At 69.2% G+C, this 43559-nt stretch carries 34 protein-coding genes and 1 tRNA gene; 23 read left to right on the forward strand and 12 right to left on the reverse strand.

Features of this window, described 5'->3' with window-relative positions; genetic code table 11:
• Positions 1-128: 128 nt before the first annotated feature.
• Together AC3WRN_RS15595 and AC3WRN_RS15600 are read right to left on the reverse strand one after the other, a co-directional pair.
• Positions 129-3308 (reverse strand): multidrug efflux RND transporter permease subunit, encoded by a 3180-nt coding sequence (locus AC3WRN_RS15595; RefSeq protein WP_492623654.1) that lies wholly within the window; start codon positions 3306-3308, stop codon positions 129-131.
• A 12-nt stretch (positions 3309-3320) separates the two neighbouring features.
• Positions 3321-4511 (reverse strand): efflux RND transporter periplasmic adaptor subunit, encoded by a 1191-nt coding sequence (locus tag AC3WRN_RS15600; protein ID WP_492623655.1) that lies wholly within the window; start codon positions 4509-4511, stop codon positions 3321-3323.
• A gap of 517 nt (positions 4512-5028) precedes the next feature.
• Here AC3WRN_RS15600 and AC3WRN_RS15605 point away from each other — a divergent pair.
• The 4 genes from AC3WRN_RS15605 to AC3WRN_RS15620 all read left to right on the forward strand — a co-directional run bounded on the left by AC3WRN_RS15605 (position 5029) and on the right by AC3WRN_RS15620 (position 13938).
• The gene (locus AC3WRN_RS15605) at positions 5029-9954 is read left to right on the forward strand and encodes an NAD-glutamate dehydrogenase (protein ID WP_492623656.1); all 4926 of its coding nucleotides are present in this window, start codon (positions 5029-5031) and stop codon (positions 9952-9954) included.
• Between the two features lie 303 nt (positions 9955-10257).
• Positions 10258-11019 carry an NAD kinase gene (locus AC3WRN_RS15610; protein WP_492623657.1) on the forward strand — a complete coding sequence of 254 codons (762 nt, stop codon included), beginning with the start codon at positions 10258-10260 and terminating at the stop codon, positions 11017-11019.
• Between the two features lie 142 nt (positions 11020-11161).
• Positions 11162-12091, forward strand: a complete 930-nt coding sequence (locus AC3WRN_RS15615; protein ID WP_492623658.1) for a 5'-nucleotidase — start codon at positions 11162-11164, stop codon at positions 12089-12091.
• Between the two features lie 248 nt (positions 12092-12339).
• Complete coding sequence (locus tag AC3WRN_RS15620; protein ID WP_492623659.1) at positions 12340-13938, forward strand: hypothetical protein; 1599 nt, start codon at positions 12340-12342, stop codon at positions 13936-13938.
• Between the two features lie 113 nt (positions 13939-14051).
• Here the strand turns inward: AC3WRN_RS15620 and AC3WRN_RS15625 are convergent, their stop codons facing one another.
• Positions 14052-14927, reverse strand: a complete 876-nt coding sequence (locus AC3WRN_RS15625; protein WP_492623660.1) for a DMT family transporter — start codon at positions 14925-14927, stop codon at positions 14052-14054.
• Between the two features lie 145 nt (positions 14928-15072).
• On the opposite strand from AC3WRN_RS15625, the gene AC3WRN_RS15630 reads away from it, so the two are divergent.
• The 5 genes from AC3WRN_RS15630 to AC3WRN_RS15650 all read left to right on the forward strand — a co-directional run bounded on the left by AC3WRN_RS15630 (position 15073) and on the right by AC3WRN_RS15650 (position 20289).
• On the forward strand, positions 15073-16242 hold the full coding sequence (locus AC3WRN_RS15630; RefSeq protein WP_492623661.1) for an acyl-CoA dehydrogenase family protein: 1170 nt from the start codon (positions 15073-15075) through the stop codon (positions 16240-16242).
• Positions 16243-16259: 17 nt separating this feature from the next.
• Positions 16260-16808: a GNAT family N-acetyltransferase gene (locus tag AC3WRN_RS15635; RefSeq protein ID WP_492623662.1), complete on the forward strand. Its 549-nt coding sequence runs from the start codon at positions 16260-16262 to the stop codon at positions 16806-16808.
• The gene (locus AC3WRN_RS15640; RefSeq protein WP_492623663.1) at positions 16805-17302 is read left to right on the forward strand and encodes a hypothetical protein; all 498 of its coding nucleotides are present in this window, start codon (positions 16805-16807) and stop codon (positions 17300-17302) included. Before AC3WRN_RS15635 ends, AC3WRN_RS15640 begins: the two co-directional genes overlap by 4 nt.
• Positions 17299-17916 carry a glutathione S-transferase family protein gene (locus AC3WRN_RS15645; protein ID WP_492623664.1) on the forward strand — a complete coding sequence of 206 codons (618 nt, stop codon included), beginning with the start codon at positions 17299-17301 and terminating at the stop codon, positions 17914-17916. Before AC3WRN_RS15640 ends, AC3WRN_RS15645 begins: the two co-directional genes overlap by 4 nt.
• Before the next feature lie 102 nt (positions 17917-18018).
• Positions 18019-20289, forward strand: a complete 2271-nt coding sequence (locus AC3WRN_RS15650; RefSeq protein WP_492623665.1) for a thiamine pyrophosphate-dependent enzyme — start codon at positions 18019-18021, stop codon at positions 20287-20289.
• A 12-nt stretch (positions 20290-20301) separates the two neighbouring features.
• On the opposite strand, the gene AC3WRN_RS15655 is transcribed toward AC3WRN_RS15650, so the two are convergent.
• The 3 genes from AC3WRN_RS15655 to AC3WRN_RS15665 all read right to left on the reverse strand — a co-directional run bounded on the left by AC3WRN_RS15655 (position 20302) and on the right by AC3WRN_RS15665 (position 26761).
• On the reverse strand, positions 20302-22002 hold the full coding sequence (locus AC3WRN_RS15655; RefSeq protein WP_492623666.1) for a sensor domain-containing diguanylate cyclase: 1701 nt from the start codon (positions 22000-22002) through the stop codon (positions 20302-20304).
• 346 nt (positions 22003-22348) lie between these two features.
• Positions 22349-25984 carry a transcription-repair coupling factor gene (mfd, locus tag AC3WRN_RS15660; RefSeq protein WP_492623667.1) on the reverse strand — a complete coding sequence of 1212 codons (3636 nt, stop codon included), beginning with the start codon at positions 25982-25984 and terminating at the stop codon, positions 22349-22351.
• 171 nt (positions 25985-26155) lie between these two features.
• Entirely contained in the window at positions 26156-26761 is a 606-nt protein-coding gene (locus AC3WRN_RS15665) for a GNAT family N-acetyltransferase (RefSeq protein ID WP_492623668.1), read from the reverse strand.
• Positions 26762-26893: 132 nt separating this feature from the next.
• Between AC3WRN_RS15665 and AC3WRN_RS15670 the strand changes: the two genes are divergently transcribed.
• Together AC3WRN_RS15670 and AC3WRN_RS15675 are read left to right on the forward strand one after the other, a co-directional pair.
• Positions 26894-27364 carry an MmcQ/YjbR family DNA-binding protein gene (locus AC3WRN_RS15670; RefSeq protein ID WP_492623669.1) on the forward strand — a complete coding sequence of 157 codons (471 nt, stop codon included), beginning with the start codon at positions 26894-26896 and terminating at the stop codon, positions 27362-27364.
• Entirely contained in the window at positions 27361-27753 is a 393-nt protein-coding gene (locus AC3WRN_RS15675) for a VOC family protein (protein ID WP_492623670.1), read from the forward strand. Before AC3WRN_RS15670 ends, AC3WRN_RS15675 begins: the two co-directional genes overlap by 4 nt.
• Positions 27754-27757: 4 nt before the next feature.
• Here AC3WRN_RS15675 and AC3WRN_RS15680 read toward each other — a convergent pair whose 3' ends face one another.
• The 3 genes from AC3WRN_RS15680 to AC3WRN_RS15690 all read right to left on the reverse strand — a co-directional run bounded on the left by AC3WRN_RS15680 (position 27758) and on the right by AC3WRN_RS15690 (position 29395).
• On the reverse strand, positions 27758-28291 hold the full coding sequence (locus AC3WRN_RS15680; RefSeq protein ID WP_492623671.1) for a DUF2058 domain-containing protein: 534 nt from the start codon (positions 28289-28291) through the stop codon (positions 27758-27760).
• 34 nt (positions 28292-28325) lie between these two features.
• Positions 28326-28760, reverse strand: coding sequence for an FKBP-type peptidyl-prolyl cis-trans isomerase (locus AC3WRN_RS15685; RefSeq protein WP_068091388.1), 435 nt, complete (start codon positions 28758-28760; stop codon positions 28326-28328).
• A 77-nt stretch (positions 28761-28837) separates the two neighbouring features.
• The gene (locus AC3WRN_RS15690; RefSeq protein ID WP_492623672.1) at positions 28838-29395 is read right to left on the reverse strand and encodes a YaeQ family protein; all 558 of its coding nucleotides are present in this window, start codon (positions 29393-29395) and stop codon (positions 28838-28840) included.
• An 80-nt stretch (positions 29396-29475) separates the two neighbouring features.
• On the opposite strand from AC3WRN_RS15690, the gene AC3WRN_RS15695 reads away from it, so the two are divergent.
• The 5 genes from AC3WRN_RS15695 to AC3WRN_RS15715 all read left to right on the forward strand — a co-directional run bounded on the left by AC3WRN_RS15695 (position 29476) and on the right by AC3WRN_RS15715 (position 34749).
• The gene (locus tag AC3WRN_RS15695) at positions 29476-30363 is read left to right on the forward strand and encodes a pseudouridine synthase (RefSeq protein ID WP_492623673.1); all 888 of its coding nucleotides are present in this window, start codon (positions 29476-29478) and stop codon (positions 30361-30363) included.
• 106 nt (positions 30364-30469) lie between these two features.
• Positions 30470-32485 (forward strand): OPT family oligopeptide transporter, encoded by a 2016-nt coding sequence (locus AC3WRN_RS15700; protein WP_492623674.1) that lies wholly within the window; start codon positions 30470-30472, stop codon positions 32483-32485.
• Between the two features lie 88 nt (positions 32486-32573).
• Positions 32574-32915, forward strand: coding sequence for a carboxymuconolactone decarboxylase family protein (locus AC3WRN_RS15705; protein WP_492623675.1), 342 nt, complete (start codon positions 32574-32576; stop codon positions 32913-32915).
• A 65-nt stretch (positions 32916-32980) separates the two neighbouring features.
• Positions 32981-34051, forward strand: a complete 1071-nt coding sequence (locus tag AC3WRN_RS15710) for a class I SAM-dependent methyltransferase (RefSeq protein WP_492623676.1) — start codon at positions 32981-32983, stop codon at positions 34049-34051.
• Complete coding sequence (locus tag AC3WRN_RS15715) at positions 34048-34749, forward strand: pseudouridine synthase (RefSeq protein WP_492623677.1); 702 nt, start codon at positions 34048-34050, stop codon at positions 34747-34749. The genes AC3WRN_RS15710 and AC3WRN_RS15715 overlap by 4 nt, the downstream gene beginning before the upstream one ends.
• A 99-nt stretch (positions 34750-34848) precedes the next feature.
• On the opposite strand, the gene AC3WRN_RS15720 is transcribed toward AC3WRN_RS15715, so the two are convergent.
• Both AC3WRN_RS15720 and AC3WRN_RS15725 read right to left on the reverse strand, forming a co-directional pair.
• Positions 34849-35181, reverse strand: a complete 333-nt coding sequence (locus AC3WRN_RS15720; RefSeq protein WP_492623678.1) for a YkgJ family cysteine cluster protein — start codon at positions 35179-35181, stop codon at positions 34849-34851.
• A gap of 58 nt (positions 35182-35239) precedes the next feature.
• Positions 35240-35830: a DUF1415 domain-containing protein gene (locus tag AC3WRN_RS15725; RefSeq protein ID WP_492623679.1), complete on the reverse strand. Its 591-nt coding sequence runs from the start codon at positions 35828-35830 to the stop codon at positions 35240-35242.
• A gap of 806 nt (positions 35831-36636) precedes the next feature.
• Between AC3WRN_RS15725 and AC3WRN_RS15730 the strand changes: the two genes are divergently transcribed.
• Complete coding sequence (locus AC3WRN_RS15730; protein WP_492623680.1) at positions 36637-37428, forward strand: lysozyme family protein; 792 nt, start codon at positions 36637-36639, stop codon at positions 37426-37428.
• Between the two features lie 89 nt (positions 37429-37517).
• A complete protein-coding gene (locus tag AC3WRN_RS15735; protein ID WP_492623681.1) occupies positions 37518-39077 on the forward strand; it encodes a protein adenylyltransferase SelO in 1560 nt (519 codons plus the stop codon).
• Between the two features lie 47 nt (positions 39078-39124).
• Here AC3WRN_RS15735 and AC3WRN_RS15740 read toward each other — a convergent pair.
• Positions 39125-39201, reverse strand: a tRNA-Arg gene (locus tag AC3WRN_RS15740).
• A gap of 154 nt (positions 39202-39355) precedes the next feature.
• Here AC3WRN_RS15740 and amaB point away from each other — a divergent pair.
• From amaB to murB, 5 genes are all read left to right on the forward strand, one after another.
• A complete protein-coding gene (gene amaB / locus AC3WRN_RS15745; RefSeq protein ID WP_492623682.1) occupies positions 39356-40891 on the forward strand; it encodes an L-piperidine-6-carboxylate dehydrogenase in 1536 nt (511 codons plus the stop codon).
• An 84-nt stretch (positions 40892-40975) separates the two neighbouring features.
• Positions 40976-41278, forward strand: coding sequence for a DUF4190 domain-containing protein (locus tag AC3WRN_RS15750; protein WP_492623683.1), 303 nt, complete (start codon positions 40976-40978; stop codon positions 41276-41278).
• A 7-nt stretch (positions 41279-41285) separates the two neighbouring features.
• Complete coding sequence (locus tag AC3WRN_RS15755; RefSeq protein WP_492623684.1) at positions 41286-41432, forward strand: hypothetical protein; 147 nt, start codon at positions 41286-41288, stop codon at positions 41430-41432.
• Between the two features lie 3 nt (positions 41433-41435).
• The gene (locus AC3WRN_RS15760; protein WP_492623685.1) at positions 41436-42473 is read left to right on the forward strand and encodes a quinone-dependent dihydroorotate dehydrogenase; all 1038 of its coding nucleotides are present in this window, start codon (positions 41436-41438) and stop codon (positions 42471-42473) included.
• A 10-nt stretch (positions 42474-42483) separates the two neighbouring features.
• Positions 42484-43512 (forward strand): UDP-N-acetylmuramate dehydrogenase, encoded by a 1029-nt coding sequence (murB, locus tag AC3WRN_RS15765; protein WP_492623686.1) that lies wholly within the window; start codon positions 42484-42486, stop codon positions 43510-43512.
• The last annotated feature ends 47 nt before the right edge of the window (positions 43513-43559 follow it).

A 43559-nucleotide genomic window follows, 5' to 3' on the forward strand; every position in this document is an offset into this window, starting at 1 on the left:
GGCGATGCTCTTCAATTAATTCAGAGCAGGAGCATCGCCCGCGAGCGGGCTCCTACGCAGGGCTCTCGGTGACGACGAAAACAAAAAGCCCGGCAGTAACCTGCCGGGCTTTTTGTTGCTGCGATGGATCACGCGCCGCGCCGCGGATCCGAGTCGAACGTCTGCATGCCGTTGCCGTTGCCGACGGCCGGTGCAGGCTCATCGCCGTCCAGCTTGTCGCCGAGCAGGCGCCGCACCACCACGTAGAACACCGGGATCAGCAGCACGCCGAGGAAGGTGGCGAAGATCATGCCGCCGATCACGCCGGTGCCGATCGCGTGGCGCGCGTTGGCGCCGGCGCCGCTGGAGATGAACAGCGGGAACACGCCGAGGATGAAGGCCAGCGAGGTCATCAGGATCGGGCGCAACCGCAGGCGGGCGGCGTCGATGGTCGCTTCGCGCAGGGTACGTCCGGCGTGCTGCTCGGCCACCGCGAACTCCACGATCAGGATCGCGTTCTTCGCGGCCAGGCCGATCACCGTGATCAGGCCGATCTTGAAGAAGATGTCGTCGGGCAGGCCGCGCAGCAGGGTGAACACCACCACGCCGAGCAGGCCCAACGGCACCACCAGCAGCACCGAGACCGGGATCGACCAGCTCTCGTACAGCGCGGCCAGCGCCAGGAACACGATCACGATCGACAGCACCATCAGCAGCGTGGCGGCATTGCCGGAGAGGATTTCCTGGTACGACTGGCCGGTCCAGTCGAAGCCGAAGCCCTTGGGCAGATCGTTGCCGACCATCCTCTCCATCTCGCCCATCGCCTCGCCGGAGGCATGCCCCGGTGCCGGCGAACCGACGATCTCCACCGCGGCGTAGCCGTTGTAGCGGGTCAGCGAAGGCGAGCCCACCTCCCACTTCGCGTGCACCACATTGGACAACGGGATCATCGACGGCGTGCCCGCGGCGGTGGCCTGGGCGCTCGGCGTGAAGAAGTGTTGCAGCGTATCCGGGCTCATGCGGTAGGGCGCGTCGGCCTGCATGATCACGCGCTTCACGCGGCCGCCGTAGGTGAAGTCGTTCACGTACACCGGCGCCAGCATCAGGCTGATCGCGTTGTAGATGTCGCCCACCGACAGGCCCATCGACTGCGCCTGCACGCGATCCACGTCCAGCCGCAGCTGCGGGGAGTCTTCCAGCGCGTTGGGGCGCACGCCGGTCAGCCGGCTGTTCTGGGCAGCCTTACCCAGCAGCGTGTTGCGCGCCTGGGTCAGCGCGTCGCGGCCGGCGCCGCTGCGGTCCTGCAGGTACATGTCGAAGCCGCCGAACTGGCCCAGGCCCTGCACCGTGGGGATGTTCGCCACGAAGATGCGCGCATCGCGGATGCCGTGCAGCTCCATGTTCGCGCGCTGGATGAACTCGGCGGCGGTGACGTCGCGCTTGGCCCAGTCCTTGAGCTTGATGAAGGCCATGCCGGCGTTCTCGCCGTTGCCTATGAAGCTGAAGCCGGTCACCTGGATCACGCCTTCCACGGCGTTGTCCTTGTTGAGGACGTCGCGCATCTGCGCCATCACCGCGCTGGTGCGCTCCTTGGTCGCGCCGGGCGGCAGCTGGATCACCGACAAGGCGTAGCCCTGGTCCTCCTCCGGCAGGAAGCTGCCAGGCAGGCGGGTGTACAGGAAGCCGGCGAGTACCGCGATCAGTACGAACACCAGCATCCAGCGCGGCGCATGGCGCACCGCGGCACCGATGTGGCCGGTGTAGGTATGGGTGGTCCAGGTGAAGAACTCGTTGAACTTGCGGAAGACGAAGTTCTTCTTCTTGTGGTGCTCGGGCTGCAGGAAGCTGGCACACAGCGCCGGCGTGAACGACAGCGCGAGGAAGGCGGAGAACGCCATCGATACCGCAATGGTCAGCGCGAACTGCTTGTAGATGATGCCCGAGGCGCCCGGCTGCAGCGCCGAGGGGACGAACACCGCCGCCAGCACCACGGTGATCGCCACCACCGCGCCAGTGATCTGGCCCATCGCCTTGCGCGTGGCGTCCTTCGGCGACAGGCCTTCCTCGGTCATGATGCGTTCGACGTTCTCGATCACCACGATCGCGTCGTCCACCACAATGCCGATCGCCAGTACCATGCCGAACAGGGTCAGCTGGTTGATGGTGAAACCCAGCACCAGCATGCCGAGGAAGGTGCCCAGCAGGGCCACCGGGATCACCAGGGTGGGGATGATGGTGGCGCGGATGTTCTGCAGGAACAGCAGCATCACCAGGAACACCAGGATGATCGCCTCGACCAGGGTGTGTACCACCTCGTTGATCGAGATGTTCACGAACGTGGTGCTGTCGTACGGGCTGAACCAGCTCACGCCCTGCGGGAAGCTGGGCGCGATCTCGTCCATCTTGCCGCGTACCGCGGTGGCCACGTTCAGCGCGTTGGCGCCGGGCAGCAGCTGGATCGCGAAGGCGCCGATCGGCTTGCCGTTCCAGGTGGTGTCGAAGCCGTAGCTGCCGGGGCCGAAGCTGATCCTGGCCACGTCGCCGAGGGTGACCGTGGTGCCGTCCGGGTTCGCGCGCAGGATGATGGCGCCGAACTGTTCGGGCGTGGTGAAGCGGCCCTCGGTGGTGACGGTGGCGGTGAAGCCCTGGCCGGCCGGCGCGGGGTCGGCGCCGATCGAGCCGGCGGCGAACTGCACGTTCTGCGCCTTGATCGCAGCCAGCACCTGGCTGGCCGACAGGCCGTAGCCCTGCAGCTTGTCCGGGTCCAGCCAGATGCGCATGGCGTATTCGGAGCCGAACTGCTGGGTGCTGCCGACGCCGGGCACGCGCGAGATCTGGTCGAGCACGCGCGAGCCGACGATGTCGTTGAGACGGTCGCGGTCGATGTTCGGGTTGTCCGACTGCAGCGCCACCACCATCAGGAAGCCGGCGTTGGCCTTGGCCACCACCACGCCCTGCTGGGTCACCTCGGACGGCAGGCGCGGCGTGGCCAGCGCCACCTTGTTCTGCACCTGCACCTGGGCGATGTCCGGGTCGGTGCCGCTCTCGAACGTCAGCGTGATGCTGGCGCGGCCGTTGGCGCTGGACGAGGAGCTGAAGTACAGCAGGTGGTCGATGCCGGTGAGCTGCTGTTCGATCACCTGGGTGACGGTCTTTTCCGTCGTGTCGGCGCTGGCGCCGGGATAGGTGGCGCTCACCGTCACCGAGGGCGGCGCGATGTTCGGATACGACTCCACGCCCAGGTTGAGGATTGCCAGGACGCCGCCCAGGGAGATCAGGATGGCCACCACCCAGGCGAAGATCGGGCGGTCGATGAAGAAACTCGGCATGTCCGGACTCCCTTACTTGCCGCGCGCCGGCGTGCCGGCGGCTGCGGTGGGGCCGTGGTTGCCCGCGGCCTGTGGCTTCCAGGGCGAGGCCTTGGCCGGCGCGCCTTCCTTCACGTTCTGCACGCCCGATACCACTACCTGGTCGCCCGCGGCGATGCCGTCGGTGACCACCCAGTTGCTGCCGCTCGCGGCGCCGAGGGTGACGTCGCGGCGCGCAACCTTGCTGTCGCTGCCTACGGTGAACACGTAAGCGCCCACGGTGTCGCGCTGCACGGCCGGCTGCGGCACCAGGAATACCTTGTGCTGCTCGCCGAGCCGCGCCTTCAGCGTCACGTACATGCCCGGCAGCAGGCTGTGCTTCGGATTGGGGATCTGCGCGCGCAGGTTCACCGCGCCGGTGGCCGGATCGACCGTGGTGGAGGAGAAGTCGAGCGTACCCGCTTCGGTGTAGGCGCTGCCGTCGGGCAGGGCGATCTGCACGCTGGCCTTGTTCGGCTCGGCCAGGGTGACGTTGCCGCTGTTCTGCGCGCGGCGCATCTGCTCCACGTCGGACACGCTCATGGTGAAGTTCACGTAGAGCGGGTCGATCTGGTCGACCGTGGTGAGCAGGGTGGCCTCGCCGTTGCCGACCAGGGCGCCTTCGGTGACCTGCTGCTGGCCGGCGCGGCCGTCGATGGGCGAAGTCACGCTGGCATAGCCGAGGCTGATGCGCGCGCTTTGCACGTTGGCGCGCGCCGCCTGCACCGCGGCGGCCGCGGTGCGCTCGGCGGCCTGCGAATTGTCCAGATCGGACCTGGAGATGTAGCCCTTCGGCGCCAGCTCGCGGGCGCGCTGCGCGTTGATTTTGGCATTGGTGTACGTGGCCTGGGCCTGCGCCAGCGAAGCCTCGGCCGCGCTCAGCGTCGCTTTCAGCGGAGCCGGGTCGATCTGGAACAGCAGCTGACCCCGCTTGACGTCGGTGCCTTCGGTATAGGTGCGCTTGAGCAGCACGCCGGCCACGCGGGCGCGCACGTCGGCGCTGCGGTAGGACGACAGGCGGCCGACCAGATCCTTGGTCAGCGGCGAGCTTTGCGGCTGCGCCTGGATCACGCCGACTTCCGGTGGCGGCATCTGCGGCGGGCCCTGCTCCTTGCCCTTGCCGCAGGCAGCCAGCGCCAGCAGGCTCACGCACAACATGGGTGTGCTCAGTGATGAGAACTTCATGAGAGCTCCAGAAACGTGTTTGAACGGGGATTGGGGGTGCCGGAGTGCGCTGCAGCGTTGCCGTGGACGGAATACTGCATCGCGTTCTGTGTGTCTTGTGTCATAGGTTGGTCGGACTGCGGGCGGCCGCGGTTCGAATCGCGCCGCCATTCCGCAAAGCGCCATGCCAAGCGGTCCGCGGATCAGACTATACCGGTCAGTTTACATTTTATCGGCGTCATGAATCCAGTCATTGACAAGCGGCACGATGATCTGCGCACGTCTGCCGCGGGCCAGCGCCGAGGCGCGTGCGGGATCCGTCGCGGGACATTGCGGGCGTCCGGTGTTTGCCGCGACGCGGCGCGCGTCGACAGGCGATCCGCGCCTTTCTGAAAGTTCCATCGCGACCCGCATCGACCATGCCCATGCGCATGGTCGATGCGGGCCTGCGCGGCTGGATTCACCTGGTCACGCAGCGTATCCTTCCAAGGCTTTTTACCTGCCTTCCCCTCATCGTCTCCACCAACCAGAAGATGCCATGAATGCAATCCCTGCAGCGAACGACCCCTCCCTTCCGTCAGTAGTGCTCGCAGAGCTGAAAAAGGGCGGTTTTTCGCCCGAGCGCCTGGGCCAGGCGCAGGTTTTCTGCGAGGCTTTCTTTGCACGTATCGGGGGCGGCGACGCGCATCTGCACACACCGGTGCAATGGGCGGCGCTGGTCGGCAGCCTGCTGGAATTCATGCAGCAGCGCCGGGGCGGCCATGCCAGCGCGCGCGTGCTCAGCCCGGAGGACGTGCATGCGGGTCGCAGCCTGCTGCAGATCGTCACCGACGACATGCCGTTCCTGGTCGACACGGTCAGCATGATCGTCGCGGCGAAGCTGCAGATCCACGCGGTGATCCATCCGGTGCTGAAGGCGGCACGCGACGCTTCCGGCAGGCTGCTGGGCTTCGGCGGCGAATCCGGTGCGGCCGAATCGGTCATGCATTTCGAGATCGACCGGGTCGCCGATGCCGCCGAGCAGGCGCAGCTGACCGTACAGGTCGAGGCCGCGCTGGACGACGTGCGCGCCGCGGTGAACGACTGGGCGGCGATGCGCGACAAGGCGCTGGCGATCGCCAACGACCTGCCGCAGCGCAAGCTGCCGTTGGACGCCGCCTCGGTGCAGGAGGCCGGCGAGTTCATGCGCTGGGTCGCCGCCGACAATTTCACCTTCCTCGGCTACCGCGAGTACGAAGTCACCGATGCCGACGGCGACCGCGTGCTGCGCGCCGTCGAGGGCTCCGGCCTGGGCATCCTGCGCAACAACGAGCGCTCGGTGGCGCCGCGTTCGCTGCGCACGCTGGCGGCCAGCGAGCTGCCCCAGTCCGGTTCGACCGACGCGATCATCCTGACCAAGACCAATGCGCGCTCGCACGTGCACCGTCCGGGCTACATGGACTACATCGGCGTGCTGCAGTTCGACGCCAACGGCCGCGCCAAGGCCGAACAGCGCTTCCTCGGCCTGTTCTCCTCCAACGCCTACATGTCGCGCCCGCAGGACGTGCCGCTGGTGCGGCACAAGGTGGAGGCGGTGATGGCGCGTTCGGGCCTCAAGCGCGATTCGTATTCCGGCAAGTCGCTGCGCCACGTGCTGGAGACCCTGCCGCGCCAGGAGCTGCTGCAGAGCACCGAGGACGAGCTGTTCGCCACCGCGATGGGCATCCTCGAACTGCGCCAGCGCGCGCATACGCAGCTGTTCATGCGCCGCGACCGCTACGGCCGCTTCTTCACCTGCATGGTGTTCGTGCCGCGCGACCGCTTCAACACCTCGGTGCGCGAACGCATCGAGGCGATGCTGGGCGCCGCGTTGCACGCCGAGCAGATCGACTCGTCGGTGCAGATGGGCGAGGCCGCGCTGGCGCGGCTGCACATCGTGCTGCGGCCGAAGATCGGCGACCAGCCCCGCTACGACCTCGCCGAACTGGAGCAGGGCGTTGCCGGCATCGTGCGCAACTGGCACGACGAGGTGCGCGACGCGCTGGTGCGGCTGCGCGGCGAGCACGAGGGCGTGGTGCTGGCCAACCGCTACGCGCGCGCGCTGCCGGCCGGCTACGTCGAGGACGTGAGCCCGCAGGTGGCCGCCGAGGACGTGCACCAGCTGTCGCTGCTGGCCGGCGACAACGCGCTGCGGATGTCGTTCTACCACCCGCCGAAGGCGCCCGAGACGCTGCGCTTCAAGGTCTACCGCTCCGGCGGCGACATCGCGCTGTCCGAAGTGCTGCCGCAACTGGAGAACCTCGGCCTGCGCGTGCTCACCGAGCATGTCTACGACGTCGCCGGCGAGGCGTCGCTGTCGATCCAGGATTTCGAGGTGCAGCCGGTCGGCAAGCTCACCTTCGGCGTGGAGCAGGTCGGCGCGCTGTTCGAGGATGCGTTCGAGCAGATCTGGCGCGGCAACGCCGAGAACGACGGCTTCAACCGGCTGGTGCTCGGCGCGAAGCTGAGCTGGCGCCAGGTGGCGATGCTGCGCGGCTACTGCAAATACCTGCTGCAGACCGGCGCCACCTTCTCGCAGTCGTACATGGAGGAGACCCTCAACCGCTACCCGGCGGTCGCCGGCCTGCTGGTGGAGCTGTTTCTCGCCAAGTTCGATCCGCGCCGCGAGGCGCTTTCCGCCGACGAGCTGAAGGCCGCCGGCGCCACCCTGGCCGCCGAGATGCTGGCGCTGATCCCGGCCAACGTGCAGGCCGCGCAGCCGGGCCTGATCGGTGACCTGGGCGCGTCGCTGTCGAAGCCGCGCGACGAGCAGATCCAGGCCGTAGAGAATGCGATCGGCATCCTGCTGGAGAACGTGGCCAGCCTCGACGAGGACCGCATCCTGCGCAGCTTCGTGAAGCTGATCCGCGCGACCCTGCGCACCAGTTTCTTCCAGCAGTGGGATGGCGCGTACCGCGACTACATCAGCTACAAGCTCGACTCGCACAAGCTGCCCGACCTGCCCAAGCCGGTGCCGTACCGCGAGATCTGGGTGTGCGCCCCGCGCGTCGAGGGCATCCACCTGCGCTTCGGCGCGGTGGCGCGCGGCGGCCTGCGCTGGTCCGATCGCCGCGAGGATTTCCGCACCGAGGTGCTGGGCCTGGTCAAGGCGCAGATGGTGAAGAACACGGTGATCGTGCCGGTGGGCTCCAAGGGCGGCTTCTTCGTCAAGAAGGCGCCGGTCGGCGGCGACCGCGACGCGCAGCTGGCCGAGGGCATCGCCTGCTACCGGCTGTTCATCAACGGCCTGCTCGACATCACCGACAACCTGGTCGAGGGCAAGGTGGTGAACCCGCACGACGTGGTGCGCCACGACGCCGACGACCCGTACCTGGTGGTGGCCGCGGACAAGGGCACCGCCACGTTCTCGGACATCGCCAACGCGATCTCGATCGAGCACAACTACTGGCTCGGCGATGCGTTCGCCTCCGGCGGCTCGCACGGCTACGACCACAAGGGCATGGGCATCACCGCGCGCGGCGCGTGGGAATCGGTGAAGCGCCACTTCCGCGCGCTCGGCCGCGACAGCCAGACCCAGGACTTCACCTGCGTCGGCATCGGCGACATGTCCGGCGACGTGTTCGGCAACGGCATGCTGCTGTCCGAACATACCCGGCTGGTGGCGGCGTTCGACCACCGCCACGTGTTCCTCGACCCGAGCCCGGATGCGGCGCGCACGTTCGTCGAGCGCCAGCGGCTGTTCAAGGTGCCGCGCTCGAGCTGGGACGACTACGACAAGTCGCTGATCTCCGCCGGCGGCGGCGTGTACCCGCGCAGTGCCAAGTCGATCCCAGTCTCGCCGGAAGTGCGCGCGGCGTTGGGCCTCAAGCCCGACGTGGAGCACCTGGCGCCGACCGATCTGCTCAGCGCGATCCTGAAGGCGCCGGTGGACCTGCTGTGGAACGGCGGCATCGGCACCTACGTGAAGTCCTCCGCTGAAACGCACGCCGACGTGGGCGACCGCGCCAACAACGCGCTGCGCGTCAACGGCGCCGACCTGCGCTGCAAGATCGTGGGCGAGGGCGGCAACCTGGGCTTCACCCAGAAGGGCCGCATCGAGGCGGCGCAGAAGGGCGTGCTGCTCAACACCGACTTCATCGACAACTCCGCCGGCGTGGACACCTCCGACCATGAGGTGAACATCAAGATCCTGCTGAACGACGCCGTGCAGCGCGGCGAGCTGAGCTTCGACGCGCGCAACACGCAGCTCGCCGCGATGACCGACGAGGTAGCCCAGCTGGTGCTGTGGGACAACTACCGGCAGAACGAGGCGATCACCCTGATGGAGCACCAGTCGGTGCACCGCCTAGGCTCGATGGCGCACTTCATCCGCACGCTGGAGGCCGAGGGCACGCTCGATCGCCAGGTCGAGAACCTGCCCAGCGAGGCCGAGCTGACCGAGCGCAAGAGCCGCGGGCTGGGCCTGACCCGGCCGGAACTGGCCGTACTGCTGTCGTACGACAAGATCCGCCTGTTCCAGCAGCTGCTGGACTCGGACGTGCCGGAGGATCCGTACCTGTCGAAGGAGCTGGTGCGCTACTTCCCCGTGCCGCTGCACGAGAAGTACGCCACGCACATGCAGCGTCATCGCCTGAAGCGCGAGATCATCGCCACCGCGGTGACCAACTCGACGATCAACCGCATGGGCGCCACCTTCATGATGCGCATGCAGGAAGATACCGGGCAGGGCCCGGCGGCGATCGCCAAGGCGTACACCGCGGCGCGCGAGATCCTCGAGGCGCGCGAGCTGTGGGCGCAGATCGAGGCGCTGGACGCCAAGGTCGCCGAGGATACCCAGGTCGATGCGATCAAGCAGATCTGGTCGCTGCTGCGGCACATGACCCGCTGGCTGCTGAACCGCCCGGGCGGCTCGCTGGACATCGCCGCCAACGTGGCGCGCTACCAGTCCGGCGTGTCGGCGCTGCGCAAGGCCCTGCCGGGCGTGCTGACGCCCACCGGCCAGGGCGACTTCTCCAGCAGCCAGGAAAAGTGGGAAGGCCTTGGCCTGCCCGACGAGCTGGCGCTGCGGCTGGCCCGCATGCCGGAGCTGCGTGCCGCGCTGGACATGGTCGAGGTGAGCCAGCAGAGCGGCCAGCCGATCGAGAAGGTCGCCGGCGTGTTCTACGAACTGGGCGAGGCGCTGGATCTGGAGTGGCTGCGCGACCAGATCGAGGCGCTGCCGGTGGAAGGCCACTGGCACGCGCAGGCGCGCGGCTCGCTGCTGGACGAGCTCAACCACCAGCACCGGGCGCTGTCGCAGCAGGTGCTCAACCTCAGTGGCGACAGCAAGGGTGTCTCGCCGGTGCAGGCCTGGCTGCAGCGCGACGATGCCACGCTGCAGTACACCCGCAGCATGCTGGCCGAGATCCTCACCCAGAACGCGGACTACCCGATCGCCTCGGTCGCGGTACGCCGACTGGCGCAACTGGCGCAGGTGCCGGTCTGAGGTTTCTGCGGGACTTTCCCACGGCGTGACCTCACCCTTACCCTCCCCTGCTTGCAGGGGAGGGTATTGCGGCATGCTCCAGCATGACGGCAGGTTTTTTTTGCTCCCCCCCCCTGCGTGCAGGGGACAAATCGGCAGGACTGCCGATTTGCGCGGCGCAAGCCGCCCGAAGGGCGAGGGCCATGGATGGTCCGAGTGCAGGTTGGGAGGGGGTAGCTCCGGCCTGGCGGGAAAGTCCGGGAGTAGGGCGCAGCCACTGCTCTGTCGTACTCTTGGCGCGTCTTCCGCCAACCGGGGTTTCCGATGCGCTTTGCCTTCGTCGCCAGTGACGCCAGCGTCGCCCAGCAAGCTTGGCGCAAGCTGGTGGAACGCTACGGCGACGTGCCGCCGGAGCAGGCCGAGCTGATCGTGGCGCTCGGTGGCGACGGTTTCATGCTGCGCACCCTGCATGCCTACCGCGCGCTGGAACTGCCGGTATACGGGATGAAGCTGGGCCGGGTCGGCTTCCTGATGAACAAGCACCGGCTCGACGGCCTGCCGGAGCGGATCGCGCGTGCGCATGCGGCGACGCTGTTCCCGCTGCAGATGGAAGTCACCGACGTGGCCGGCAACGAGCACAGCGCGCTGGCCTTCAACGAGGTTTCGCTGCTGCGCCAGAGCAACCAGGCCGCGCACCTGGAGGTGCAGCTCAATGGCACGGTGAAGCTGCCGAACCTGGTCTGCGACGGCATCATGGTGGCCACGCCTGCGGGATCCACCGCCTACAACCTGTCCGCGCACGGACCGATCCTGCCGCTGGATGCGAACGTGCTGGCGCTCACCCCGATCAGCCCGTTCCGCCCGCGCCGCTGGCGCGGCGCGATCCTGCCGCATCGCACCGAGGTGGTCCTGCGCGTGCTCGACCCGGGCAAGCGGCCGGTCAGCGCCACCGCCGATTTCCACGAGGTGCGCGACGTGCGCGCGGTGGCGATCCGCCAGTCCGGCGGGCAGGGCGTGCGGCTGCTGTTCGACCCGGAACACAACCTCGAGCAGCGCATCCTGGACGAGCAGTTCGCGGCTGAATGAGACACGGTGCCTGTAGGAGCGCACCCTGTGCGCGATGCTTTTTTCTCCATTATGCAAAAGCATCGCGCACAGGGTGCGCTCCTACGGGCAATCTTCGGCCGGCTTTGCTAGATTCGACAACGACGCCATCTCCAATCGCCCCATGACCCGCGCAGGCTCCGACGTCCACGACCCCTCCGCCACCACCGACAACCGCCTCGTCGTGGCGATCTCCTCGCGCGCGCTGTTCGATCTCGGCGACAGCCACGCGCTGTTCGAGCGCGAAGGCCTCGATGCCTACCGCTCGTTCCAGATCGACCACGAGAACGAGATCCTGCGGCCCGGCGTGGCGTTCCCGCTGGTGCAGAAGCTGCTCGGCTTGAACAAGCTGGCCGGCGACGTGCCGCCGGTCGAGGTGATCCTGCTGTCGCGCAACTCCGGCGACACCGGCTTGCGCATCTTCAACGCGATCCAGCACTACGGCCTGCAGATCAGCCGCGCCGCATTCACCAGCGGCGCGCCGACCTCCGATTACATCGCGCCTTTCAAGGCTGACCTGTTCCTCTCCGCCAACGCCGAGGACGTCGGCCGCGCGCTGGCCGCCGGGGTAGCGGCCGCGACGATCCTGCCCAGCATCGCGCCGCCGCGCATGAGCGAGCAACTGCGCATCGCGTTCGACGGCGACGCGGTGATCTTCGGCGACGAGGGCGAGCGCGTCTCGCGCGAGGAGGGGCTGGAGGCGTTCCACCGCAACGAGCGCGAGCATGCCACCGAGCCGCTGTCGGTCGGCCCGTTCCGCGGATTCCTCACCGCGCTGCACCGCCTGCAGACCGCGTTCCCGGCGGAGGATTCGCCGATCCGCACCGCCCTGGTCACCGCCCGTTCCGCGCCCGCGCACAAGCGGGTGATCCTCACCTTGCGCAAGTGGGGCGTGCGCATCGACGAGGCGCTGTTCCTCGGTGGCCGCGACAAGGGCCCGTTCCTCGATGCGTTCGGCGCCGACATCTTCTTCGACGACTCGCCCGCCAACGTGGAGTCCGCGCGCAAGCATGTGGCCACCGGGCACGTGCCGCACGGAGTGAGCAATCGCTGATGCGTGCCTCATGCGTGCGCATGAACTTGCGTGGTTTCGATGTGTGAAGTCGGGGTGAACTGAAGGCCTGTCGAGAGTTTTTCGTCTAGTATGTGGCGGGTTCCCCCACAGGGGCGTCGCGACAGGGTTGGTTGCGATGCGGGAGCAACTCCGGCGTGGACATAGCGGTCTGGCCGCGATTGGTCCCGATCCGTCGTATGTGCACCCGGTCCGCGAAAGTCGAAAGCGTCTTTCCAGGAGGGGATCCCATGTCATTGTCCAAGCAGACCGGCTTCAGTCTGGTGCTGTGCGCCGCCATCGGCCTTGTCGCCGCCGATCGCGCCGCCGCCCAGACCACCAGCGGACCCGAAGTCACCCCGGCCACCCGCCACGACACCCTGCATTCGCTGCGCGGCGTGATGCCGCGCCCGGACGACTTCATCAAGAACTCGCACGGCCATCCAGCGCATCCGTTGCCGCTCATCGGAGGGCCGGCGAACCAGGCCGATGGCGCCGTGCAGTCCTCATCCACGGGCAGCTTCGCGCCGGCGCTCGGTGCGGGCTTCGATGGCGTGGGCCAGGGTTTCAGCGGTCCGCAGGGCACGTTCACCGTGAACAGTGCGCCGCCCGATACCAACGGTGCCGTCGGGGCGACCCAGTACGTGCAACTCGTCAACACCGCGTTCGCGGTATTCGACAAGTCGACCAGGGCGGTGAGCTACGGACCGGTGCCGACCAACACGCTGTGGTCGGGCTTCGGCGGCCCGTGCGAAACCGACAACGACGGCGATGGCATCGTGGTCTACGACAAGGCAGCCGGACGCTGGGTCATCTCCCAGTTCGCCGTGACTGCCACGCCCTACTTCCAGTGTGTGGCGGTTTCGGCGACCAGCGACGCCACCGGCGCCTACTACCGCTATGCGTTCCCGTACGGCAGCGTCTTTCCGGACTACCCGAAGATGGGCGTGTGGCCGGATGCCTACTACGAGACGTTCAACATGTTCAGCGGCAACGCGTTCTCCGGCGCGAAGCTGTGCGCCTACGACCGCAACGCCATGCTGAGCGGTGCCGCCGCCACGCAGCAGTGCTTCCAGCTGTCCACCAGCTACGGCGGCGTGCTGCCGGCGGACCTCGACGGCGCCACCGCGCCGCCGGCCGGTTCGCCGAACTACCTGATGAACTTCACCACGAACCAGCTCAACCTGTGGAAGTTCCACGTCGACTGGAGCAACACCGCCAACACCACGCTGACCGGACCGATCGCCATCCCGGTGGCGGCATTCAACGCGGCCTGTCGCGGCGGCGCCTGCATCCCGCAATCCGGTACCCGGCAGAAGCTCGACTCGCTGGCCGACCGCCTGATGTTCCGGCTGGCCTACCGCAACTTCGGCGACCACGAATCGCTGGTGGTCAACCACGCGGTGCAGGTCGGCAGCTCGCGCAAGAATCCGTACAGCGGCGTGCGCTGGTACGAAGTCCGCAACCCGAACGGCACGCCGGCGGTCTACCAGCAGTCCACCTACTCGCCGGACACGAACTACCGCTGGATGGGTTCGGTGGCGATGGACAAGCTAGGCGACATGGCGCTCGGCTACAGCGTCTCCAGCAGTGCCATCCATCCGGCGGTTCGTTACACCGGGCGGCTGGCCGGTGACCCGCTGGGCACGATGCAGGCCGAGAACAGCATCGTCGAGGGCCTCGGCTCGCAGAGCGGCAACAACCTGTCGCGCTGGGGCGACTACAGCGCCATGAGCATCGATCCGGTGGACGACTGCACCTTCTGGTACACCAGCGAGTACCTGCAGAACACCGGTTCGTTCAACTGGAACACGCGCATCGGCTCGTTCAAGTTCCCGACCTGCCTGTAACCGCCCGTCAACCCGGCCGCGCGGTCGGGTGCGGGACGGCGTCCGGCAATAGCGGGGCTGCTTCGGCAGCCCCGTTTTTTGTTCCGCCGCCGCGCCGCCGTGCATGGGCGCCCTCACATCATCCTGGTGCGTCGCCACCAGCGGGTCTTCTGTTCCTCGCGCACCAGCGTGAACAGCCCCGCGCCGAGGATCATCACGATGCCGATCAGCATCGGCCAGTCGAGCCGGTCGCCGAACAGCCAGTAGCCGAAGCCGATCGCCCACAGCATCTGGCTGTACTGGGTGGGTGCGACGCGGTTGGCGTGGGCAAGCTGGGTGGCCAGCATCAGCAGCACGCCGGCCAGCGCGGCGAGCAGGCCGTAGCCGGCGAGCAGCCCCCACTGGGCCAGGCTGGGCCAGCGGAAGTCGGCCAGCATCAGCAGCCCGGCCACCAGCATCGAGCCGACCACGCCGGCGCCGTACAGGGTGACGCGCTTCTCGTGCGCCCCGGACAGGCGCAGCGCGACCATCGAGATCGCGCCGGAGAGCCCGCACACGATCGCCGCCAGGTGGCCGATGCCGAGCACGCGGAAACCCGGCCGCAGCACCACCAGCACCCCCGCGAAGCCGGCCACCACCGCCGACCAGCGGCGCCAGCCCACGTGTTCCTTCAGCACCAGCACCGACAGGATGGTGACGAAGATCGGCAGCAGGAAGATCAGCGCGAACGCCTCCGCCATCGGCAGCGCGGTGAACGCGACCACCGCGGCGATGCTGCCGGTCGCGCTGGCCGCCGCGCGCACCAGCCACAGCCACTGGCGCCGTGCCAGCACCACGTCGCGCCAGCGGTCGCCCGGCCCCTTGATGAAGGGCAGGGCGCTCAGCCCCAGCGCGGCGCCGAAGAACACCGCCTCGTACGCCGGCAGGCCGCCGCGCAGCGACTTCACGAACGCATCGCTGATGGCGAAGGCGGCGAAGGCCGTGAAGCCGAGCAGGACACCTTTGAACATGGGATTCCGTGGGCAGGTGAGGGGCGGCGGACCAGGGTGGCGCGGGCCATACGCATCCGTCGGGTTTCGTCGTGGCGGGCCGGCCTGTCCGGCGGCATGGCCCGCGCTACAATACCGGCTTTTACGCGTCCGCTCCGGAGCTCACATGGCTGTCAGTCTGAATCCGCTCGATCTGTACGACGTCCGTTCGCTGCTCACCGACGAGGAGCGCATGGTGCAGGACACCGTCGGTCGCTTCGTCGACGAGCGCGTGCTGCCGATCATCGGCGACTGCTTCGACCAGGGGCGCTTTCCGAAGGAGCTGATACCCGAGATCGCCAGCCTCGGCCTGCTCGGCGCCACCATTCCGGAAAAATACGGTTGCGCGGGCATGAACGGGGTCAGCTACGGCCTGATCTGCCAGGAGCTGGAGCGCGGCGACTCGGGCCTGCGTAGCTTCGCCTCGGTGCAGAGCTCGCTGTGCATGTACCCGATCTTCGCCTACGGCAGCGAGGAGCAGAAGCAGCACTACCTGCCGCGGATGGCCGCCGGCGAGGTGATCGGCTGTTTTGGCCTCACCGAACCACATGGCGGCTCCGATCCGGCCAACATGAAGACGAACGCGAAGAAGGATGGCGGCGACTGGATCATCAACGGCGCCAAGATGTGGATCACCAACGGCAACCTGGCGCATATCGCGATCGTGTGGGCGCAGACGGCGGACGGCATCCAGGGTTTCGTGGTACCGACCGACACGGCCGGCTTCAAGGCGCAGGAGATCCACAAGAAGATGAGCCTGCGCGCGTCGGTCACCAGTGCGCTGTTCTTCGACAGCGTGCGCGTGCCGGACAGCGCGCGGCTGCCGAACGTGAAGGGACTGAAGGGGCCGCTGGGTTGCCTCACCCAGGCCCGCTACGGCATTACCTGGGGGCCGATCGGCGCCGCCCAGGCCTGCCTGAAGGAAGTACTGGATTACACCGCCGAACGCATCCTGTTCGGCCGCCCGCTGGCGTCGAACCAGGCGATCCAGCTGAAGATGGCCGACATGGCCCGCCGCATCACCACCGCGCAGTTGCTGTCGCTGCAGCTCGGCCGCCTCAAGGACGCCGGCAAGATGCAGCCGACCCAGGTCTCGCTGGCGAAATGGAACAACTGCCGCATGGCGATCGATATCGCGCGCCAGTGCCGCGACATCCTCGGCGGCGCCGGCATCACCACCGAGCACGGTGCGATCCGCCACGCGCTGAACCTGGAGTCGGTGATCACCTATGAAGGCACCGAGACGGTGCACGAGCTGGTGGTGGGCCGCGAGCTGACCGGCATCAACGCGTTCTGAAACGGAGCGTGCCGCGCATGGACTCCGCTTCGCTGCGCCTCGAAACCGACCGGCTGATCCTGCGTCCGCCGCGGCTGGAGGATTTCGACGCCTACGCGGACATGATGGCCGATGCCGAGGCCGCGCGGTTCATCGGCGGCCGGCAGGTGCGCGCGGTGGCCTGGCGCGGCTTCCTGGCTTCCGCGGGCGCCTGGATGATCCAGGGCTTCTCGATGTTCTCGGTGGTCGAGAAGGCCACCGGCCGCTGGATCGGCCGGCTCGGCCCCTGGCGCCCCGAGGGATGGCCGGGTACCGAGATCGGCTGGGGCCTGGCGCGCGGCGCCTGGGGCAAGGGCTATGCGCAGGAAGGCTGCATCGCGGCGATCGACTGGACCTTCGACCAGTTGGGCTGGAGCGAGATGATCCATTCGATCCACCCGGACAACCGCGCCTCGCAGGCGCTGGCACAGCGGCTCGGCTCGACCTGCCGCGGCCCGGGCAGGCTGCCCGCACCGTTCGAGGAGGACCCGATCGAAATCTGGGGCCAGACGCGCGAGCAATGGCGCCGGTGCCGCACGCCAGCATGAGCGCGATCGCCCACGCCGACCCGGCGACCGCCTTGCGCGAGGTACTCGCTTCGGTGGTACCGGATCTGCATCGCCACTGCCGCGATCCGTGGACGCTGATCGGCAGCGCCGCGGCGCGGCTGGCCGGCGCCGCGGTGGCGGTGGCCGATCTCGATGTGTTGACCAGCGTCCGCGATGCGGATGCCCTGATCGGACACTGGCGGACCCGGCAGGATGAAGCCTGGATGCCGCCCTCCGCCGAGCGCTTCCGCTCGCGTTTCGCCCGGTTCCTCTTCCCCGGCCTGCCGGTGGAAGTGATGGGCGGCCTCGAATTGCACGGCGAGCGCGGCTGGGAGCCGGTGCGGATCGGCGCGGTCGTCACGGTGGACGTGGCCGGCCTCGCGGTCCCGATCCCCGCGGTGGCGGAGCAGATCCGCGTGCTGGAAAGTTTCGGACGCCCCAAGGACCGGCGGCGCGCGACATTGCTGAAAAGCCTGAGCGGGGAACGATCATGATCACCATCTACGGCATGCGCGCCTCCGGCAACTGCTACAAGCTGCAGCTGTTGCTCGACCAGTTGGGCCGCGACTACCGCTGGGTCGACGTGGACAGCGCACACGGGGAGACGCGCACACCGGCCTATCTGGCGAAGAACCCGAACGGCAAGGTGCCGCTGCTAGAAGTGGACGACGGCCGCCGGCTGGCCGAGTCCGACGCGATCCTGTGCTTCCTCGCCGAGGGCACCGCCTATTGGCCGAATGGATCTGGGCCCGAGGATGCCTGGCTGCGCGCGCAGACGCTGCAGTGGCTGTTCTTCGAGCAGTACAGCCACGAGCCGTGCATCGCGGTGGCGCGCTTCATCCGCGGCTGGCTGCCGCCCGACCACCCGCGCCAGGCCGAGCTGCCCGCGCTGCTGCAGAAGGGCACGCAGGTGCTGGCAGTGATGGAGCAGCATCTGGCCGGGCGCGGCTGGTTCGTCGGCGAGCGCTACGGCATCGCGGACATCGCGCTGTACGCGTATACCCACTGCGCCGGCGACGGCGGTTTCGAGCTGTCGGCGTTTCCGAATATCCGCGCGTGGCTCGGTCGCGTGCAGGCACAACCCGGCCATACTCCGATGCAGCATTGACCTTCCGTTGTAGGAGCCCACCCTGTGGGCGATGCCTTTGAAAAGCATCGCCCACAGGGTGGGCTCCTACAAAAACATCCCCTATCTTGCCGATACCACGCCATGTCCATTCCGTTCACCCTCAGCGCCCGCCACAAGGGCTTCAACCGTGCCGAGATCGTCGACCAGAACTTCATCGAGTTCGTGCAGCTGTGGCAGGGCGACGTGCGTGCCGCGCCGCGCGACGATGAGGCCGTGCTGCCGGGCAGCACGCTGGATGCGCGCGGCTTCCGCGGGCTGCTGGAATCGCAGCTGATCTCGCGCCACCTCGACCTGATGGCGCGCGTGCTGCGCGTGCAGAACAAGGTGTTCTACACGATCGGTTCCAGCGGCCACGAAGGCAACGCGATGGTGGCGCGGCTGACCCGGCACACCGACCCGGCGTTCCTGCACTACCGCTCGGGCGGCTTCATGGCCGAGCGCTTCCGCAAGATCCCCGGCATGGACCCGGTGATGGATTCGGCGCTGTCCTTCGCCGCCAGCAAGGAAGACCCGGCTTCCGGCGGCCGCCACAAGGTGTGGGGCAGCAAGCCGCTGTGGGTATTGCCGCAGACCTCGACGATCGCCTCGCACCTGCCCAAGGCGCTGGGCACCGCGGTGGCAATCGAGCAGGCGCGGCGCGTCGGCCACGCGTTGCCGATCCCCGACGACAGCATCGCGATCTGCTCGTTCGGCGATGCCTCCAGCAACCACGCCACCGCGCAGACGGCGTTCAACGCCGCGGCGTGGACGGCGTACCAGAAGCTGCCGGCGCCGGTGCTGTTCGTATGCGAGGACAACGGCATCGGCATCTCGGTGAAGACGCCATCGGGCTGGGTCGCCAACAACTACCAGCATCGCGCCAACCTCGACTATTTCTTCGCCGACGGCCTCGACCTGGCCGAGGGCTACGCCCAGGTGCAGCGCGCGGTGGAGCATTGCCGCGGCACCCGCCGGCCCACCTTCCTGCACCTCAGGACCACCCGCATCATGGGCCACGCCGGCACCGACTTCGAGATCGAGTGGCGCAGCATCGAGGAGCTCTTTGCCGTCGAATGCTCCGACCCGCTGCTGCGCTCGGCCGGCATCGCGCTGGAGTCGGGCCTGTACTCGAAGGACGCGTTGCTGGGCCTGTACGAGGCCACCCGCAAGCGCTGCTTCGCCGCCGCCGAAGACGCGGATTCGCGCCCGCGGCTGACCTCGCTGGAAGACGTGATGGCCCCGCTGGCGCCATACACGCCGGCCGCGGTGAAGGCCGAGGCCGGGCGCGCCGACTACGCCGAGCGGCGCCTGGCCGTGTTCGGCGGCGAGGCGAAGCTGCCGGAAAACCTGCCGCCGCGGCACCTGGCGATCCAGATCGGCCAGGCCCTGCACGACATCATGGCGAAGTATCCCGAGTCGCTGCTGTTCGGCGAGGACGTGGCGCAGAAGGGCGGCGTGTACACCGTCACCAAGGGCCTCAACAAGGCGTTCAAGGGCAGCCGCGTGTTCAACACGCTGCTGGACGAGACGATGATCCTGGGCCTGGCCCAGGGCTACGCGAACATGGGCATGCTGCCGATCCCGGAGATCCAGTACCTGGCGTACTTCCACAACGCCTGCGACCAGATCCGCGGCGAGGCGTCGTCGCTGCAGTTCTTCTCCAACGGCCAGTACCGCAACCCGCTGGTGATGCGGGTGGCCTCGCTGGGCTACCAGAAGGGCTTCGGCGGCCACTTCCACAACGACAACTCGATCACCGCGCTGCGCGACATCCCCGGCCTCGTCGTCGGCTGCCCCAGCCGCGGCGACGACGCGGCCACGATGCTGCGCACGCTGATGGCGCTGGCCAAGGTGGACGGCCGCGTCTGCGCCTTCCTCGAGCCGATCGCGCTGTACATGACCAAGGACCTGTACGAGGCCGGCGACGGCCAGTGGCAGTTCGGCTACCCGGCGCCGGACCAGGCGATGACGCTGGGCGAGGGCCGCATCTACGACGAGGCGGCGAACGACCTGGTGGTGTTCACCTTCGGCAACGGCGTGCCGATGGCGTTGCGCGCGGCGCGCACGATCGGCAAGGAGCTGGACTGGCGGGTGCGCGTGGTCGACCTGCGCTGGCTGGCGCCGCTCAACGACGCCTTCATCGCGGCGCAGGCGAAGACCGCCAAACGCATCCTGGTGCTGGACGAGGGCCGCAAGAGCGCCGGCGTGGGCGAGGGCGTGATCACCGCGATCGTCGAGGGCGGCTGCGGCGCCACGCCGTTGCGGCGCGTGGTCGGCGCCGACACGTTCACCCCGTTGGCCGGCGCGGCGCTCTTGGTGCTGCCGGGCGAAGCCGAGGTGGCGGCGGCGGCACGGGAACTGGCGCAACGCTGAGCGCGGCCGCGTTCAGCGCTCGCGCTTTTCCACCACGTGGAGGTGCGGGCCGCCCGGCGGCAGCTTGTTGCCGGCGTGCAGCGAGACCCGGTTGCGGCCGCCGAGCTTGGCGTCGTACATGGCCTGGTCGGCGCGGTCGACCAGCGACTCCACGTCGTCGCCCTCCCGCCGCAGGGCGACGCCGATGCTGACGGTGAGCAGCAGCGGATCGTCGCCGACGGGTATCTCCAGCCGGTGCACGCGCCGGCACAGCCGGGTCGCCACGTGCATGGCCTGCACCGCCGGCGTGCCGTCGAGCAGGGCGACTAACTCCTCGCCGCCGTAGCGGCCGAGCAGGTCGGCGGGGCGCAGTTCGGCGTTCAGCGCCTTGGCCACGGCGACCAGCGCGCGGTCGCCGGCGTTGTGGCCCTGGCGGTCGTTCAGCAGCTTGAAATGGTCCAGGTCGAGGAACAGCAGCGCGATCGGCCGCGGCGGGCCACCGGACAGCAGGGCGCTGGCCCGCTCGGTCCAGGCGCGGCGGTTGAGCACGTTGGTGAGCGCGTCGTGGTCGGCCAGTACCCGCACGATGTCGCGGTCGTGGCGCAGCCTGAGCGCGCGGTCGGCCAGGCCGACCGACAGCACGACCGCCTCGAACGCGCCGCCGGCCACGCTGGCGTCGTTGAGCCAGTCCAGTTGCGGCAGCGCGCCGCCGACCTGGGCGCTGGTCATCGCCGTGAGCAGCAGTAGCGGCGTCCAGCCAGCCAGGAAGAACCACGCCTGGCGCGAACCGCGCGCGGCGGCGACGCAGGCGACCACCAGCAACAGCACGGCGCCGATCATCAGCAGCGGGTTGAGCAGCACCTGCGCCACCTCCACCAGCAGCGGGAGCCGGCTGCTGCGCATCAGTACCAGCAGGATCATGCCCACCGCCAGCGCCATGATCGGTACCCGCAGCAGCGGCGCGTAACGCGGCAGTTCGCAGAAACGCATCATGAACAGCGAGGCGAACGCGACCGACAATGCCACCGCGGCCGAGCCGGCCAGCAGGGTCGCGCCGGCCAGCCATTGCCATTCCATCGGATGGAACAGGAAGCCGGTCTGGATGCCCTGGATCAGCGCATAGCAGAGGATGTAACCGGCGTACCAGGCATAGGTGACGTCGCGCAGCATCAGCGCGAAGCACACCGCCATCAGCACCATCGCCAGCATCACCGCGAAGCAGGCGCTGGCGAACGCCAGCCACTGCGCATCCTGCCTTGCGTACTCGAACGGTGACTGCAGCTGGAACCGCACCGGTGCGCTCAGCATCGACGACGGCTCGAACTTGAGCAGGATCGCCGCCGACGCCACGGTGTCGGACGGCACCTGCCAGGCCAGCCGGCCGTGGGCGTGGGTCGTTGCGCCGAAATCGTCGATCGCCAGCGTCTGCGGGACCCCGTGTTCGTACACCGTGACCGCGCCCAGCGTGGGCGGGTAGATCGTCAGCACGCGCCCGGCGTCGTCCCACGGCGGTTGTGGCGCGAGCACCACCCAGCTGCCGCTGTCGCTGCCGGGAAAGCGTTGCAGCAGGGACGGATCGAAACTCCGCAGCAGGCCGGCGCGGTACTCGTCGAGCACGACTTGCGGCGTGTCGTCGGGGCGCGCCTCGCGCCAGGCACCGTTGAGCGCGGCGGCGGCGTGGGCCAGCCCGCCCCACAGCCACAGCAGGCCGAGCACGAGGCCGCACCATGACATAGGTCTGCGGCGACACGATGCCGATTTTTTGCCCAGCCTCTCCATTTGGCTTTCTCCCCTATGCGGCCCTTGTACATGGGTGCATGTGGATATTGTGTTTCGCCGGGCCGGCCTGGCCCGGGCCGGCGTTCCTGCGGCTACCGGACGGATGTTCCCGGCGCCCTCGCGCGTATCGCTGCGCGGGGGCGTCGCAAAGGCAACGCTGTCGCATCCTTCGCCTCCAGGTCAAGCACGGGCCGTGCCAGCGCGGTCGGGCGCGGGCTGCTGGCGCGCTGGCGCTGGCCCACGCGTCACGGAGCTGGCCGGTCCGGTTCAATCCGGACGCGCAGGGTCACCCGTGGCGCGTTCAGGCGGGCCGGCGGGCGCCCAGTGCCACCAGCACTTCCTGTGCGCTGCGGATGCGCTCGCTGGCGCCGGGCAGGTCGAGGATCACCTTCAGCTTGTCCTGTCCATCCAGCTTGTACACGCGCGGCAGTTGCTGGATCAGCTTGATGATGGTCATGGGATCGACCTCGGGCTTCTCGCGGAACACGATGCGGCCGCCGTTGGCGCCGAAGTCGAGCTTGCGGATGCCGAGCGGGGTCGCCATCAGCTTCAGGCCGGCCACGGCGAACAGCTGCTTGGTGCTGTCCGGAAGCAGGCCGAATCTGTCGATCATCTCCACCTGCAGGTCGCGCAGCTCGTCCTCGCTGCGTGCGCTGGCGACGCGCTTGTACAGGGTAAGCCGCGCATGCACGTCGGGCAGGTAGTCGTCGGGGATCAGCGCGGGCAGGTGCAACTCGACCTCGGTCTCGTGCTCGCTGCTGAGATCGAAATCCGGCACCTTGCCCGACTTCAGCGCACGCACCGCGCGGTCCAGCAGCTCGGTGTAGAGGCCGAAGCCGATCTCCTGGATCTGGCCGGACTGTTCGTCGCCGAGCAGTTCGCCGGCGCCGCGGATTTCCAGGTCGTGGGTGGCCAGGGTGAAGCCGGCGCCGAGTTCCTCCAGCGAGGCCAGCGCCTCCAGCCGCTTCTGCGCGTCGGCGGTGATCGAGCGGCGGTCGGGCACCACCAGATACGCATAGGCGCGGTGATGCGAGCGCCCGACGCGGCCGCGCAGCTGGTGCAACTGGGCCAGGCCGAAGCGGTCGGCGCGGTCGATGATGATGGTGTTCGCGGTGGGGATGTCGATGCCGGTTTCGATGATCGTGGTGCATACCAGCACGTTGAAGCGCTGGCGGTGGAAGTCCGCCATCACGCCTTCCAGCTCGCGCTCGGGCATCTGGCCATGGGCGACGCGGATGCGCGCGTCGGGCACCAGGTCCTCCAGCTCGCGCACGGTGCGCTCGATGCTCTGCACCTCGTTGTGCAGGAAGTACACCTGGCCGCCGCGCGACAGCTCGCGCTGCAATGCCTCGCGGATCGTCGCCGGGTCCCACGCCGAAATGAACGTGCGCACGGCCGAGCGGTGCGCCGGCGGGGTGGCGATCAAGGAAAGATCGCGCAGGCCTGCCATCGCCATGTTCAAGGTGCGCGGGATCGGCGTGGCGGTCATCGTCAGCAGGTCCACTTCGGCACGCAGCTTCTTCAGCTGCTCCTTCTGGCGCACGCCGAAGCGCTGCTCCTCGTCGACGATGACCAGGCCCAGGTTCCTGAATTTGATGTCCGGCTGCAGCAGCTTGTGGGTGCCCACGATCACGTCGATCTGGCCGTCGGCGAGGCGCTTCAGCGCCTCGTTCACTTCCTTGGTGGACTTGAAGCGCGACAGCACGTCGACCCGCACCGGCCAGTCGGCGAAGCGGTCGGCGAAGTTGCGGTAATGCTGCTGGGCGAGCAGGGTGGTCGGCACCAGCACGGCGACCTGCCTGCCGGCGGTGGCGGTGGCGAAGGCGGCGCGCAGCGCCACCTCGGTCTTGCCGAAGCCGACGTCGCCGCAGATCACCCGGTCCATCGCGCGCGGCGCGGCAAGATCATTCAGCACCGCCTCGATCGCGCTTTCCTGGTCGGGGGTTTCCTCGAACGGGAAGGTGCTGCCGAACTCTTCCACCAGCTGGCGGTCGATCGGCAGCGACTCGCCGCCGCGCGCCTGCCGCTGCGCATAGATCGCCAGCAGTTCGGCGGCGACGTCGCGCACTTTCTCGGCGGCCTTGCGGCGCGCGCGCTCCCACGCGTCGCCGCCCAACGAATGCAGTGGCGCCAGCTCCGGCGCGGTGCCGGAGTAGCGGCTGACCAGGCCGAGCTGCGCCACCGGCACGTACAGCTTGTCGCCCTTGGCGTATTCGATGGTGAGGAACTCGCCATCCATGCCGCCCACGTCCATCGAGACCAGGCCCTGGTAGCGGCCCACGCCGTGGTCGACGTGCACGATCGGCGCGCCGGGGGTGAGCTCGGTGAGGTCGCGGATGATCGCTTCGGGATCGCGCGCGGTGCCGCGGCGGCGCTTGCGGTCGCGCTCGCTGCGCACCCGCTCGCCGTACAGCTCGCGCTCGGTGAGCACGGTGATCGCCGGCGTGGTGAGCGCAAAGCCCTGTTCCAGGCTGGCGATGGTGATGGCGAACTTCGGACCTTCGTACTTGGCTCCTTCCCCTGCTTGCAGGGGAGGGTTGTGACCGAAGGGAATCCCTTGCGGAGGGAGGGGCGCTTTTGCTTCTTCGCCAGTCCGGGCTACCCCCTCCCGACCTCCCCCTGCGGGCAGGGGGAGGAGAAATGTTGACCAGCCCTCGACGTTCTGCGGCTTCAACCCCGCCGCCGCCAGCGTCTCGATCAGCGCTTCGCGCCGTCCCGCCGAATCCGCCGCGATCAGCACGCGGCCCGGATAGCTGGCGAGGAAATACCGCAGCGACGTGCCCGGCTCCTCGCCCTTGCGGTTGAGCGGCAGCTCCGGAGCCGGTTGCGTGCCCACGGCGACGGCATGCTCGTGGCCGGCCTCGACCACTTCCACCCGCAGCCGCTTGTTGAGCCGCTCGCGCAATTGCTCGGGCGGCAGGTACAGCTCGGCCGGCGGCAGCACCGGGCGCTCGATGTCGTGCGCACGCTGGTCGTAGCGTTCGGCGGTCTGCGCCCAGAACTGGTCGGCCGCCTCGCCCGCGCCTTCGCCGAGCACGAACAGCGCGTCGTCGGCGAGGTAGTCGAACAGCGTGGCGGTACCTGCAAGCGGATCCGCCGCAACGCCCCGCGCATCCATGTGCGGACTCTTCGCGGGGAAGAACAATGGCAGGTAGTACTCGATGCCGCCCGGCGTGACGCCTTCCTTCATGTCCTGGTACAGCGGGCAGCGGCGCACGTCGATCGGGAAGCGTTCGCGCAGGTTGCCGCGGAATTCCTTCGCGGCTTCCTCGGTGAGCGGGAACTCGCGCGCGGGCAGCAGATCGACCTTGTCCACCTGCTGCTGCGAGCGCTGGGTTTCCGGGTCGAAGCTGCGGATCGAGTCCACCTCGTCGTCGAACAGCTCGATGCGGTACGGCTCGGCGGTGCCCATCGGGAAGATGTCGAGCAGGGCGCCGCGCACCGCGAAGTCGCCGGGCTCGGCCACCTGCGGCACGTGGCGGTAGCCGGACGCTTCCAGCCGCCGCTGTTCGCCGGCGAGGTCGAGCTTCTGGCCCTTCGCCAGCACCAGCCCGGAGCCGGTGATGTGCGAGCGCGGGGCGATCCGCTGCATCAGCGTGGCTACCGGCACCACCAGCACGCCGCGTTTCACGTTCGGCAGCCGGTACAGCGTGGCGATGCGCTGCGAGACGATCTCCGGGTGCGGGCTGAACACGTCGTAGGGCAGGGTTTCCCAGTCCGGGAAGTGCAGCACCGGCAGGCCGCCGGCGAAGATCTTCAGTTCCGCTTCCAGCGCCTGCGCGCGCTGGGTGTCGCGCGCCACCACCACCAGCAGGCCCTCGTGCGTGCGCGCTGCCTCGGCCAGCAGCAGCGCCCGGGCGGAGCCGTGCGGCGGAGTCCAGTAGCGGCGTTGCCTGGGGGTGGTCGGCAGGGGCGGGTGCTTGATCGGGCTGGGCATGGGGGACGCGTGTTCGAGGCGCCGCCATCAAGCCGCGCCGGGGAAAGCGGGCAAGTGTAACGCGATGGCTCCGACAGTCCCCATCGCAATTTGTAGGAGCGCACCCTGTGCGCGATAGCTCTTCGTCACGGAACGAACGGCATCGCGCACGGGGTGCGCTCCTACACGGTCCTACAGCTTCAGCGTGATCAGCGCGGTGCCCGGTTCGTCCGGCAGCATCCGCTGGATGAAGCCCAACTCCCTGCACAGCTGCAGCATCGGCCGGTTCTCCAGCAGCACGTAGCCCCACAGCTCGGCGAGGCCGCGGCGGCGGCAGTCGTCGACCAGGTGCTGCATCAGCAGGGCGCCCAGGCCGCGGCGGCTCCAGTCCTGTTCCACCAGCACCGAGAACTCGGCGCTGTCGGTGGCCTCGTCGACGAAGATCCGGCCCACGCCGCGCATCTCGGCCGGCTTGATCGACTCGTCCATCAGCACGAAGGCGGTTTCGAAAGCGGGGTCGATGCGGCACAGCCGCTGCGCCATCGGCATCGGCAGCTCGGACATCGCATGCAGGAAGCGGCGGCGGATGTCTTCCGGCGACAGCCGGGTAAAGCAGCGTTGCATCGCCGCCACGTCGCCCGGCTCGATCGCGCGCAATACCAGTTCGCGGCCGTCCTCGGTACGCACCTGCTCGCCCCGTGGCGTGGACTGCACGCTCGGGCGCGCAAAGCGCTCGCGGGCGCGCGGCGGGAGGGAGGCGTAGCGGGTCGGGGCGGCGAAGTCGATGGCGGGAATCATGGTAGTTCCGTACTTTTGCGTATTGTGTGCGGCGCAACATGAATTTGCAATGACGGATTCCGCGGTGCGCTGTCGCATGCGCACGATACAGCGGCCGTAACCGGCCGGCGTCATGTTGCAGTACGGAATGCCGTGGGCGCGGCAGACAGGCGGCGCGCCACCCCGCACAATGACGAGACTGGCTTCCCCATGGAGCATGGCGTGACCCGCAAACCGCGCCGCGGCCTCGGCGCCGCCCAATTGGCCGCACTGTGCGGCCACTGGCCCGGTGTCTCCCGCGATACCAAATGGGGCATCGACATGGTGTTCAGCGTGGACGGCAAGATGTTCGCGGTGATGCCGTCGGACGGCAGCGGGGGCGGCCGGCTGTCGTTCAAGGTGGCCGACGACCGTTTCCTCGAACTCACCGACCAGCCCGGCATCATCCCGGCGCCGTACCTGGCGCGGGCGCACTGGATCTCGATCGTCGAACCGCGGCGCTTCGCCACGGCGGAACTGGAGGCATTCATTCTCGACGCGTACGTGCTGGTGCGCGCGAGGCTGACGAAAAAACGGCAGGCCGAACTGGGCCCGCTTCCCACCCTCGAGGCAAAACAAAAATGAAGCAGCATCTGGGCGCGCTCGCGCTGCTGGTCGCCGACTACGACGAGGCGATCGCCTGGTACACCGGCGCACTGGGTTTCGTGCTGGTCGAGGACACCGACATGGGCGATGGCAAGCGCTGGGTGCTGCTGGCGCCGCCCGGTTCCAGCGAAACCCGCCTGCTGCTGGCCAAGGCGAAGGGCGACGAGCAGGCCGCGCGCGTCGGCAACCAGGCCGGCGGCCGTGTGTTCCTGCTGCTGCATACCGACGGCTTCCAGCGCGACTGGCAGCGCATGCGCGCCGCCGGCGTGCACTTCCGCGAGGAACCGCGGCACGAGGCCTACGGCACGGTAGCGGTGTTCGAGGACCTGTACGGCAATGCCTGGGACCTGCTGGAGCCGAAGCGCTGACGCGTTACCAGACCAGGTCGTCCGGTACCTGGAACCGGCTGTAGTACTCGTCGTCCGCGCCGCTGCCGGCCTCGGCGCGGCCGTGGTCGAGCACGATCATCGCCGCGTCGCGTTCGCGGACCTTGTCGGCGGCAATGCGCGGCAGCAGCTCGTAACCCTCGCCGTGGCGCACGATCACCAGTGCGCCGGCGGCCAGCTGCGCGCGCAGCGCCTCGTTGACCAGCACGTCCTTGATCCGGTCGCCGTCGGTGAAGCGGTAGGCGATCTCGCCCTCGCGCTTCACCTTGTGTGCCTCGACGATCTGCCGCACCTGCGCCCGCGTTTCGTTGGCCCGCGCTTGCGCGTTGCGCCCGGCCGCCAGGGCGCGATCGCGTTCGGCCTTCTCCGCCTGCAGCCGTTGCGCTTCCGCCGGCTCGGCGCCCGCCGTCAGCGGGGTCTTGCCCAGGTGCTTCTTCGCCTGCTCGCGCACGACCTTGGCCACCTGGCCTTTCTTGACCAGGCCGGCCTTGAGCAGCTGTTCCTGCAGGGGATTGCGCATGACGGTATCGGTTGTGCGGGAAGTGGGCGGAAACTCAATGCGCGCCGGCGTCGATCAGTTCCACGTCGAACACCAGCGAGGCGTTCGGCGGGATGTCGGCGCCGGCGCCGCGGGCACCGTAGCCGAGCTCGGCGGGGATCAGCAGGGTGCGCTTGCCGCCCACGCGCATGCCGGCGACGCCCTGGTCCCAGCCGTCGATCACCCGGCCGGCGCCGAGGGTGAAGTTGAACGGCGCGCCATGGTCGTACGAGCTGTCGAACTTGGCGCCGTGCTTGTCCTTCGCGTTTTCGTCGTACAGCCAGCCGGTGTAGTGCACCAGCACGTCCATGCCGGCCTTCGCCTCGACGCCGGTACCGACCTTCCGGTCGATCACGGTGAGCTTGTCGACCTTGCCGCTGGCACGGGCCTGGGGCGGCGCGCTGCAGGCGGCGAGGGCGAGGACGGCGAGCAGGGGCAGCAACCAGCGCATGGGGAGACTCCGGACGGTGGAAAGGATCGGGCGGGGATTATGCGGGAAACCGCGACGAGGCAGCCGGCAGCGGGCCGTCAGCTGACCAGTTCGGCCGCGACCATCCGCTTGAGCGGATCGACGGCGACCGCGTCGTTCTCGTTCATCAGCTGCAGCTGGCCGTCCTGCACCAGCGCCTGCAGGCGCATGCCCCGTTGCAGCAGTTCGACCAGGGCGGTCACCGTCGCGGCGGGGATGTCGAGCACGCTGAGGTTCTTGTGGCGGCCGAGCGCGTGGCCGGCCTTGTTCCACCAGAGTTCCGCCGCGTTGCCGCCGTAGTTGAGCACCACCACCTGGCGCGAGCGGCCGCAGGCCTTGCGGATGCGCGCCTCGTCGGGTTGGCCGACCTCGATCCACAGCTCGATCTCGTCGGTGTACGCCTTGCGCCACAGCGCCGGTTCGTCCTCGTCGCCGATGCCCTTGCCGAACTCCAGCCGCTCGTCGGCATACAGCGCGAATGCCAGCAGGCGGACCATCAGCCGCTCCTCGGTCTCGGACGGGTGCCGCGCCAGGGTCAGCGCGTGGGTGGCGTAGTAGTGCCGGTCCATGTCGCTGACCTGCAGTTCGACCTTGTAGATGGTGGCGTTGAGTGCCATGGGGGCGCCTTGGGGCAACAAGCCGCCCATTCTACGCGCTGTCAGGGCTCGCCCGTCCGCGGATTAGACTGGCGGCCGACATGGATACTCCTGCCGTGCCCTTCACGCGTGACAGCGATGCCAGCACCGTGCACCTGCCGGCCGGCAGTTGGGCGACCGTGCTCGATGCGCTGTGCGCCCGCTTCGCCGCGATCGGTCGCGCGCAGTGGCTGGAGCGGATCGCACGCGGCCGGGTGCTGGACGGGCGGGGCGTGGCCATCACGCCGCAGACGCCGTACCGGGCCGGGCTGCGCATCCACTACTACCGCGAGGTGGCGGCCGAGCCGACGATTCCGTCCGTCGAAGCCGTGCTGCACGTCGACGAGCACCTGGTGGTGGCCGACAAGCCGCATTTCCTGCCGGTGACGCCGGCCGGCGGGTTCGTCGAGCAGACCCTGTTGCGGCGCCTGGTCCGGCGGCTGGGCAACCCGCAGCTGGTGCCGCTGCACCGGATCGACCGTGCCACTGCCGGGCTGGTGCTGTTTTCGGCGAACCCGGCGAGCCGGGCGGCGTACCAGGCGCTGTTCCGCGAGCGCCGTATCGACAAGCGCTACGAGGCGCTGGCGCCGACCTTGCCCGCAGCGTCGTTTCCGCTGCTGCGGCGCTCGCGCATCGTGGCCGGCGAGCCGTTCTTCCGCATGCGCGAGGTGGCGGGCGAGCCGAACAGCGAGACGCGGATCGAAGTCATCGGCAGGGACGATGACTGCTGGCGCTACGCGCTGTTCCCCCGCAGCGGGCGCAAGCACCAACTGCGCGTGCACATGGCGGCGCTGGGCGCGCCGATCGCCGGCGACACCCTGTACCCCGCGCTGGCCGAGGCGGCCGCCGACGATCACGCCCACCCGCTGCGGCTGCTGGCGCGGGAGCTGGCCTTTGACGATCCGCTGTCCGGCGCGCCGCGGCGTTTCGAGAGCAGGCTGGCGTTGTGATGGCGGGAGGCGGGCCGGTTGCCGCTCTCCCTCGCCATCGGATAACCATGGGCGGCCATTCCACGCTATCTTCCACCGCAACATCCGCTTTGGGGAGAAGCGTCCAGTGAGTGCACAACCCTTGTCCGCCGCGCCGTCGCGCGTCGAATTCACCATCCGCGGCCTGATCATCGGCATCGTGATCACCGTGGTATTCACTGCCGCCAACGTGTTCTTCGGCCTCAAGGCCGGCCTCACCTTCGCCACCTCGATCCCGGCCGCGGTGATCTCGATGGCGATCCTGCGCGCGATGAAGAACTCCACGATGCAGGAGAACAACATCGTGCAGACGGTGGCATCGGCCGCAGGCACGCTGTCCTCGATCATCTTCGTGCTGCCGGGCCTGATCATCATCGGCTGGTGGAACGGCTTCCCGTTCTGGATGTCGTTCGGCATCTGCGCCACCGGCGGCGTGCTGGGCGTGATGTACACCATCCCGCTGCGCCGCGCGCTAGTCACCGATTCGGACCTGCCGTACCCGGAGGGCGTGGCTTGCGCCGAGGTGCTGAAGGTGGGTTCCAGCGGCGGCGAGGAGGCAGCCGAATCGGTGGAATCCGGCGGCGCCGGGCTGAAGGCGGTGATCGCCGGCGCGATCGTCTCGGCAGTGTTCTACGTGGTGGTGCAGACGCGGCTGTTCGCCGATGCGGTGTCCAGCTATTTCCGCGTGGGCGACAAGGGCGCCGCCACCGGTTTCGATTTCAGCCTGTCGTTCGCGCTGTTCGCGGTGGGTCACCTGGTCGGACTGTGGGTGGGCGTGGCGATGCTGGTCGGCGCGCTGATCGGCTGGGGCTGGGCGGTGCCGCACTTCCTGCTGCTGCACCCGGTCGCCGGCCCGGTTGCCGACGCGGCGCAGGGCACCTGGAGCCATTACGTGCGCTTCGTCGGCGCCGGCACCATCGGCGTGGCGGCGATCTGGACGCTGGCCAAGCTGGTGAAGCCGGTGATCGGCGGCCTGGCCGGCGCGATGCGTGCCTCGCGCGCGCGCAAGAGCGGCCAGTTGCACATGCTGCCGCGCACCGAGCACGACATGCCGATCGGCATGGTGGGCCTGATCACGCTGCTGTGCCTGATCCCGGTGGCCTGGCTGCTCGGCCACTTCAGCAACATCAGCGGGCTGGGCGAGCACACCGTGCTGCTGGTGGTCGGCGGCGTGCTGTTCGTGGTGATCCTGAGCTTCCTGGTCTCGGCCGTCTGCGGCTACATGGCCGGCCTGATCGGTTCGAGCAACAGCCCGCTGTCGGGCGTGGGCATCCTGGTGGTGATCATCGCCGCGCTGCTGCTGGTGCTGGGCGTGAAGTCGCTGGTGCCGGCCGAGCAGGGCAAGGCGCTGGTGGCGTTCGCGCTGTTCATCACCTCGATCGTGTTCGCGGTGGCCTCGATCGCCAACAACAACCTGCAGGACCTCAAGACCGGCCAGCTGGTGGATGCCACGCCTTCGCTGCAGCAGTGGGCGCTGGTGATCGGCGTGATCGCCGGCGCGGTGGTGATCCCGCCGGTGCTGGACCTGCTGAACCAGGCCTACGGCTTCCTCGGCGCGCCGGGCGTGGACCCCGCGCGCGCGCTGCCGGCGCCGCAGGCCGGCCTGATCTCGGCGCTGGCGCAGGGCGTGATCACCGGCAACATCGACTGGAGCCTGATCATCATCGGCGCGGTGATCGGCGTGGGCATCATCGTGCTGGACGAGGCGCTGGCGCGCACCGGCAAGTCGATGCGGCTGCCGCCGCTGGCGGTGGGCCTGGGCATCTACCTGCCTACCTCCACCACGCTGATGGTGGTGGTGGGCGCGCTGGTCGGCGCGTGGTTCGACAAGCGCGCCGAGCGCGGCCCGAAGCCCGAGCCCACCAAGCAGCTCGGCGTGCTGCTGGCTTCCGGCCTGATCGTGGGCGAGAGCCTGCTCGGCGTGGTCGTGGCGGCGCTGGTGGCATTCTCCGACAAGCTCGGCTTCGCCAACCGCAACGCGCCGCTGGCGCTGGTGGGCGGGGGTTTCCATGGCGCCGCGATCTGGATCGGCGGCGTGGTGTTCGTGGGCGTGACCTGGGCGATGTACCGCTGGATCGGTCGCATGGGACAGGCCTCGGCGTAGGCTTGCACGTGCTCTTGTCGTGGCGGTGGCGCACCATGGCGCCACCGCCGGGCATTCCGTCCGGCGACGAAGCCGCGAGGACCTGCCCATGTTGGATTGGCTGCAATACCGCAAAGAACTGCTCGGCCGGATCGGCGAGATCGGCAAGCTCAGTCCCGATACGCTGCGGGGTTACCAAGTGCTGACCGGTGCCGGCGAGAAGACCGGCCACCTGGATGCCAAGACCCGCGAACTGATCGGCCTGGCGGTGGCGGTCACCACCCGCTGCGACGGCTGCATCACGGTGCACGTCGGCGAGGCGCTGAAGCACGGCGCGACCCGCGAGGAAATCGCCGAGGCGTTGGGCGTGGCGGTGGCGCTCAACGCCGGCGCAGCGCTGGTGTACTCCTCGCGCGTGATGGACGCGGTGCACCAGCACAGCGGCAGCTGAGCCCGCCGGATTCCTGCCGCGGCCACGTACAATGCCGCCGTCGGGATAAACCTGAAGGGATGTGAGTGACTGCTGCCGGTTTTTCCGCGGCCGCGCCGGATGCGGCGCTGGCCGCGCTGTTCGTGCCGTTCGAGACCGGCGAGCTGAAGCTGCCGGCGGACGGCCGCGCGCTGTTCCTGCGCGCCCGCGCCGGCGTGCGCCTGCGCGAAATGGCGCAGCCCGGCTGGCTGTGCGAGCAGGGCTTCCTGCCGTTCGCCGACGAACTGGGCCGCAACGGCCTGCGCGTGGGCGAACCGGCGGCCGGGGAGACCTTTCCGCTGGTGCTGCTGCTGCCGCCGCGCCAGCGCGACGAGGCGCGCGCGCTGTTCGCCCGCGCGCTGCGGCACCTGGCGCCGGGCGGCACGGTGCTGGCCGCGATGCCGAACGCCGAAGGCGCGAGGTCGGGCGAGGCGGAGCTGGCCAGACTGGCCGGCGCCGTGCAGCACCTGTCCAAACACAAATGCCGTGTGTTCTGGAGTACGCCGCCGCCGGCCGACGTCGACCGGGATCTGCTGGCCGAATGGCTGGCGCTGGACGAGCCGCACGCCATCGTCGACGGCTACGTCAGCCGCCCCGGCCTGTTCGCCTGGGACCGCATCGACCGCGCCTCGGCATTGCTGGCGGAACACCTGCCAAGAGACCTGCACGGCCGCGTGGCCGATCTCGGTGCCGGCTACGGCTATCTTTCCACGCAGGTCGTCGCGCGCTGCCCGCGAGTCGCGGCGATCGACCTGTACGAAGCCGAAGCGCGCGCGCTGGAGCCGGCGCGGCGCAACCTGGCGCGGGCGCAGCGCGAATGCGGTCGCGAGGTGGCGGTGGCTGTGCGCTGGCACGATGTGACCCGCGGCCTGGCGCAGCGCTACGACGCCATCGTCAGCAACCCGCCGTTCCACCAGGGGCGCGCCGACCTGCCCGAACTGGGCCGCGCCTTCATCGTCAGCGCGGCCGAGGCGCTGCTGCCGGGTGGAACGCTGCTGATCGTGGCGAACCGGCATCTGCCGTACGAGGCGGTGCTGGCCGCGCGTTTCCATGAAGTGCGCACGCAGGTCGTGCGGGAAGGATTCAAGGTGATCGAGGCGACGGGAGTGCGCGGATGAAACTGGTCAAGTTGATCGCGAACCTCGGCTACGGCAGCCGCAAGGACGTGACCCAGCTGTTCCGCTCCGGCCGCGTCACCGATGCCGAGGGCGAGGTGCTGTACGCCGACGACGTGGTGCCGTACGAAACCATCCGCGTCGACGACGAGCCGCTCGATCCGCCGCCGGGGCTGACCCTGGTGATGAACAAGCCGCTGGGCGTCACCTGCTCGCGCAAGGATCCGGGCCGCGTGGTCTACGACCTGCTGCCGCCGCGCTACCGCGTGCGCTCGCCGGCGCTTTCCACGGTGGGCCGGCTCGACCGCGACACCTCGGGCCTGCTGCTGTTCACCGACGACGGCGCGCTGCTGCACCGGATCATTTCGCCGAAGGCGAACGTGACCAAGGTCTACGAGGCCACCCTGGCGCAGGACCTGCGCGGCGACGAAGGCGAACTGTTCGCCGGCGGCACGCTGCTGCTGGAAGCGGAAACCGAACCGCTGGCGCCGGCCGTGCTCGACGTGCTGGGGCCGCGGCATGCCAGGCTCGGCGTCACCGAAGGCCGCTACCACCAGGTACGCCGCATGTTCGCCGCCGCCGGCAACCACGTCGAAACGCTGCAACGGGTTTCGATCGGCGCGCTGGCGCTGGGCGAATTGCGACCGGGCGAATGGCGCGCACTCGATGCCGGCGAGGTCGCATCGATCTTCGCGCCGTAGAGCAGCGGCGCCATCCGTAGGAGCGCACCCTGTGCGCGATGCTTTTCCGTGACCTGACGAAGAGCATCGCGCACAGGGTGCGCTCCTACAAAAGAGCGGCTACAGCACGTGCACCGCCGTGGGAATCGCGTTGCCGAACCACTTGTGCCGCTCGTCGCGGCAACTGGGGCTGCCCATCGCGAACTTGCGGCAGATCGTGGGGCGGTCCGCGTAGATCGTGCAGCGGAAGCTGTTCGGGTCGACCGCGGCGCACCAGCCGTCCTCGCCCTTGGCCAGGGTTTGCATGCCGTGTTCGTCGCGGGCGACCAGCCAGGCCGGGACGTGGTCCTCGGGCATCAGGACCACCGTGAGGCGGCAGCACACGGCTTCGCAGGTCGTGCATTGCACGCCGGGGTCGACGCTTTCGGCGTAGGGGTCGGGGATATTTTTCACTCGTCAGTGTGGCAGCTTCGCCCGACGCGAGTGTGAACTCCGGGTGGGTTTGCCGTGTTCAATCCGTGCCGTCGCGCCACAGCGCCCGCCAGCCATCGGGACCCAACCGCTGCAGCGTCTCGATGTTGCGCCGGTAGATGCCGTCGGTGTCGTCCATCGACGCCATCGCGCGCTCGATGCTCGATTCGCGCAGCAGGTGCAGCGTGGGATAAGGCGAACGGTTGCTGAGGTTCCCGGCGTCGTCCGGCATGGTGTCGGCGAACTGGTAGCCGGGATGGAAGCTGGCCACCTGCCATTCGCCCTCCAGCCCCAGCGTCTGCACGGCGGCGTCGGCCACGTCGAGGAAGTCGTTGTAGTCGAGGAAGTCGCCGAGCACGAACGGGTGGATCAGCAGGCCGGTCTCGCACTCGTCGGGAGTGAGTGCGTTGAGCGACTGCAGCTCGCCGCAGAGATCGTCGAGCAGCGCATCGGTGTCGCGCGCGTGGCTCACCCGCAGGCGCAGCTTGCCCTGCACGTGCGGCGCCCGCGCGAACGGGCACAGGTTCAACCCGATCACCGCACGCTCCAGCCAGCGCGTGGTGGCAGCGAGGTAGGGTGCGTCCTCGGGCAGCGCGTCGGCGTTGAGGTCGTTGGCAGGCGTCGGGTTCATGCGGTTTTCGCGAGGGTGCGGCAGCCGACTATAGCGACTGGCCGGTGCACGGGCTTGTGCATGCGGCGCCGGAGGCCTTGCGGGGCTTGCGCCGGGTTTTATGCGGGACCGCCGGATGCCGGATGCGGGAACCGGTTTCGCAAACCTGATTTAATGGCGACCCCCGGCACGGGAACCTGCCGGCCCGGCCAGACTCCAAGGGATCGGCGGCGGCCATGCCCCTGGAACAGGATTCGCTCGTGGATGGTTCGACCCCAACGACTGCAGATGCCTTGCACGGCGAAAGCCGCGGGTACTCCGAGGTCGGTGGTGGCCTGGCCATGCCTCATGCGACGGAGGTGCCGGGCGAGGGCCGGCGGGAATCGGCCCGGTGTGCCGGACCTCGCCCTCCTGCCCAGGCCGGCCCGGCAACGGGCTCGCGCAGGCAACCGGCCGCAGGCCGCGTGGCCGTGCGAGGCATGTGCAGGGAACCGGGCCGCGTGTATCTGATGGCGCCGGCGCGCTGGAAATCCGGGAGCCCGCCGACGCACCATCGTCCCGCGGCCCGGCCGGTCGTGATGCCGGCTCCTGCCCAATGGGTCCGCTCACGGGCGGTGCCCGGCCGGTTGCCCCCGCAGGCGCCGCGGCCGGCGGCGGAACGCTGGCTGCTGCCTCCCACCTGGCCGCTGGACGGATGGCGCACGACGGCAGCCGCCGGTCTGCGCCGGCTCGTCGATGTGCGGATCGCACCGTGGATGCGGGCACGCCAGCGGTCGTGGTCCGGGTGGGCGAAGATGCACCGGCGCCGGCTGGCGGCAGGCGTCGCGATGGGTGCCATCGCCGGCGTCGCCCTGGTGCTGCTGCGCCTTGGCTCGGCGCACTTCGGTTCGGGATCGACGCCGGCCAGCGTGGCGGCCGCCATACCGGCAAGGCCGGTATCCGCCTTGCGCGCGCCATCCTTGCCGGCCAGGCCGGTGTCGGCGCTTGCCGCGCCGGTGCCGGCGGGCGCGCCAGCGGTTTCGTCCACGCTCCGCTCCGGGCCGGCCGAGAGCGGCCGCAGGCTGTTGTCCGATGTCAGCACGATGGACCTGATGATGCCGATCGAGGAGCCCGATCTGGACATCACCTCGCGGGAAAGCCTGTGGTCGCAGGTCGGCAAGGCCTCCGGCGTCGATCCGCTGCTGCTGTACAGCATCGCCCTGGTGGAGTCGAAGGCGTTGTACCCGGGCGGCAAGGTCGCGCCCACGCCCTGGCTGTTCCGCGTCAACGACCACCTGGTGCGCGGCGAGCGCCACGACGTGCAGCTGGCGATGGCGGCGGCGAGCCAGTTCGGTTCGGCCGTGCAGGACGTCGGCATCATGCAGGTCTACTACCCGATGCACCGCGACGCGGTGCGCGATCCGCTGACCCTGCTGAATCCGCGCACCAACATCACCGTGGCCGCGAAGATCCTGCGCGACGGCATGCGCCAGACCCGCGACCGGGTGCTCGGCGTGGGCTACTACCACAGCCACACGCCGACCCTGGCCCGGGATTACGGCACCGCCGTGCTGACCGTCTACCAGCGGCTGCAGGCGATCCATCGCCCGGCGCGCCGCGGGCAGGCCATGGCGCGCTAGCCGCCCGGAGAAATCGGCCGCGCCGGCGGCCCGGCCTTGCATCGGGCCGATGGCGCCCGGATATAGGCTGCAATCCCCGAGGTGGCCTGGTGTTCGATCTTCGTTTCGACAATGCGTTCGTGCGCGAGCTGCCCGGCGACCCGGAGCAGGGCGCGCGGCTGCGCCAGGTCGAGGGCGCGCTGTACTCGCGGGTCGATCCCACGCCGGTAGCGGCGCCTCGGCTGCTGGCGTACTCGGCGGAGATGGCGGCCACGCTCGGCTTCAGCGCGGTGGACGTCGCCACGCCCGAATTCGCCGCGTTGTTCGGCGGCAATGTGCTGCTCGACGGCATGCAGCCGTATGCGGCGAACTACGGCGGGCACCAGTTCGGCCACTGGGCCGGGCAGCTCGGCGACGGCCGCGCGATTTCGCTGGGCGAGGTGGTCAACGCCGCCGGCGAGCGCTGGGAGCTGCAGCTGAAGGGCGCCGGGCTGACGCCGTATTCGCGCGGCGCGGACGGCCGCGCAGTGCTGCGTTCCTCGGTGCGCGAGTTCCTGTGCAGCGAGGCGATGCACCACCTGGGCGTGCCGACTACGCGCGCCCTGAGCCTGGTCGGCACCGGCGAGACGGCGGTGCGCGACATGTTCTACGACGGCCACGCCGCGCCGGAACCCGGTGCAATCGTCTGCCGTGTAGCGCCGTCGTTCATCCGCTTCGGCAACTTCGAGCTGCCTACCTCGCGCGGCGACGTCGCGCTGCTGCGCCAGCTGGTCGAGTTCACCATCCGGCGCGATTTTCCGGAGCTCGACGGGGAGGGCGAGGCGCTGTACGCGGCGTGGTTCACCCAGGTGTGCGAGCGCACCGCCACGATGGTGGCGCACTGGATGCGCGTGGGTTTCGTGCACGGGGTGATGAATACCGACAACATGTCGATCCTCGGCCTCACCATCGACTATGGCCCGTACGGCTGGGTCGACGACTACGATCCGGACTGGACACCGAACACCACCGACGCGCAACGCCGCCGCTACCGCTACGGCCAGCAGCCGAACGTGGCGTGGTGGAACCTGAGCTGCCTGGCCGGCGCGCTGGCGCCGCTGTTCGATGGCGTCGGGCCGCTGGAAGCCGGACTGCAGCATTACGCCACCGTGTACGCCGCCGCCGACCGCGCCAACATTGCCGCCAAGCTGGGTCTGGCCGAGTGCCGCGACGACGACGTGGCGCTGATGCAGTCGCTGCAGGTACTGATGCAGCAGGCCGAGATCGACATGACGCTGTGGTTCCGCGCGCTGGCCGAGGTGGATGTGCAGGAGCCCACGCTGGCGCCGTTCGGCGAGGCGTTCTACGACGAGGCGAAGCGGCGCGAGGCCGAGCCGGCGCTCAGGGACTGGCTGGTTCGCTACGCGGCGCGGCTGGCCGATGATCCGTTGCCACCTGAACGGCGCCGCGAGCAGATGCGCACGGCCAATCCACGCTACGTGCTGCGCAACTACCTGGCGCAGCAGGCGATCGACCGCGCCGAGCAAGGCGACGCCAGCGGTATCGCCGAGCTGCTGGAGGTGCTGCGCCACCCCTACGACGACCAGCCCGGCCGCGAGGCGTTCGCGCAGAAGCGTCCGGACTGGGCGCGGCACAAGGCCGGCTGCTCGATGCTGTCGTGCAGTTCCTGAACCAAAAACAGCGAAGGCCGGCATGACTGGCCCTCGCGTTACGAAACTGGTGCCCTCGAGACGATTCGAACGTCCGACCTGCCCCTTAGGAGGGGGCCGCTCTATCCAACTGAGCTACGAGGGCAGCGGCGGGATTTTCGCATGGATCGCGTGCGGGCGCGATTTTGTTGCTCCTCCCCCTGCGCGCAGGGGGAGGGAGTTGGGCGCGGCCTGTTAGAATGGCCCATTGCCGATTTCACCCACGGCGCCCGCGGGCGCCGCACGTCCAGGAGACATCCATGTCCCATGCAATTCTCAGCGCGCTCGGCCTCGACGGCGAGCAGTCCGGCAGCTACCTCGGCCAGGGCGAGTGGTCGAAGACCACCGACGCCGGCGCGCTGCGGCCGGTGAACCCGGCCACCGGCGAGGTGATCGGCACCGTGCACGCCTCCAGTGCGGCCGATTACGAAGTGATCGTCCGGCGCGCGCAGGAGGCGTTCAAGCTGTGGCGCGCCACGCCGGCGCCGCGTCGCGGCGAAGCGGTGCGGCTGTGCGGCGAGGCGCTGCGTCGGCACAAGGATGCGCTCGGTTCGCTGGTCGCGCTGGAGATGGGCAAGATCAAGCCCGAAGGCGACGGCGAAGTGCAGGAGATGATCGACATCGCCGATTTCGCGGTGGGCCAGAGCCGCATGCTGTACGGCTACACCATGCATTCGGAGCGCCCCGGCCATCGCATGTACGACCAGTACCATCCGCTCGGCCTGGTCGGCATCATCAGCGCGTTCAACTTTCCGGTCGCGGTGTGGGCGTGGAATGCCATGCTGGCCACGATCGCCGGCGACATCTGCATCTGGAAGCCGTCGCCGAAAACCCCGCTGTCGGCGATCGCCACCCTCCGCATCTGCAACGAGGCGCTGAAGGCCGGCGGCTTCCCCGACCTGTTCTTCCTGTTCAACGACGCCGGCAGCGACCTGGCGCAGGCCTTCGTGGACGACAAGCGCATTCCGCTGATCAGCTTCACCGGCTCGACCAAGGTCGGCCGCATGGTCGGCGAGCGCGTGGCCCGGCGCCTGGGGCGCTCGCTGCTGGAGCTGGGCGGCAACAACGCGATCATCCTGGACAAGACGGCCGACCTGAAGCTGGCGATTCCCGGCATCGTGTTCGGCGCGGTCGGCACCGCGGGCCAGCGCTGCACCACCACGCGCCGCCTGTTCGTGCACGAGTCGATCTTCGACGGCGTGCTCGACACCCTGGTCAAGGCATACGGGCAGGTCGAGGGCAAGATCGGCGACCCCACGCTCGCCACCACGCTGATGGGCCCGCTGAACAGCCAGGAAGCGGTGGGCGCCTATCTCGCCGCGATCGAGAAGGCGAAGGCCGCGGGCGGTACCGTGCGCACCGGCGGCAAGGCGCTGACCGAGCGCAAGGGCAACTTCGTGCTGCCGGCCATCGTCACCGGACTGAAGAACTCGGACGAGGTGGTGCAGGCCGAGACGTTCGCGCCGATCCTCTACGTGATGCCGTTCAAGACCATCGACGAGGCGATCGCGATGCAGAACGACGTGCCGCAGGGCCTGTCCTCGTCGATCTTCACCAACAACCTGAAGTCGGCCGAGCAGTTCCTGTCGGCGGCCGGTTCGGACTGCGGCATCGCCAACGTCAACATCGGCACCTCCGGCGCGGAGATCGGCGGCGCGTTCGGCGGCGAGAAGGAGACCGGCGGCGGCCGCGAGTCCGGCTCGGACGCCTGGAAGGTGTACATGCGCCGGCAGACCAATACCATCAACTACTCGGACGCGCTGCCGCTGGCGCAGGGCATCAAGTTCGACCTGTGACGCCGTGAACCCGCTGCGGGCGGCGCACCGCCCGCAGCGATGGTGCAGGGCGTCGTCGTCCCACCTCATTCCGCGAGCAGCCCGATGAGCTACCAACCGTCCTACCGTGCGGGTTCCGGCACCAGTCCGCTGGCCGTGGTGAGCCTGGTGTTCGGCATCCTGGCCTGGTGCGTGCTGCCGTTCATCGGCGCGATCGTGGCGATCGTCTGCGGCCACCTGGCGCGCAGCGGGATCCGCCGCAGCCCGGTCGAGAGCCGCGCCGATGGCGACGGCATGGCGGTGGCCGGGCTGGTGCTCGGCTACGCGCAGCTGGTGCTGTGCGTGCTCGGCGCGTTCGTGCTGGTCGCCATGCTGGTGTTCGGCTTCACGCTGTGGGGCTGGCACTGATCGCTGCATGAATACCGACACCCGCTCGGCTACCTTCGATTTCCACGGATATCGCGTCGTCGCCGGCGGCCGCCGCATCGCGCCGGGTATTGCCGGGGCGGGCGCGGCAGGCTTCGATCACCCCACCCGCGCCTGCGCGGGTCAACCGGCCTGATCCATGTACGACATCCTGCGCCCGCTGCTGTTCAGGCTCGACGCCGAGACCGCGCACCGCCTCACCCTGTATGCGCTGGGCGTGGCCCAGCGCAGCGGCTTCGCCCACCGGCTGGCGAGGCCGCCGGGCGAGTTGCCGACCCGCGCTTTCGGCATCACCTTCCCGAACCCGGTGGGGCTGGCCGCCGGGCTGGACAAGAATGCCGAGCACCTCGCCGCGCTCGATGCGCTCGGCTTCGGCTTCATCGAGGTCGGCACGGTGACGCCGCGGCCGCAGGCGGGCAACGACCGACCGCGCCTGTTCCGCTTGCCGCGGCACGAGGCGATCATCAACCGCATGGGCTTCAACAACGCCGGCGTCGACGCGCTGGTGCGCAACGTGCGGCAATCCGGCTACCACGGCGTGCTCGGCATCAACATCGGCAAGAACAAGGACACGCCGAACGAGAAGGCGGTCAGCGACTACCTGCTCTGCCTCACCCGCGTGTACGAGCTGGCCAGCTACGTCACGGTGAACATTTCCTCGCCGAACACCCAGGGCCTGCGCGACCTGCAGCAGGAGGCCACGCTGCGCCGCTTCATCTCGGTGCTGCGCGAGGCGCAGGAGCGGCTGGGCTCGCAGCACGGCCGGCGCAAGCCGATGCTGCTGAAGATCGCGCCGGACCTTTCCGAAGCGGAACTCGACTCGGTCGCCGAGGTGCTGCTGCACACCGGCATCGACGGGGTGATCTGCACCAACACCACGATCGACCGCGCCGCGGTGGCCGACGACCCGCGCGCCAACGAAGTGGGCGGGCTGTCCGGCAAGCCGCTGTTCGACCGTTCCACCGCGGTGCTGTCCGGCATGCACCGGCGCCTGCAGGGCCGCATCCCGCTGGTCGGCGTGGGCGGCATCCTCGACGGCAGCGACGCCGCCGAGAAGATGGACGCCGGTGCCTCGCTGGTGCAGCTCTACACGGGCCTGATCTACCGCGGGCCGCTGCTGGTGGCCGAATGCGTCGACGAGATCCGCCGCCAGCGCGAGGACGCCGATGCCGCCTGAACGCGTCGACATGGGCGGCTACACGCTCACCGAGAATGCCTCGCTGGCCACGCGCAACACCTTGCGCGTGGCCGCGCGCGCGAAGCTGCTGGCCGAGATCCGCGATGCCGGCAAGCTGCCCGAGCTGCTCGACTTTCCCGCCGTGCGCAGCGACCGCCTGCTGGTGCTGGGCGAGGGCAGCAACATGCTGTTCACCGGCGACTTCGACGGCACCGTGCTGGCGATGGCCACCCGCGGCGTGCAGGTGGAAAGCGACGGCGACAGCGCGCGCATCGCGGTGGCCGCGGGCGAGCGCTGGGACGACTTCGTGCGCTGGACCCTGGGCCAGGGCTACGCCGGCCTGGAAAACCTGGTCCTGATCCCCGGCACGGTCGGCGCCGCGCCGATCCAGAACATCGGCGCCTACGGCTGCGAGGTGGCCGAGTTCGTCGAAAGCGTGGAAGCGTGGGATACCCGCGAGCGCCGCGTGGCGACGCTGGACCACGCCGCCTGCGCCTTCGCCTATCGTGATTCGCTGTTCAAGCACGAGCCCGGCCGCTACATCGTCACCGCCGTGCGTTTCGTGCTGCCGCGCAGCCGCCCGCTGCGCACCGACTACGCCGGCATCGACGAGGAGCTGGCGCGGATGGGCGTGGACAAGCCCGCACCGTTCCATGTCGCCGAGGCGGTGGTGCGCCTGCGCACGCGCAAGCTGCCCGACCCGGCGGTGATCGGCAACGCCGGCAGTTTCTTCAAGAACCCGATCGTCGACGCCGCGCTGGCCGATGCGCTGAAGCGCGAACATCCCGCGCTGGCCGCATGGCCGCAGCCGGACGGCCACAGCAAGCTGTCTGCGGCGTGGCTGATCGAGGCCGCCGGCTTCAAGGGCCTGCGCGAGGGCGACGCCGGCATCTCCAACCGCCACGCGCTGGTGCTGGTCAACCACGGCAAGGCCAGCGGCCCGCAGCTGTGGGCGCTGGCACAGCGGGTGATGCACGGCGTGCGCGAGCAGTTCGGCGTGCAGCTGGAGCCGGAGCCGGTCGTGATCAACCCCCTGTAGGAGCGAGGGGGGGGGGGGGGGGGGGGGGGGGGGGGGGGGGGGGGAAG

The organism is Rhodanobacter sp. FW101-FHT13A11, from assembly GCF_058790335.1.

Excerpts from the sequence above, each read along its gene's own strand:
- AC3WRN_RS15605 (WP_492623656.1), top strand. The coding sequence starts at position 5,029 with ATGAATGCAATCCCTGCAGCGAACGACCCCTCCCTTCCGTCAGTAGTG.
- AC3WRN_RS15640 (WP_492623663.1), top strand. The coding sequence starts at position 16,805 with ATGAGCGCGATCGCCCACGCCGACCCGGCGACCGCCTTGCGCGAGGTA.
- amaB (WP_492623682.1), top strand. The coding sequence starts at position 39,356 with ATGTCCCATGCAATTCTCAGCGCGCTCGGCCTCGACGGCGAGCAGTCC.
- AC3WRN_RS15625 (WP_492623660.1), bottom strand. The coding sequence starts at position 14,927 with ATGTTCAAAGGTGTCCTGCTCGGCTTCACGGCCTTCGCCGCCTTCGCC.
- AC3WRN_RS15665 (WP_492623668.1), bottom strand. The coding sequence starts at position 26,761 with ATGATTCCCGCCATCGACTTCGCCGCCCCGACCCGCTACGCCTCCCTC.
- AC3WRN_RS15610 (WP_492623657.1), top strand. The coding sequence starts at position 10,258 with ATGCGCTTTGCCTTCGTCGCCAGTGACGCCAGCGTCGCCCAGCAAGCT.
- AC3WRN_RS15695 (WP_492623673.1), top strand. The coding sequence starts at position 29,476 with ATGGATACTCCTGCCGTGCCCTTCACGCGTGACAGCGATGCCAGCACC.
- AC3WRN_RS15600 (WP_492623655.1), bottom strand. The coding sequence starts at position 4,511 with ATGAAGTTCTCATCACTGAGCACACCCATGTTGTGCGTGAGCCTGCTG.
- AC3WRN_RS15645 (WP_492623664.1), top strand. The coding sequence starts at position 17,299 with ATGATCACCATCTACGGCATGCGCGCCTCCGGCAACTGCTACAAGCTG.
- AC3WRN_RS15630 (WP_492623661.1), top strand. The coding sequence starts at position 15,073 with ATGGCTGTCAGTCTGAATCCGCTCGATCTGTACGACGTCCGTTCGCTG.
- AC3WRN_RS15705 (WP_492623675.1), top strand. The coding sequence starts at position 32,574 with ATGTTGGATTGGCTGCAATACCGCAAAGAACTGCTCGGCCGGATCGGC.
- AC3WRN_RS15655 (WP_492623666.1), bottom strand. The coding sequence starts at position 22,002 with ATGTCATGGTGCGGCCTCGTGCTCGGCCTGCTGTGGCTGTGGGGCGGG.
- AC3WRN_RS15675 (WP_492623670.1), top strand. The coding sequence starts at position 27,361 with ATGAAGCAGCATCTGGGCGCGCTCGCGCTGCTGGTCGCCGACTACGAC.
- AC3WRN_RS15635 (WP_492623662.1), top strand. The coding sequence starts at position 16,260 with ATGGACTCCGCTTCGCTGCGCCTCGAAACCGACCGGCTGATCCTGCGT.
- AC3WRN_RS15680 (WP_492623671.1), bottom strand. The coding sequence starts at position 28,291 with ATGCGCAATCCCCTGCAGGAACAGCTGCTCAAGGCCGGCCTGGTCAAG.
- AC3WRN_RS15730 (WP_492623680.1), top strand. The coding sequence starts at position 36,637 with ATGGGTGCCATCGCCGGCGTCGCCCTGGTGCTGCTGCGCCTTGGCTCG.
- AC3WRN_RS15690 (WP_492623672.1), bottom strand. The coding sequence starts at position 29,395 with ATGGCACTCAACGCCACCATCTACAAGGTCGAACTGCAGGTCAGCGAC.
- AC3WRN_RS15615 (WP_492623658.1), top strand. The coding sequence starts at position 11,162 with ATGACCCGCGCAGGCTCCGACGTCCACGACCCCTCCGCCACCACCGAC.
- AC3WRN_RS15750 (WP_492623683.1), top strand. The coding sequence starts at position 40,976 with ATGAGCTACCAACCGTCCTACCGTGCGGGTTCCGGCACCAGTCCGCTG.
- AC3WRN_RS15650 (WP_492623665.1), top strand. The coding sequence starts at position 18,019 with ATGTCCATTCCGTTCACCCTCAGCGCCCGCCACAAGGGCTTCAACCGT.
- AC3WRN_RS15595 (WP_492623654.1), bottom strand. The coding sequence starts at position 3,308 with ATGCCGAGTTTCTTCATCGACCGCCCGATCTTCGCCTGGGTGGTGGCC.
- AC3WRN_RS15755 (WP_492623684.1), top strand. The coding sequence starts at position 41,286 with ATGAATACCGACACCCGCTCGGCTACCTTCGATTTCCACGGATATCGC.
- AC3WRN_RS15715 (WP_492623677.1), top strand. The coding sequence starts at position 34,048 with ATGAAACTGGTCAAGTTGATCGCGAACCTCGGCTACGGCAGCCGCAAG.
- AC3WRN_RS15620 (WP_492623659.1), top strand. The coding sequence starts at position 12,340 with ATGTCATTGTCCAAGCAGACCGGCTTCAGTCTGGTGCTGTGCGCCGCC.
- AC3WRN_RS15760 (WP_492623685.1), top strand. The coding sequence starts at position 41,436 with ATGTACGACATCCTGCGCCCGCTGCTGTTCAGGCTCGACGCCGAGACC.
- murB (WP_492623686.1), top strand. The coding sequence starts at position 42,484 with ATGGGCGGCTACACGCTCACCGAGAATGCCTCGCTGGCCACGCGCAAC.
- AC3WRN_RS15685 (WP_068091388.1), bottom strand. The coding sequence starts at position 28,760 with ATGCGCTGGTTGCTGCCCCTGCTCGCCGTCCTCGCCCTCGCCGCCTGC.
- AC3WRN_RS15725 (WP_492623679.1), bottom strand. The coding sequence starts at position 35,830 with ATGAACCCGACGCCTGCCAACGACCTCAACGCCGACGCGCTGCCCGAG.
- mfd (WP_492623667.1), bottom strand. The coding sequence starts at position 25,984 with ATGCCCAGCCCGATCAAGCACCCGCCCCTGCCGACCACCCCCAGGCAA.